The sequence below is a fragment of the Hanstruepera marina genome (genome assembly GCF_019880635.1).
GTDB lineage: Bacteria > Bacteroidota > Bacteroidia > Flavobacteriales > Flavobacteriaceae > Hanstruepera > Hanstruepera marina.
This window is the reverse complement of the sequence record NZ_JAINVX010000002.1, coordinates 173,014-230,684: the sequence shown is the minus strand read 5'-3', so window position 1 is coordinate 230,684 and position 57,671 is coordinate 173,014. Positions and strand designations below refer to the sequence as shown.

59 protein-coding genes (2 of these 59 only partly in view) are annotated in these 57,671 nt (G+C 32.7%); 33 read left to right on the top strand and 26 right to left on the bottom strand.

Annotation, left to right across the window (positions count from 1 at the left end):
* From K7G76_RS08770 to K7G76_RS08755, 4 genes are all read right to left on the bottom strand, one after another.
* Window positions 1-1,547 carry the 5' portion of an alanine/glycine:cation symporter family protein gene (locus K7G76_RS08770; protein WP_223033833.1) on the bottom strand. Its footprint begins 139 nt before the window's first position, so 1,547 of the gene's 1,686 nt are visible here — the first part of the coding sequence; its start codon is at window positions 1,545-1,547; the stop codon falls past the left edge of the window.
* A gap of 84 nt (window positions 1,548-1,631) precedes the next feature.
* Entirely contained in the window at window positions 1,632-2,663 is a 1,032-nt protein-coding gene (locus K7G76_RS08765; RefSeq protein WP_223033832.1) for a potassium channel family protein, read from the bottom strand.
* A gap of 3 nt (window positions 2,664-2,666) precedes the next feature.
* Window positions 2,667-2,894, bottom strand: a complete 228-nt coding sequence (locus K7G76_RS08760; RefSeq protein ID WP_223033831.1) for a PspC domain-containing protein — start codon at window positions 2,892-2,894, stop codon at window positions 2,667-2,669.
* A 16-nt stretch (window positions 2,895-2,910) separates the two neighbouring features.
* Window positions 2,911-4,182, bottom strand: coding sequence for a DUF2851 family protein (locus K7G76_RS08755; RefSeq protein WP_223033830.1), 1,272 nt, complete (start codon window positions 4,180-4,182; stop codon window positions 2,911-2,913).
* A gap of 131 nt (window positions 4,183-4,313) precedes the next feature.
* Between K7G76_RS08755 and K7G76_RS08750 the strand changes: the two genes are divergently transcribed.
* The gene (locus K7G76_RS08750) at window positions 4,314-4,811 is read left to right on the top strand and encodes a CIA30 family protein (protein WP_223033829.1); all 498 of its coding nucleotides are present in this window, start codon (window positions 4,314-4,316) and stop codon (window positions 4,809-4,811) included.
* Window positions 4,811-5,242 (top strand): N-acetyltransferase, encoded by a 432-nt coding sequence (locus K7G76_RS08745; RefSeq protein ID WP_223033828.1) that lies wholly within the window; start codon window positions 4,811-4,813, stop codon window positions 5,240-5,242. The genes K7G76_RS08750 and K7G76_RS08745 overlap by 1 nt, the downstream gene beginning before the upstream one ends.
* 78 nt (window positions 5,243-5,320) lie before the next feature.
* Here K7G76_RS08745 and K7G76_RS08740 read toward each other — a convergent pair whose 3' ends face one another.
* Both K7G76_RS08740 and K7G76_RS08735 read right to left on the bottom strand, forming a co-directional pair.
* Window positions 5,321-6,301 (bottom strand): PLP-dependent cysteine synthase family protein, encoded by a 981-nt coding sequence (locus K7G76_RS08740; RefSeq protein WP_223033827.1) that lies wholly within the window; start codon window positions 6,299-6,301, stop codon window positions 5,321-5,323.
* A gap of 121 nt (window positions 6,302-6,422) precedes the next feature.
* Window positions 6,423-7,658, bottom strand: coding sequence for an ABC transporter permease (locus K7G76_RS08735; RefSeq protein WP_223033826.1), 1,236 nt, complete (start codon window positions 7,656-7,658; stop codon window positions 6,423-6,425).
* Between K7G76_RS08735 and K7G76_RS08730 the strand changes: the two genes are divergently transcribed.
* Window positions 7,659-8,930, top strand: a complete 1,272-nt coding sequence (locus K7G76_RS08730) for an exo-beta-N-acetylmuramidase NamZ family protein (RefSeq protein WP_223033825.1) — start codon at window positions 7,659-7,661, stop codon at window positions 8,928-8,930.
* A 6-nt stretch (window positions 8,931-8,936) separates the two neighbouring features.
* On the opposite strand, the gene K7G76_RS08725 is transcribed toward K7G76_RS08730, so the two are convergent.
* The 4 genes from K7G76_RS08725 to K7G76_RS08710 all read right to left on the bottom strand — a co-directional run bounded on the left by K7G76_RS08725 (window position 8,937) and on the right by K7G76_RS08710 (window position 12,152).
* Window positions 8,937-9,329 carry a hypothetical protein gene (locus tag K7G76_RS08725; protein WP_223033824.1) on the bottom strand — a complete coding sequence of 131 codons (393 nt, stop codon included), beginning with the start codon at window positions 9,327-9,329 and terminating at the stop codon, window positions 8,937-8,939.
* A 189-nt stretch (window positions 9,330-9,518) separates the two neighbouring features.
* Window positions 9,519-10,739 (bottom strand): outer membrane beta-barrel protein, encoded by a 1,221-nt coding sequence (locus K7G76_RS08720; protein WP_223033823.1) that lies wholly within the window; start codon window positions 10,737-10,739, stop codon window positions 9,519-9,521.
* 69 nt (window positions 10,740-10,808) lie between these two features.
* A complete protein-coding gene (locus K7G76_RS08715; protein WP_223033822.1) occupies window positions 10,809-11,648 on the bottom strand; it encodes a sterol desaturase family protein in 840 nt (279 codons plus the stop codon).
* Window positions 11,649-11,657: 9 nt separating this feature from the next.
* Window positions 11,658-12,152 carry a YkgJ family cysteine cluster protein gene (locus K7G76_RS08710; protein WP_223033821.1) on the bottom strand — a complete coding sequence of 165 codons (495 nt, stop codon included), beginning with the start codon at window positions 12,150-12,152 and terminating at the stop codon, window positions 11,658-11,660.
* Between the two features lie 47 nt (window positions 12,153-12,199).
* On the opposite strand from K7G76_RS08710, the gene K7G76_RS08705 reads away from it, so the two are divergent.
* On the top strand, window positions 12,200-12,913 hold the full coding sequence (locus tag K7G76_RS08705) for a class I SAM-dependent methyltransferase (RefSeq protein ID WP_255572969.1): 714 nt from the start codon (window positions 12,200-12,202) through the stop codon (window positions 12,911-12,913).
* Here the strand turns inward: K7G76_RS08705 and K7G76_RS08700 are convergent.
* The 4 genes from K7G76_RS08700 to K7G76_RS08685 all read right to left on the bottom strand — a co-directional run bounded on the left by K7G76_RS08700 (window position 12,889) and on the right by K7G76_RS08685 (window position 20,107).
* Window positions 12,889-13,506, bottom strand: a complete 618-nt coding sequence (locus tag K7G76_RS08700) for a hypothetical protein (protein WP_223033820.1) — start codon at window positions 13,504-13,506, stop codon at window positions 12,889-12,891. The two genes, K7G76_RS08705 and K7G76_RS08700, sit on opposite strands and share 25 nt — an antisense overlap.
* 16 nt (window positions 13,507-13,522) lie before the next feature.
* Complete coding sequence (locus K7G76_RS08695; protein WP_223033819.1) at window positions 13,523-15,151, bottom strand: amidohydrolase; 1,629 nt, start codon at window positions 15,149-15,151, stop codon at window positions 13,523-13,525.
* A gap of 181 nt (window positions 15,152-15,332) precedes the next feature.
* The gene (locus tag K7G76_RS08690) at window positions 15,333-17,060 is read right to left on the bottom strand and encodes a porin family protein (protein WP_223033818.1); all 1,728 of its coding nucleotides are present in this window, start codon (window positions 17,058-17,060) and stop codon (window positions 15,333-15,335) included.
* A 29-nt stretch (window positions 17,061-17,089) separates the two neighbouring features.
* A complete protein-coding gene (locus K7G76_RS08685) occupies window positions 17,090-20,107 on the bottom strand; it encodes a tetratricopeptide repeat protein (RefSeq protein WP_223033817.1) in 3,018 nt (1,005 codons plus the stop codon).
* A gap of 177 nt (window positions 20,108-20,284) precedes the next feature.
* Here K7G76_RS08685 and K7G76_RS08680 point away from each other — a divergent pair, with 177 nt between their 5' ends.
* Genes K7G76_RS08680 through K7G76_RS08670 form a run of 3 tightly spaced genes read left to right on the top strand, consistent with a single transcriptional unit; the run spans window position 20,285 to window position 23,020 of the window.
* Window positions 20,285-21,001, top strand: a complete 717-nt coding sequence (locus tag K7G76_RS08680; RefSeq protein ID WP_223033816.1) for a glycosyltransferase — start codon at window positions 20,285-20,287, stop codon at window positions 20,999-21,001.
* On the top strand, window positions 20,998-22,362 hold the full coding sequence (locus K7G76_RS08675; RefSeq protein ID WP_223033815.1) for a hypothetical protein: 1,365 nt from the start codon (window positions 20,998-21,000) through the stop codon (window positions 22,360-22,362). The genes K7G76_RS08680 and K7G76_RS08675 overlap by 4 nt, the downstream gene beginning before the upstream one ends.
* Complete coding sequence (locus K7G76_RS08670) at window positions 22,340-23,020, top strand: cell division ATP-binding protein FtsE (protein WP_223033814.1); 681 nt, start codon at window positions 22,340-22,342, stop codon at window positions 23,018-23,020. The genes K7G76_RS08675 and K7G76_RS08670 overlap by 23 nt, the downstream gene beginning before the upstream one ends.
* On the opposite strand, the gene K7G76_RS08665 is transcribed toward K7G76_RS08670, so the two are convergent.
* The 3 genes from K7G76_RS08665 to K7G76_RS08655 all read right to left on the bottom strand — a co-directional run bounded on the left by K7G76_RS08665 (window position 23,017) and on the right by K7G76_RS08655 (window position 27,039).
* Window positions 23,017-23,937, bottom strand: coding sequence for a hypothetical protein (locus K7G76_RS08665; RefSeq protein ID WP_223033813.1), 921 nt, complete (start codon window positions 23,935-23,937; stop codon window positions 23,017-23,019). The genes K7G76_RS08670 and K7G76_RS08665 overlap by 4 nt on opposite strands.
* Window positions 23,937-25,367, bottom strand: a complete 1,431-nt coding sequence (locus tag K7G76_RS08660; RefSeq protein ID WP_223033812.1) for an MBOAT family O-acyltransferase — start codon at window positions 25,365-25,367, stop codon at window positions 23,937-23,939. Before K7G76_RS08660 ends, K7G76_RS08665 begins: the two co-directional genes overlap by 1 nt.
* 76 nt (window positions 25,368-25,443) lie before the next feature.
* Window positions 25,444-27,039 (bottom strand): hypothetical protein, encoded by a 1,596-nt coding sequence (locus tag K7G76_RS08655; RefSeq protein ID WP_223033811.1) that lies wholly within the window; start codon window positions 27,037-27,039, stop codon window positions 25,444-25,446.
* 107 nt (window positions 27,040-27,146) lie between these two features.
* Here K7G76_RS08655 and K7G76_RS08650 point away from each other — a divergent pair, with 107 nt between their 5' ends.
* Both K7G76_RS08650 and K7G76_RS08645 read left to right on the top strand, forming a co-directional pair.
* Window positions 27,147-28,040, top strand: coding sequence for a glycosyltransferase family 2 protein (locus tag K7G76_RS08650; protein WP_223033810.1), 894 nt, complete (start codon window positions 27,147-27,149; stop codon window positions 28,038-28,040).
* Window positions 28,037-28,984, top strand: a complete 948-nt coding sequence (locus tag K7G76_RS08645) for a glycosyltransferase family 2 protein (protein ID WP_223033809.1) — start codon at window positions 28,037-28,039, stop codon at window positions 28,982-28,984. Before K7G76_RS08650 ends, K7G76_RS08645 begins: the two co-directional genes overlap by 4 nt.
* Here the strand turns inward: K7G76_RS08645 and K7G76_RS08640 are convergent.
* Together K7G76_RS08640 and K7G76_RS08635 are read right to left on the bottom strand one after the other, a co-directional pair.
* The gene (locus K7G76_RS08640) at window positions 28,961-29,377 is read right to left on the bottom strand and encodes a sugar 3,4-ketoisomerase (protein ID WP_223033808.1); all 417 of its coding nucleotides are present in this window, start codon (window positions 29,375-29,377) and stop codon (window positions 28,961-28,963) included. The genes K7G76_RS08645 and K7G76_RS08640 overlap by 24 nt on opposite strands.
* Entirely contained in the window at window positions 29,374-30,444 is a 1,071-nt protein-coding gene (locus K7G76_RS08635; protein ID WP_223033807.1) for a glycosyltransferase, read from the bottom strand. Before K7G76_RS08635 ends, K7G76_RS08640 begins: the two co-directional genes overlap by 4 nt.
* A gap of 137 nt (window positions 30,445-30,581) precedes the next feature.
* On the opposite strand from K7G76_RS08635, the gene K7G76_RS08630 reads away from it, so the two are divergent.
* A complete protein-coding gene (locus tag K7G76_RS08630; RefSeq protein ID WP_223033806.1) occupies window positions 30,582-31,727 on the top strand; it encodes a glycosyltransferase in 1,146 nt (381 codons plus the stop codon).
* Here K7G76_RS08630 and K7G76_RS08625 read toward each other — a convergent pair.
* From K7G76_RS08625 to K7G76_RS08615, 3 genes are read right to left on the bottom strand one after another with little or no spacing between them, the layout of a single operon-like run.
* The gene (locus K7G76_RS08625) at window positions 31,724-33,049 is read right to left on the bottom strand and encodes an O-antigen translocase (protein ID WP_223033805.1); all 1,326 of its coding nucleotides are present in this window, start codon (window positions 33,047-33,049) and stop codon (window positions 31,724-31,726) included. The genes K7G76_RS08630 and K7G76_RS08625 overlap by 4 nt on opposite strands.
* Window positions 33,050-34,150, bottom strand: coding sequence for a DegT/DnrJ/EryC1/StrS family aminotransferase (locus K7G76_RS08620; RefSeq protein ID WP_223033804.1), 1,101 nt, complete (start codon window positions 34,148-34,150; stop codon window positions 33,050-33,052).
* Window positions 34,147-35,019 (bottom strand): GNAT family N-acetyltransferase, encoded by an 873-nt coding sequence (locus K7G76_RS08615; protein ID WP_223033803.1) that lies wholly within the window; start codon window positions 35,017-35,019, stop codon window positions 34,147-34,149. Before K7G76_RS08615 ends, K7G76_RS08620 begins: the two co-directional genes overlap by 4 nt.
* A 203-nt stretch (window positions 35,020-35,222) precedes the next feature.
* On the opposite strand from K7G76_RS08615, the gene K7G76_RS08610 reads away from it, so the two are divergent.
* Entirely contained in the window at window positions 35,223-36,506 is a 1,284-nt protein-coding gene (locus K7G76_RS08610; protein ID WP_223033802.1) for a hypothetical protein, read from the top strand.
* Window positions 36,490-37,644, top strand: coding sequence for a glycosyltransferase family 2 protein (locus K7G76_RS08605; protein WP_255572967.1), 1,155 nt, complete (start codon window positions 36,490-36,492; stop codon window positions 37,642-37,644). Before K7G76_RS08610 ends, K7G76_RS08605 begins: the two co-directional genes overlap by 17 nt.
* On the opposite strand, the gene K7G76_RS08600 is transcribed toward K7G76_RS08605, so the two are convergent.
* From K7G76_RS08600 to typA, 3 genes are read right to left on the bottom strand one after another with little or no spacing between them, the layout of a single operon-like run.
* Window positions 37,641-37,883, bottom strand: a complete 243-nt coding sequence (locus K7G76_RS08600) for a uroporphyrinogen decarboxylase (protein ID WP_223033801.1) — start codon at window positions 37,881-37,883, stop codon at window positions 37,641-37,643. The genes K7G76_RS08605 and K7G76_RS08600 overlap by 4 nt on opposite strands.
* 14 nt (window positions 37,884-37,897) lie before the next feature.
* Window positions 37,898-38,452, bottom strand: a complete 555-nt coding sequence (locus tag K7G76_RS08595) for a methyltransferase domain-containing protein (RefSeq protein WP_223033800.1) — start codon at window positions 38,450-38,452, stop codon at window positions 37,898-37,900.
* A 35-nt stretch (window positions 38,453-38,487) separates the two neighbouring features.
* Window positions 38,488-40,287 carry a translational GTPase TypA gene (gene typA / locus K7G76_RS08590; RefSeq protein WP_223033799.1) on the bottom strand — a complete coding sequence of 600 codons (1,800 nt, stop codon included), beginning with the start codon at window positions 40,285-40,287 and terminating at the stop codon, window positions 38,488-38,490.
* A gap of 218 nt (window positions 40,288-40,505) precedes the next feature.
* On the opposite strand from typA, the gene K7G76_RS08585 reads away from it, so the two are divergent.
* Genes K7G76_RS08585 through K7G76_RS08575 form a run of 3 tightly spaced genes read left to right on the top strand, consistent with a single transcriptional unit; the run spans window position 40,506 to window position 42,197 of the window.
* Entirely contained in the window at window positions 40,506-40,865 is a 360-nt protein-coding gene (locus tag K7G76_RS08585; RefSeq protein ID WP_223033798.1) for a hypothetical protein, read from the top strand.
* A gap of 33 nt (window positions 40,866-40,898) precedes the next feature.
* The gene (kdsA, locus tag K7G76_RS08580) at window positions 40,899-41,720 is read left to right on the top strand and encodes a 3-deoxy-8-phosphooctulonate synthase (protein ID WP_223033797.1); all 822 of its coding nucleotides are present in this window, start codon (window positions 40,899-40,901) and stop codon (window positions 41,718-41,720) included.
* 9 nt (window positions 41,721-41,729) lie between these two features.
* Complete coding sequence (locus K7G76_RS08575) at window positions 41,730-42,197, top strand: GNAT family N-acetyltransferase (RefSeq protein WP_223033796.1); 468 nt, start codon at window positions 41,730-41,732, stop codon at window positions 42,195-42,197.
* On the opposite strand, the gene K7G76_RS08570 is transcribed toward K7G76_RS08575, so the two are convergent.
* Complete coding sequence (locus K7G76_RS08570) at window positions 42,194-42,571, bottom strand: DUF1801 domain-containing protein (protein ID WP_223033795.1); 378 nt, start codon at window positions 42,569-42,571, stop codon at window positions 42,194-42,196. The genes K7G76_RS08575 and K7G76_RS08570 overlap by 4 nt on opposite strands.
* Before the next feature lie 108 nt (window positions 42,572-42,679).
* Here K7G76_RS08570 and K7G76_RS08565 point away from each other — a divergent pair, with 108 nt between their 5' ends.
* The 18 genes from K7G76_RS08565 to K7G76_RS08480 form a co-directional block, all read left to right on the top strand.
* Window positions 42,680-43,471, top strand: coding sequence for a DUF6090 family protein (locus K7G76_RS08565; RefSeq protein WP_223033794.1), 792 nt, complete (start codon window positions 42,680-42,682; stop codon window positions 43,469-43,471).
* A gap of 28 nt (window positions 43,472-43,499) precedes the next feature.
* Window positions 43,500-44,234 carry a DUF6090 family protein gene (locus tag K7G76_RS08560; RefSeq protein ID WP_223033793.1) on the top strand — a complete coding sequence of 245 codons (735 nt, stop codon included), beginning with the start codon at window positions 43,500-43,502 and terminating at the stop codon, window positions 44,232-44,234.
* Window positions 44,227-45,030 (top strand): DUF6090 family protein, encoded by an 804-nt coding sequence (locus tag K7G76_RS08555; RefSeq protein ID WP_223033792.1) that lies wholly within the window; start codon window positions 44,227-44,229, stop codon window positions 45,028-45,030. The genes K7G76_RS08560 and K7G76_RS08555 overlap by 8 nt, the downstream gene beginning before the upstream one ends.
* Complete coding sequence (locus K7G76_RS08550) at window positions 45,023-45,790, top strand: DUF6090 family protein (RefSeq protein ID WP_255572965.1); 768 nt, start codon at window positions 45,023-45,025, stop codon at window positions 45,788-45,790. The genes K7G76_RS08555 and K7G76_RS08550 overlap by 8 nt, the downstream gene beginning before the upstream one ends.
* On the top strand, window positions 45,783-46,550 hold the full coding sequence (locus K7G76_RS08545) for a DUF6090 family protein (RefSeq protein ID WP_223033791.1): 768 nt from the start codon (window positions 45,783-45,785) through the stop codon (window positions 46,548-46,550). The genes K7G76_RS08550 and K7G76_RS08545 overlap by 8 nt, the downstream gene beginning before the upstream one ends.
* Entirely contained in the window at window positions 46,547-47,608 is a 1,062-nt protein-coding gene (locus tag K7G76_RS08540) for a DUF6090 family protein (RefSeq protein ID WP_223033790.1), read from the top strand. Before K7G76_RS08545 ends, K7G76_RS08540 begins: the two co-directional genes overlap by 4 nt.
* 141 nt (window positions 47,609-47,749) lie before the next feature.
* Window positions 47,750-49,426, top strand: a complete 1,677-nt coding sequence (locus tag K7G76_RS08535) for a DUF885 domain-containing protein (protein ID WP_223033789.1) — start codon at window positions 47,750-47,752, stop codon at window positions 49,424-49,426.
* A gap of 43 nt (window positions 49,427-49,469) precedes the next feature.
* A complete protein-coding gene (locus K7G76_RS08530) occupies window positions 49,470-50,132 on the top strand; it encodes a DUF6090 family protein (protein ID WP_223033788.1) in 663 nt (220 codons plus the stop codon).
* A 58-nt stretch (window positions 50,133-50,190) separates the two neighbouring features.
* A complete protein-coding gene (locus K7G76_RS08525) occupies window positions 50,191-51,435 on the top strand; it encodes a DUF418 domain-containing protein (protein WP_223033787.1) in 1,245 nt (414 codons plus the stop codon).
* Window positions 51,432-52,226, top strand: coding sequence for a DUF6090 family protein (locus tag K7G76_RS08520; RefSeq protein ID WP_223033786.1), 795 nt, complete (start codon window positions 51,432-51,434; stop codon window positions 52,224-52,226). Before K7G76_RS08525 ends, K7G76_RS08520 begins: the two co-directional genes overlap by 4 nt.
* Window positions 52,223-52,957: a DUF6090 family protein gene (locus K7G76_RS08515; RefSeq protein WP_223033785.1), complete on the top strand. Its 735-nt coding sequence runs from the start codon at window positions 52,223-52,225 to the stop codon at window positions 52,955-52,957. Before K7G76_RS08520 ends, K7G76_RS08515 begins: the two co-directional genes overlap by 4 nt.
* Entirely contained in the window at window positions 52,954-53,733 is a 780-nt protein-coding gene (locus K7G76_RS08510; protein ID WP_223033784.1) for a DUF6090 family protein, read from the top strand. Before K7G76_RS08515 ends, K7G76_RS08510 begins: the two co-directional genes overlap by 4 nt.
* Window positions 53,726-54,466 (top strand): DUF6090 family protein, encoded by a 741-nt coding sequence (locus tag K7G76_RS08505; RefSeq protein WP_223033783.1) that lies wholly within the window; start codon window positions 53,726-53,728, stop codon window positions 54,464-54,466. The genes K7G76_RS08510 and K7G76_RS08505 overlap by 8 nt, the downstream gene beginning before the upstream one ends.
* Window positions 54,463-55,197, top strand: coding sequence for a DUF6090 family protein (locus tag K7G76_RS08500; RefSeq protein ID WP_223033782.1), 735 nt, complete (start codon window positions 54,463-54,465; stop codon window positions 55,195-55,197). The genes K7G76_RS08505 and K7G76_RS08500 overlap by 4 nt, the downstream gene beginning before the upstream one ends.
* 79 nt (window positions 55,198-55,276) lie before the next feature.
* A complete protein-coding gene (locus K7G76_RS08495) occupies window positions 55,277-55,885 on the top strand; it encodes a hypothetical protein (RefSeq protein WP_223033781.1) in 609 nt (202 codons plus the stop codon).
* Window positions 55,886-55,909: 24 nt separating this feature from the next.
* A complete protein-coding gene (locus K7G76_RS08490) occupies window positions 55,910-56,200 on the top strand; it encodes a hypothetical protein (protein WP_223033780.1) in 291 nt (96 codons plus the stop codon).
* Window positions 56,201-56,206: 6 nt separating this feature from the next.
* Window positions 56,207-56,500: a winged helix-turn-helix domain-containing protein gene (locus K7G76_RS08485; protein ID WP_223033779.1), complete on the top strand. Its 294-nt coding sequence runs from the start codon at window positions 56,207-56,209 to the stop codon at window positions 56,498-56,500.
* Between the two features lie 76 nt (window positions 56,501-56,576).
* A protein-coding gene (locus tag K7G76_RS08480) for a DUF4153 domain-containing protein (protein WP_223033778.1) crosses the window boundary here: on the top strand, window positions 56,577-57,671 show its 5' portion. It continues 294 nt past the right edge of the window; only the first 1,095 of its 1,389 coding nucleotides appear in the window; its start codon is at window positions 56,577-56,579; its stop codon lies beyond the right edge, outside the window.

The following is a 57,671-nucleotide window of genomic DNA, read 5'->3' as shown; positions in this document are numbered from 1 at the left end:
CAAATTGACCCCATACTTGCAGCAGCGCCAATTACAACAAATACTAAAAATAATAATTTATAAGTTAAGTCTGCTGCTTTACCTCTACCAAATAAATATTTCCAAGATTGTAAACCATAATACGACCATGAAATCATTGTTGATACTGCAAATAATACAACGGCTATTGTTAAAAACACATTAGAATATGGAATGTATTCAGCAAAAGCTTTAGATGTGATTCCAGCACCTTCATAACTCATACCATCAATTATCACTACTCCAGCACCAGTTGCATCTCCATACTCGAAGAAACCACCAAAGTTGAATATAATAATCACTAAAGCTGTCATGGTACAGATAACCACTGTATCAATAAATGGCTCTAGTAAGGCTACTAAACCTTCACTAGCAGAATATTTTGTTCGCACTGCAGAGTGCGCAATAGATGCCGAACCAGCACCTGCTTCGTTAGAAAACGCAGCCCTTTTAAATCCAACCAATAGAACACCGATAAAACCACCTACACCAATAGCGGTAGGGTTAAAGGCTTCTTTTACAATTAAACCTATAGCATCATCTATTAAATCAAAATTACTTAAAATGATATATAAACAACATAATATATAAAGTACAGCCATAAACGGCACAACTTTTTCAGTTACTGATGCAATTCGCTTAATTCCACCAATAATAATAATACCTACTAAAATGGCCAAAACAACTCCAACTATAGCTCCTGCAGCAGTACTTTCCCAATCAAACATTTCCTTAATTACTATTGTCGCTTGATTAGATTGCGCAGCGTTACCACCACCAAATGATCCTCCAATACAAAACACAGCAAACAATGCAGCAGCTATTTTACCTAAAGTTTTAAAGCCTTTTGCTTTAAGCCCTTTACTTATGTAGTACATTGGACCACCATAAACCGTACCATCTTCACCTACATCTCTATACTGAACTCCTAAAGTACATTCCACAAACTTGGTTGACATGCCCAATAAACCACATACAATCATCCAAAACGTTGCTCCTGGCCCACCTAATGCAATAGCTAAAGCAACACCAGCAATATTTCCGTTACCAACAGTTCCAGATACTGCTGTTGCTAATGCTTGGAAATGTGATACCTCTCCATCCGAACTTTCATCTCTAATGGTATCAACAATATCACCATCTATGGCCAACTCATCTTTAACACTTACTAAATGGTCTTCAATGTCAACTTTTGTCAAATCTTGACCTTGGGCAATACCATCTTCGCCATATAACTCGGCCGCTCCATGTTTTTCAATGTCTTCATATTTTCCTCTAACCGTATTAATGGCTTTTCCGAAATAACGGATATTGGGAAACCCAAAATAAATGGTAAAAAACGCAGCACTACCTACAAGTAATAAAAGAACGAAAGGTGTTCCTGCAATTTCAAAGAAAATAACGTTTGAGAAAAAATCTGAAACCGGCTGAAAGGCTTGGTCAATTTTTTGATCCAATCCTACCTCTTCTTGAGCAAATGTTAAAAAAGGTAATACAAGTGTAAATATTGAAAGAAGATACTTCTTCATAGTAAAATGTTAGTTTAGTTAAATAAATAAAGTCAGCAAGATGCTAAAAAAAAATGAGTTTTTAAAACCTGATTTGTTAAAACCCTATAAATGCGCTTTTATATTGTACTCTGTATTAAGCTTGTGAATTTGTTCAGGCCTGCCTAGCACAATAATTTTTGAGCCTGGCATAAGTTTTTGATCGGCTTCTGGGTTAACAATATATTCGCCATCAATGTTTTTATAGCCAATAACGTTGCAACCTGTTTTTCGTCTTAAATCCAAATCGCGAATGGTCTTTACAGTTGACACATCGTATAGTTTACTCACCTCAACTTCTTCTATATTAATATTGGCCTTACCTACGATTGACAAATTATCTATAAACTCTATTAAATCTGGAACCACAACCAAAGACGCCATGTGGTCGCCTCCTATTTTATCGGGAAGGATAACGTTGTTTGCCCCAGCCAATTTTAGCTTTTTATAGGATGTTTCTTGAGATGCACGACTAATAATGGTCATATTACTATTAATTTGCCTAGCCGATAACACCACAAATAAATTATCAGCATCATTGGGCAATGCAGAAATTAAAGTATTTGCCCGTTCTATTCCTGCCTGTAAAAGTATGTCGTCTTCATTAGCATTCCCATGAAGAAAAGGTACCAATTCATTCTGATGTTTTTCAATAGTATCTTTATTTCTCTCAATTACCACAAATGGCTTTTTGTATGCAATTAATTTAGTTGCTGCCTGCTTACCATTTCTTCCATAACCACAAATAATGATGTGGTTAGATAGGCTGTCAATCTTTTTTTGCATCTTCTTCTGTTTTAATTCATCAATATTATTCTGACTCAATATGTATTCTGTAATAACTTTTAAAGCATACCCCACAATAACAACACTGGTGAGGATTAAAAAAATAGTGAATATTTTTGAAGGTTCATCTAACGGCCTTACTTCTCCAAATCCAACAGTGGTAATGGTTATTACCGTCATGTAAAGTGCATTTATCCAAGTATAACCAGATAACATTCTAAAACCCACAACGCCAACCATCAGTAAACCAAGCAGTAATATGATGGCTGTATATATTTTTGATCTAAACAATCGTATTATTTTATTACTCATAAATTATAAATCAAAAACTGATGACCGTTTTGTGTACAATAAATCTTTAATGCGCATCCAAAATGCCAAGAACAAGTATAACGCAAAACCAAAACCTAAAGTTACAAATGTAAGATACACAAACGACGTTCTAACCACTTTAGCCCGAATACCCAAACGGTCTGCAATGCGTTGACACACATAGTATCCATGCCGTTGAAAATATAGCAATGGTCTGTAAATAATGTTCATGCTGCAATGTAATAATTTATTCGCTTAAAAGTGCATTTCCAATAGCACATTGCAAGCATTTATTCTTGTCGCAATACTCTTTTTTAAGCTGAATAAAGGCTTGGGATTGATAAGCTGAGTAGTTACCTTTCTTTAATTTTTTAAATTTAGAAACTATACTATTACTCTCTTCTGGAATGAGTTCCATAAGCTGAAGAATGTCTTCTGTTATTTCCTTACCTAAACTCTTGGCGTAAGCAAACTTTATGGGAACAATGGTATTTATAAGCAATAGATTTACAAATGGTTTGGTAAGGGCTTTTTTAGACCTTTTTGAGACAGTACCAAAGTTATAATGGGTTTGCCAATATGTAGAAACCGTAACTTCAAATGTTTTGTAGAAATCGGTTAAGGTGCTTACATCAAGTATTTGGGAAAACAAATTATGGTACTTAGAATATAACATAGCAAGTTGGGATAACCTGATAGTAGGGAAATTTGGTGGTCGCAACTTAAAAAACTGAGCGGGTAAGACCGCGGAATTTTCCAAGCCAAACTTATGCTTTATATAGTGGTATCTTTCTAAAAGTTGTTTATGATAGGCGTCCTCTAATACCGAATCCAACAAACCAATTTGCCCAAAGAACAATGCCTCTAAATCTATGGAATTGGATTGCAACTTTCGAACGATTGAAAAATCAAACGATTGGCTCATGCTTAAAAAGGCTTCGCCGTTTATATTTAAACCGAAATTCTTGGCAAGCATACTAAACAAAACGGCTTCCCAATTGTTCTTGGATTTTTGCAATAATTCCTGAATAACAACCGACTTACTTTCTAGGCGTTCAAAATACAAACGATCTAACCAGTTTTGCAGGCTAAAATTATTAATATCAGAAAAATCGTTTTCACAATTAATCCATTTGTTGGATTTAGAAAACAATTTTTGATAATTATCTAAAACAGATTGGCTTATGTAGTTTTTGAGTTCCAGGGTAGGAATGACCGAATTATCTTTTCTATATATATCGGCATCATGCTCCCAAACCACATGTAAAATAACATTGTTGTAGTTGGAATCGGTTTCATGGTTGTGTACGTACCAATCACTGGATTTAATATGTATTTCTACATTCCCAGCCCAAAGCTGGTTACCAATTCTAACTTGGGCATTAAAAAAATCTGGACCAGCCAGATGATTATGTGTTCCAGATGATTTTACCAAAACAGCTGTGCCATCAACCGTTTTCAAATTGACCAATTGATATTTTTTTTGCTTCCAGATGTAGTGTAAAAAGTCTTCTTGCATATAAAAAACAAGTTACAAAATAAAGGTATACATGTTTAAGCTTTGTTTAAGAGAATACACTGTAACATTTTGTATGTTTACAAAAAAGCTTTTTTAGGAATATGTACTTACTCTGTTGTTTACTTATAATCATGCAAAACACATCAACTCTATACGACTTTAACACTAATAGTAAAGCTAACGATTGGCTAGTGATTGATGACGTAGTTATGGGTGGACGCTCTGATGGTAATTTTTATATAGACGAAAACGGTCATGGTGTTTTTGAAGGGAATATTTCACTGGATAACAATGGAGGCTTTTCTTCTATAAAATATGAATGCCCAACAATTGATGTTAAAGACTATACTAAAATAAGGCTGTACGTTAAAGGTGACGGCAACAGTTATCAATTGCGATTAAAAAGCAACCGAAACGATTATTATTCCTATACTGCTTATTTTCAATCGGACAATAATTGGGGAGCCATTGATATTCCTTTGAAAGCTTTTTACCCTGTTTTTCGAGGCAGAGATTTGGATATACCTAATTTTAAAGGTGAAACTATTGAAGAAATTGGTATTTTAATCGGCAATAAAAAAGTACAAACCTTTAAATTGGTACTGGATAAAATTGAACTCATTAAATAATGATAAGAAAACACTCTCCCAAAGACCTCGAAGCTATTCTCAATATTTGGTATCAAGCATCTACACTGGCACATCCGTTTTTAGATGATGCTTTTGTTGAACAAGTTAAAACAGCTATGCGTGATATGTATATTCCTGACTCTGAAACTTGGGTTTATGAAGAGCATGGTACTATTCTAGGTTTTATAAGTATGATGGATAATGAAATTGGTGGTTTATTTGTTTTACCAAACCATCATAGCAAAGGTATTGGTTCGCAATTAGTAAACTTCATTAAACCTTCTTATAAGAGTTTAGAGGTAGAGGTCTTTGATAAAAACGCTATTGGTAGAGCTTTTTATAAGAAATACGGTTTTAAATACATGCATTCCTATTTTCATAAAGAAAGCAACCAAGATGTCTTGCGTTTAAAATTTGACAATCTCAATTAAAAAATCGAACTTCGTTAACTCCTGATATAAATCCTTAAAACGATATCATATCAATAAGTTATCGAAACTTCAAAAAACCTACTCGATATACCCCATTTTTCGCATCCAGTCGTTATTAAACATTTTGCCTACATAACGGCTACCATGGTCGTGAAACAACACCACAACAACATCATCTTTTCCAAAATGTTCTTTTAGCTGTAGCACGCCTTTAATAGCTGCTCCTGCAGAGTTACCCAAAAACATACCTTCTTCTTTAGCCAATAACTGGGTGTAAACGGCAGCATCTTTATCGGTTACTTTGGTAAAACCGTCAATAATAGAGAAGTCTACGTTTTCCGGTAAAATATCTTCACCAATACCTTCGGTTACGTAAGGATAAATTTCGTTTTCATCAAAAATACCGGTTTCGTGGTATTTTTTAAACACGCTACCATAGGTGTCCACTCCCCAAACCTTAACATTTGGATTTTGTTCCTTTAAATATTTACCAACACCAGAAATGGTACCTCCTGTTCCCACGCCAACTACAAAGTGCGTGACTCTACCATCGGTCTGTTTCCAGATTTCTGGCCCTGTACTTTCGTAATGTGCTTTTGCATTACTTGGGTTGTCGTATTGGTTAACATACCAAGAGTTTGGTGTTTCATCACCTAGACGTTTTGAAACAGAATAGTAACTTCTAGGGTCGTCTGGCTCAACATCGGTAGGACAAACAATCACCTCGGCTCCTACAGCGCGAAGTATGTCCATTTTCTCTTTAGACTGTTTGTCTGAAATTACGAAAATACATTTGTAGCCTTTTACAATGGCAGCTAAAGCTAAACCCATTCCGGTATTACCCGAAGTACCTTCAATAATGGTACCTCCAGGTTTTAAGCGTCCATCGGCTTCGGCATCTTCAATCATTTTTAAAGCCATACGGTCCTTAACTGAATTCCCGGGATTAAAGGTTTCGTATTTTGACAAAACCATGCATGGTAATTCTTCGGTTAGTTTATTGATTTTAACCAAAGGTGTATTACCTATGGTTTCTAATATATTTTTTGCGTAATCCATACTTATCTATTTGCGGTGCAAATGTACAGTAAAAGTTAGAAAAGTAAAGAAATGAGGTGGTTATTTAAAGTAAGTATTTATTTTGATATTGCTACGTCGCTTGCTCCTCGCAATAACAAGACTACTCAAAACGCATGGCTTTGACTGGCGATATTTTTGTAATGATGTAAGATGGTAAAAGTAACATAAGCATGCACATCACAAAGGTCCCTATATTTAAAGCTATAACATAACCTAAACTTAAAAATACTGGTGCCTCGCTTACATAGTATACATCAGGATTTAAAGGAAATAATTTAAAATATTTTTGTGCCAATAAAATCCCCAATCCAATAACATTCCCCCAAAACAGGCCCAGAACAACTAAATAAGACGCGTTGTAAAGAAATATTTTTCGAATACTTAAATTACTACTACCCAAAGCCTTTAGTATACCTATCATTTGCGTACGCTCCAAAATCAAGACCAACAAAGCTGTTATCATATTGATTCCAGCAACCAAAATCATAATACCGATAATGCCATAGATGTTTTTATCAAAAATATTTATCCATTCAAAAATGGTGTCAAATTTTTGTTCTACAGTAATGGTATTCATTTCAGAAGGTGTGTTTTGATATACCTGTTCCTGGATTTTTTGCAATTGGGAATAATCATCAACAAACAATTCAAAATGTCCCACTTGATCTTCATCCCAGTTATTAAGTCGCTGAATATGTTTTAAGTCGGTAATGATATATGTTTTATCAAAATCTTGAAATCCTGAATTGTAAATCCCAACAATTTTATACGGAATGATGCGTGGTGGTTTATTAATATCTTCACGCATAAAATAGGTTTGAATAGTGTCTCCCAATTTTAAATTTAATCTATTGGCAATATATTTTGAAATTAACACATCCTCATTCCGTGTTTCAGAAAAATCAGGTAAGCGACCTTCAATCAAGTACTCCTGAAAATAATCCCAATTATAATCGCCACCAACTCCTTTAACTATAACAGCTTCAAAGTCGGATTCCGTTCTAATAATACCGAACTTGGTTGCAACCGCTTGAATGTGACTTACGCCTTCTACTACTTTAAATTCGGGATAAAAATCCTGTTGCAACGAAATAGAGTTATCACTTTCATGTGAATTATTACTACCAAACTTTGAAATCATGATGTGGCCATTAAAAGCCACAACCTTGTCACGAATTTTTTGTTGTAAGCCAATTCCGGTAGCAATGGCAATAAGCATGACCACCATACCAATGGCAATTGCAGTAATTCCAATTTTTATTATTGGTGCCGAAACGCTACTTTTATACGCTTTACTATCAATTATACGTTTAGCTGTAAAATATTCGAAATTCAAATGATGCAATTAGGTTTTAATAAGATCAAAAATACCGTTTTTTTATTTGTTTTAGTATTGATTTCCTGTGGAAACTTTTCACAGACTGAACCTGCTATAAATAAAAAATCTAATGAAGACCAGATGCTTCAACAAGCTCAGCATGATAAGTCATTACATGTTGGTGCTAACAGAACAGAACTCTATTTACCAATATTAACCGACAAAAACGTTGGTATTGTTGCCAATCAGACTTCGGTTATATTTTATGACGAAAGTGAGATGACAGAACAAAAGGGCTATACACATCTGGTCGATTCCTTATTAAGTCTAGATATTAACGTAAGGAAAGTGTTTTCTCCAGAACATGGTTTTCGCGGTACTTCAGATGCTGGCGAATTAGTTAATGATGGTGTAGACACTAAAACAGGGTTATCTATTGTTTCATTACATGGAAAAAGCAAAAAGCCTTCCAAAGAACAACTCAATGATATTGATATTATAATTTTTGATATTCAAGATGTTGGCGTACGGTTTTATACCTATATCTCAACATTACACTATATCATGGAATCTTGTGCTGAAGCCAAAATTCCTTTAATTATTTTAGATAGACCAAATCCTAATGGCCATTATATTGACGGTCCAACTTTAGAAATTGAACATAGAAGCTTTTTAGGTATGCATCCTATTCCTTTAGTTCATGGTATGACTATTGGTGAGTACGCTCAAATGATAAATGGCGAAAACTGGTTAAAAAATGGTATTCAATGTGATATTACTGTAATTCCTATAGCAAATTACACACATGAAATATCTTATAGTCTGCCCATTAGACCTTCACCTAATTTACCAAACGATCAAGCTATTAAACTATATCCAAGTCTTGGTTTGTTTGAAGGCACGAACATAAATGCTGGTCGTGGCACTGAATTTCAATTTCAACGTTTTGGAGCGCCCTTTCTCAATCCCGAAACCATGGCGTTTACTTACACACCTGAATCAAATTTTGGAGCCAAGCACCCTAAACACAAAGGCAAGCTGTGTTATGGTGAAGATTTAAGTACTGAAAAAATTAATGGCATGACCTTAAAGTGGATTATTAAGGCCTATGAAAATTCAATGGATAAATCCTTATTTTTCTTAACAGACGGCTTTACAAAACATGCTGGAACCACTAAACTCCAAAAACAAATTGAAGCTGGATTAACTGAAGCTGAAATAAAACAGACTTGGGATGCTGGGCTAAAAATCTACGATGCCATGAGAAGACCTTATTTGTTGTATGATTGATTAAGTCTAGTCGTCCAAAGACGATAATTTTGATTTTTCAAGGGTAATCATTTCTGGTGTTTGCTGTATTCTTAAAACAAATACAATTTTTTTTGGAGATTCGCCAACAACCAACAGATGCTTTCCTAGTGACAGCCCAGATAGTGACAATTGGTATTCATTTGTATCTAAATATATGTCTATCTCTCGTTTATAATCGCTATTTATGGAGTAAATATGTGTGATTTTCCGAGTGCTTTTTAAAAGCAATGTATCTTTAGTTTTGTTAAGATTGTGGGATAGACTACTTGCCCGATTATTATAATTCTTTTCAATTTTAGCATAGGACGCTTGTCCAAATACTGAATAAGAACATAATATTAAGAAACCGATTATAAGTGTAGTACTATATGTTTTCAATTGTTGGTTGTTAGGTTTTTCTTTTCTAATCCAACAACAATTTTTGATTAACTCCTCAATTAAATCTACATAAACAACTGTAAATGAAAGCTATATAATCTTTTAACTACACAAAAACTAGGATGAAATTCATTTAAAGCCATAAAAAAAGCCTTTAAACAAAGGCTTTTTTATACATATTTAATTCAATTAAAACAATTGGTAAGACACAAACATACCAATATTTGTAATAGAACTCGAACCATAAACAGATCCTAATACCTTGTCGGTAATCATTAATCGCCCTTCAAATGAAAATCTTTTATAAATTACACCAGCTCCAACACTAAAGGTAAAATAAGAATCGGCACTACCTATATCAAACATCTGCTCTTCATCTGAAATAGCATTTACTCTCTTGTAGCTTACATAATTTTCATAAGATAACACATAGTTAAATCCAAATCCACCATTAATAAACGGAAATAAGTCTTCATTTTTACTTTTAAACTTATAACGTATTAATACATTTGCACCTAAAGTAGATTGTTCTAAATACATAGTACCATCTGTTATTGTCGTTAATTCATTAGGTTCAAATTCTCCTTTATAAGCAGAGTATAACAATTCGGTACGCAAAGACCATTTATTTCTGTTTTTAGAAATAGGTATATCAGCAGCAGCTCCAAAGCTTGGCGTTGTAAAGCTTCCTCCATCAAAATTTTCTAGTATTGAATTGGGGTGCTCAAAATTAAAATTTGAAAAAGCAAAACCAGCAGTAACATAAAAAACCACTTTTTCTCGCTCAACTTTTTTCGTGTAATTGTCTGAATTATCACCCGAAATACACGTGTTATATTTGTTGAATATTTTAGATAAAGGTAATCGTCTGTATTCTAAACCTTCAGAAATTTTCAAGGAACTACAATCATTAAACAGTACATTTAACTGCCCCAAATATTTCTTAAAAGTCATTAAATCTTGATTGCCTTCCTGTAATTTTTTACGATTTATTAGTTCTATAAACGTGTCTCCCTTTTCAGCATAAAAATGGGTTCTAGAATCATAATATTCATAAAGGCTGGCATTACCTTGAGCTAATACATTTAAAAAAACATGCCTATCTTCAAACATAACCTTTTGATTATCTGTCATTTTACTCAATTGTTGTTCTGTAACATCTACGGTAACAAATCTACTTATAAACTTGTCATTTTCTACTTGAAAGGCAAGTAAATCTTCAGGCTTATAGGTTCTAATATTATCACCTTGTCTAAAATTAATAGTTTCAGGTGTTTTTTTCCAGTCCTGATAGTCTATCTCTCCATTTAAAATTTGATTGTTTTTAGTTGTAACAGAACCTGTTACAAAATTTGATTGTGCAACCATGGATGTAACGCACAACATAAGGGCAATTTTAATAAGTTTCATTGGTTATTAGTTTTGATTTAAAGCCCCCAAAAATAGAAAACTCTACACTCCTAACTAATAAAAAACCGGTTATTTTTCAGAAACTTTTATCGTAGGTTTTTGATACTCCTGAAAAGGCTGTTTAAGCAATTCGCCAATCTTTCCATTAGCTACTTCATCGGGAAAAACATCTACGCCATATATCAACTTATCTCTATCCAACTCCATATAAGTACCAAACAGTCTATCCCATATTGAAAAAATGTTACCATAGTTAGAATCGGTATAGGGTAGTACATAATGATGGTGTACTTTATGCATGTCTGGTGACACAAAAAAATAGCTTATAGCTTTGTCCACTTTTCTGGGTAATTTAATATTAGCATGTGTTAATTGCGTAAATACAACCGATAACGATTGATACAAGAACACCAGAGCAATAGGTGTTCCCACAATAAAAACACCTAACAAAGTAAATGTGAATCGAATCACGCTTTCTATTGGGTGATGCCTATTTCCAGTTGTTGTATCAACATTATGATCAGTATGATGTACCAAATGTACCATCCACAATGGTTTTACTTTATGCTCAACAAAATGCGCCAAATAGGCTCCAAAAAAATCCAAAAGCATAACACCAAGAATTGCATATAACCATAACGGCATTTCTGGCAACCAATTAATAATTCCAAAATTATTGCTTGCAACCCAATCAGCAGACTTCAATAATACGAAAGCCAAACCAAAGTTTATGATAATGGTTGTTAAAGTAAAAAAGAAATTAGGCCAAGCATGCTGCCATTTTTTATAATTGAACCGAAATAATGGAATAGCTCCTTCTAAAAGCCAAAATAAAGTAATCCCTCCTACAAGTAATATACTTCTGTGTAGCGATGGAATAGTTTCGAAATAATTTATAATTTGTTCCAAGTATTTTTTTTACAATTTAATTCTTTTTTTCATTTCCTCAACAATATTAAAAGCCGCAGGACAGATTGCCACATTTTTTAGAGTTAAATTAGATATCTGTTGAAATTTCTTTCTATCGGTATGTGGAAACTCTTTACAGGCTTTGGGTCTTACTTCATAAATACTACAATAATTATCAGCCCCTAAAAATGTACACGGAACAGATTTAAGGACATAATCGTTTTCTTCATCAATTCGTAAATAGGAATCGATAAATTGTTGTGGTTTCATTTTAAAAAACTTGGCAATACGCTCTATGTCTTTATCTGTAAATAAAGGCCCTGTAGTTTTACAACAGTTGGCACACTCTAAACAATCAGTACGTTCAAATTCAGCCTCATGCAACTCTTGCATGATATAATCCAATTGTTTTGGTGGTTTCTTTTTTAGCTTTTTAAAAAACGATTTATTCTCGTTATGTTTATCTTTGGCCAGCTTTGGGAGATTGTTTATAAGATCTTGCATGGTGTAAAAATAACAACTTTTAAAATAGATGCTGAATTTAGTTCAGCATGACAAATTTAATGACACGAGATTTATTTGGGAAAGCCTTGTTAGATTATTACAACGATAATTATACAGAAGACATTATTACTTCTACTAACATTTCTGATGACGACGAGTTACCATTGCCTTATCTCTTTAGAGACTATAAAAACATGACCAAAATAGAGCAAAAAGCACTCCAATTAGCCAAGGGTTCAGTACTAGATGTAGGTTGTGGTACTGGAAGCCACAGTCTTTATCTCCAAAAAAAGGGAATCACCGTAAAGGGAATTGATATCTCTCAAGGTGCTGTTGAAGTTTCACATAAGCGTGGCGTTAAACAGGTAAAACAAATTCACCTATTAGAGGAAACTGAACAGTTTGATACCATTTTACTGTTAATGAATGGCACTGGTATTTTTCAGGAAGTGAACCAGGTTGGCACGTATTTAAAACACTTAAAGTCTTTACTCAAGCCCAATGGTCAAATATTGATAGATTCTTCAGATATAAAATACATGTATGAAGATGATGATGGTGGCCTTTGGATTAACACCAATGCCGAATATTATGGCGAACTGGATTATTATTTGAGTTACAAAGGCGAAGAGGAAGCACCTATGAAATGGTTATATTTAGATTTCAACACGCTACAAATAGCCTGTGGCAGCGTTGGGCTAAAATGCAAAAAAATATTGGATGGCGAGCACTTTGATTACTTGGCGCAATTAGAATTATAATACTTTACTATAGCTTCTAAATCTTTCCTTTTATATACTTTGCTTTCAATTTTTTTCACCAAACTCTGGCAATCCTGGAAATACGCCATGGCTCGGTTTCTAAACGATTGTAATTCTACATAATTAAACTCTACAGGTACATTATCGTATTGTTGAAATAACGTTTCCTCTACTACATTTAATGAGTAACCATTACCGTTGGAGACTTTACGTTTCAACAATTTTAATTCACCATCTACAACTAATTCTGCAAAACCTAATTTAGTTTTTTTGCTATTTTTAGGGATTACCACAAATGTTGCTTTACGCTTTCCATTTACACTATTTTTTTTAACTCTACCACTTAATTCAAAAACAATGCTGTCTACATTTTTAGCTTTAATTTCTTTTATAGGCTTCTTCTTACCCTCGGTAAAACGTAAACGCTCTTTTTGTCCAAATGGTGTGGCCCTATCTAGCATAGTTATTCGAGCTTGGCCTTTTAAAACAGAACCGTCTTTTAAATAAATTTCAGCTGGCTCCCAATCTTCGTTATATTGTGAAAAACCAAATTGAAAACAGCACAATATCAAAAACGTAAGTAATCTATTCATATTTAAAAACATGTCGTTAATAGCTTTGTCTAACACCATTAATAAAGGTATGTAGAACTTTTGTTTCTGGAACCTTGCCAATCTCAACTTCCATAATATCCTGATCCAGGATAATGAAATCAGCAAACTTCCCAACTTCAATACTGCCCTTTTCTTGCTCTTCAAAGTTTGAATATGCAGCCCAAATAGTCATGCCCTTTAAGGTTTCTTCTCTTGTTAAGCCATCTTGCGCATTAAAACCACCTTCAGGAAAACCTTCAACATCCTGCCTAGCAACTGCAGCATAAAAGGTTAAAAACGGACTCACATTCTCAACTGGAAAATCGGTTCCTAATGCTACTTTTCCTCTAGCATTTAACAATGTTTTGTAGGCATAAGCACCTTTAATACGTTCAGCTCCTAATCGGTCTTCAGCCCAATACATATCACTGGTTGCATGTGTTGGCTGAATGGAAGGTATTATATTGTCATCTTCAAATACTTTAAAGTCGTTATCGGTAATTATTTGAGCATGCTCAACACGCCAACGCCTATCAGATTCTCCTTCCAATACCTTTTGATAAGTCTGTAGAACATATCGATTTGCTGAATCACCAATAGCATGTGTATTCATTTGATAACCTGCTTTTTTAATTCTTTTTGCAAATTGCTCATAATCATCCAAACCAATAAGCATCGCACCAAAATGATTTTCTTTATCTGAATAAGGCGCTTTTAATGTAGCACCACGTGACCCCAATGCACCATCGGCATAAACTTTTACAGATTGAACGTTTAATCGGTCTGTTCTTATTTTTCCTTGAGGCAAATAATGGTCTAAATTCTTTTCAGTATTGCTGATCATAGCATACACACGCATCTGCAAATCGCCAGACTGTTGTAAACTATCTATAAGCTCAATAACCTCTTTATCTAATCCAGCATCTGAAACAGTAGTCAACCCTAAATTTGTGCATATTTTTTGAGCATCCAACAACGCGTTTATTTGTAATTCACGATTTGGCTTTGGAAAAATAGCTTCAACCAATAACATAGGATTGTCAATTAACACTCCTGTTAATTCACCATTCTCTTTAATTACCTCTCCTCCTTCAGCTTCAGTTTCAGGGGTAATGTTGGCCAAATCCAATGCCGCTTGATTACATAGCATGGCATGACCATCTATTCTGGTTAAAGCCACTGGTGTTTCTGGGAACAGCGCATCCAACAATTTTTTATTAGGAAAATTTTTATCCTCCCAATCGTTTTGGTCCCAACCACGGCCAATAACAAAACTAGTTTGTCTTTGGTTTTGGTAATCTAAAACCCGCTTCATAACATCATCAAAACTGGTGGTTCCTTTTAAATTAACTTCTTGAGTATTTAATCCTAAATTATAAAAGTGGCAATGTGCATCTATAAACCCAGGAAATATAGCTTTGCCTTTAGCGTCTATAATGGTATCGGCTTGGTATTTATTTTTTAGGTCTTCAGAGTTTCCAACTTCTAGGAACTTACCATCTTTTATGGCAAAAGCTTCTGCTTTATCAAAATTGTCACTAACAGTATAAACTGTTCCATTTATAACAACAGCATCGACTTGTTGTTTTTCTTTTTGACAGGAAAAAATTAGAATTAAAACGATAATGGAAAACAACTTTTTCATAAAGAATAAATTTTGATAATGATATATACTGTTCAAAAAACAGAAGCTAATATCAGTGTAAAAATAAAAAAAGCACTCAAAAATTGAGTGCTTTTTTCTGCATTTAATAAGATTTTGATTTCAGTTCAGTACGACAAGTAAATTAGGATATCCAAAAGATTCCTGCTTTCTCAGGAATTTTTTAAAAATCAAACTTATAGGTTGCACCTGCCAAAACTTGAATGCCTTGTACGGGATAGTTTTGCCAACGTGCATAATCGTTTCCTGCTAAATTATTACCTCTTGCATAAACCGAAAACCTATCGTTAATATGGTAGCCAACATTAACGTTAATATCAAAATAACTATCTAGGGTTACAATTTGTGGTGTTGCTGGAAAAATCATACTATTTAAATAAAACTGGTCTTTGCGCTCTCCGACAAAAAATAAACTTGCGCCTGCAAACCAATGTTTATCAATTTGATAATCCATAAACAATGAGGCTTCAATATCGGGTAAGTTCCAAGCTTCAGCCTGTTGATCAGCATTATAAATAAAATAATCACCTTTAAGCCCTAAAGTAAAATTACGGTTGACATCCACATGTAACTCACCTCCTACTGAAAAGGTTGCGACATCGTCATAAACCACGCCAAAAGAATTACCATAAGTATAGTCTTCTTCAGCTATTGTGATATCATTATTTATAAATAACGCACGATCTCTATCGGCTAAATACGAGCCGTGAACATCATAACTCATGCTATTGGAAATTTTTCCTTTTAATCCAACATAGGCATTGTATTGTTGATCTGTTGGTGCAACAACTAACGTAGGTGACACAAACGGATTATCTTGTGAAAAGTCGTAATAGGAATTTTGATTCAAGCCGCCCTTGATTCCACCATAAGCTATTAAAACCTCATCTACTAAACGATATGACGCAGCAATATTCGGATAGATATAAAACTTGTTGTCACCCAATTCTGTATCGTTTAAATAGAATAAAGAAACCCCTAAATCCAACGTTAAATCATCTTGAGTCAGACGATAAACAGGAGCCAAACCAATATTAAAATTACCGTACTTCAATTCGGTATTTGTAAAATAATTTCTATCGAATGCACCGCCTAGATAATCCAAATACAAAGTCGTAGAAATTTCTTCATCAGCAATTGGAATTGCTGCTTGTGCCTGCATTTTAAATCTATTTTCAGAAGAACCATTATCATCGCCAAAATATCTAAACAATACAGAAACAGACTCTAAATACGACTCTTCAAACTTTACATCGCCTCCAACATGCGCGCCATAAAAGGTATGAGCAACAGCTAAACTATCGGCAGTGGCTTCATTAAACAAAGGCTGTGCCAATCCATACCAATTATATTTTTGGTGCAATCCGCCCAATTCAACATTCCAGGACATATCACGTAAATTACTGGCATAATTGACGTTTAATTTGGTATCCAAAAAATTATCGTCCAACAACACATCATTTATTCCGCCTTGCGAGGAATGATGACTAACATATCCACCAACGCTCTCGGTTCGACTTAAAGCATGATTTAAATAAAGTTCTCCTAAAATTGTTGTATAGCTTCCAAAGCCCAATGAGGCATAATTATCAAATAATTTTGGCGGCTTTTCTTTATCTACAACTGCAGCCTTACCTTTTGCTGGTGTAAAAGTAGATGCTACCGGAAAGGAAAAAATATTATACTGCACCTCTTTTTTTGAGGTATTGACATCGTCGTCCAAATTAGGTTCTTCTTTTACCTTAAAAGCATCAGAAACTGATGGTGTATAGGGTTTTACCACATCAATAACATTAGTATCTATAGTATCTTTATCGCGTTCCTGAGACCACAATGCCGAAACATTAGCTAAAAATAAAATAAGGGTTATGATTGAAATCTGCTTACGCATAAGATATTTTTTTGTTTGATGAATTCTAATTAATTGTCTTCGGTTTGAATTGACGAATTGGTTTTAGCTTGTTCGGTTTTTATTTTGGAAAGCTCGTTTTGAGCTTCAGTAGTTACATCGTCAAAATCGGAGAAATTTTCAATAACACTTTCTAAAATATAGGTAGCTTGAAACGCATCATCCAAATTGTAGAAATTTTTAGCCATGACTATGAGCCCTTTGGCACTATAATATTTATATGATGAATAATCTTTGGCCAATTTTTGCACAACGGTATTGGACTGCTCATAATTTCCTTCCTGGTTTAAAAAGTAAGCCTTATAATACATAGCCTCTGCAGCCGTTTCTCCGGAAGCTGTTCTTTCTACTTCAACATAGGCCTCACGTGCTCGGCTTTCGTTATTGGTTTTAATAGCTGACCTAGCAATTATAACATAGGCGTCACTTGTAATTTTATTATCAATTTTTGATTGTCTCAACACCTTTTCAGCATAAGCAACAGCCTCATCGTAATTATTTAATTGATAATTGGCTTTCATAAGATTAGACTGTGCAAAAACAACATTTTGAGGAAAACTCGCTTCAGCTTCCAAGCGTTTTAAAATTGGTAGTGCACCAACCCAATCCTTTTCATTTAAATTAATTTGGGATAAACGTAATAAAGCTTCTTCAGTAAATTCATTTTGTGGTGCTTCAGTTACGTACTTAAAATGTGGTTTGGCATTCGTTTGCAAATCGTCTTTAAAATACAATTGAGCTAAATAAAAATGGGCCTGTAAAGCGTTTAATCCGTTAGGGAATTCATTTAAGTACCCATTGAACTGCTTAATAGCATCTGATGATTTGTTTTCCAAAAATTTCTTTTCTGCTGACTCATAAGTTGCCTTATCTAAATCGGCATCTGTAACATCAACATAATCTAATGTTTTAACCCAAGAAGCATACTCATTTACTCGACCCAAATCAATATAAATTAAACGTGCAGTTGAAACCGCTTGAGTAGCTTCTGGTGTCCCTGGATAATTGTTAGCTACACTCTTAAATTTACTTAAAGCCTCGTTGTTATCTCCTGCATTATAATACACTAAACCTTGACGTAATTGGGCTTTTGGAACCAACGTGCTCATACGGTATTCTGAAGCTAACTGATTGTATAATCGCATAGCTTTATCAGTATCATTCTGCTTAACATAGGTGTTAGCCAATTCATACATAGCATCGTCGCGTAATGTTGATTTAGGGTATTGCTTTATAAATTGTTCAAGGCCATCAATTTTCTTATTGGTCTTTCCAGCATAACCTTCGCTTAATGACATTTGAAAATACGCATAATCTGAATCGACCTTATTAATTGAAACTGCTTGTTTGTAGGCATTTATAGCTTCATTATAATCACTAGCCACAAAATTAACATCACCCAAACGCAGATATGCATCGTTTAAGCGAATATCGTCGTTGGATTCTGAAATAAAATTCTCAAAATATGCTTCGGCATTCGAATAGTTTTTCTGTTTAAAATAGATGTAAGCTAAATTATAATTGATGTTTTGAGATTCAGGCAAGTCATTGTTTGCTTGCGACTGAAATTGTTTAAAGCCAATTAAAGCTTCATCATAATTGGTTAAGTTATAATTGGTCTCGGCTTTCCAAAATGTGGCTCGTGCAGTAAAAACAGGATCTCTAGGTTCTTTCAAAGACTTCTCAAACAAATCTAAAGCTTCCTGATATTGCGATTCGTTATACAACTCTAAACCTCTGTAAAAAGCGACTTTTTGAAAAGCTACCTTGTACTCAAAACTACGTTTACCCTCTAACAGTTTTAGGGCTTCTTCATAGTTTTTAGACGTGATATACGAATCGATTAACAGGATTTCAATTTCTTCTTTATAAGCGGTGTCTGGATATTTATCAAGATAATCCGTTAGCACCTGTGGAACCGATTGATATGGATTTCCTATGTCGTAACTTATTTTTGCGTAGTTTAACCAAGCATCTTCCTGAATTTTTAAATCGAAGTCCATTTGAGAAGCGTTTCTAAACGCGTTTAAAGCCTCTTGCTTTTTATTCAGTTGAATATAACTTTCGCCTAAATGATAATACGCATTTTGTGCAACTCCGTTATTACCGGCTATTATCTTATTAAATTCAGAAATAGCATCTTCATACTGCTTTTGCTTATAGTAAGCATAACCTAATTGATAATAATCGGTATTATTCCATTTGCCACGCTTTCCTTCATATTCTTTTAGAAAAGGGATGGCTTCTGCATATTGCTCCAGGTTAAAATAACTTTCTCCAATTATTTTATTAAGTTCGGAAACCTCTTCTCTGTCACTATCAGGCAATCGTTCTTTAGCCAACTTAATAGCTTCTTCAAACTTTCCTAATTTAAAATTTAAATCGGCTTGATAATAGGATAGTTTTTCCTTGTATTTCTCTTGGTCGCTAACCTGATCAAAATACGTGTTGGCTTCATCGTAATCATCGCCTTCATAAGCCATATATCCAATATAATATTTAGCCTGCGAGCCATATTTAGATGAGTTTTCAACTTGGCTTAAATAGGTTTTTGCTGATTTGTAATCACCTGTTGAAAAGGACACATATCCATTATTGAAATTAAATTTTTCACGTTCATTTCGGGCTAGAGCATCTTCGTCTACCTTGTCATACCATTTTTTTGCATGGGCATACTTTCCATTGGTAAAATAATAGTCAGCAACGTCAATAAATGCTGTATTCCGTTTTGTGCTTGTAGGATGGTTTTCTACAAAATCTTCAACCAGTTTATCGGCATTCTGCTGGTTTAACCGTACAGCACAATTAGCAATGTAATAATCGCAATCGGAAACAATTTCATCTGTCGAAGCTGTTTTCCTAATACTTTTAAACAAGGATTGAGCGGCTAAATATTGATTGTTATTATAAAGTGACAGTGCTTTTTGATAGTCAACCAAATGACTGGTGTATATTTCAGATTCTTGGGCTTTTATCGTGTAATTAAGCCCTATAATAAGTAAAAAAAATACCGTTATTCGCTTTAACATGTATGCTTATTTTATTTAAAATCAAAGATAATTTAATCTCAATCTTATAACGTTAGAAATATGTTATAATTATAAACAGGTTTATCAAATTTTGAACCAACTTTAAAAAAGACTTTCCAATTACTTATAAATCCACTAGAAAATAATATTTTTACAACTACCTATTTTTTATTGTTTATGACCACAACCTGTATTATTGTTCCTTGCTATAATGAAGAGAATAGGATTGATAGTACAGCTTTCAAAAATTATTCCACCACACTAGACTTTCTATTTATTAACGATGGCAGTAATGACAATACCCAACAAATTTTGGATGAATTAGCCGATTATGCTGATAATTTTAAAGTACTGCACCTAAAAAAAAATGTTGGTAAAGCAGAAGCTATTAGGCAAGGTGTTTTGTCTACTAGTAAAGAATATAATTTTATTGGTTATTTGGATGCCGATTTATCGACACCTTTAAACGAAATTGAGCGTTTAAATAAAATTGCAATTGAAAGCCAGAAATCCATTGTAATGGGTTCTCGCGTAAAACTAATAGGCACCAAAATAGAAAGACGTTTAAAGCGACATCTTTCAGGTAGAATAATAGCAACTTGTATAGATACGTTTCTATTACAGCTTGGCATTTACGATACACAGTGTGGGGCAAAAATTATACAATCAAGTTTAGCCAATGTAATTTTTAAGGATCCCTTTAAAACTAAATGGTTGTTTGATGTTGAATTAATTTTACGTACTAAATTAAATTTTGGAAAAAACTATTGTTTGCAAAATATTATGGAGGTTCCTTTGCTAACATGGACAGATGTAGGTGCTTCAAAAATCACCCTTATTGATATTCTGAACCTGCCTTTCAACTTTTTAAAAATTTACGGGCACTATAAGTGATTTTTCTTCAAAACATAAAGGCTGCAATTAATCGATATCCATTAGTCTTTCTATTAGGATATGCATTTCTGATTCGTTTATTTGTGTTTTGTTTTTATAACCATGTAAGTCTTTTTCCGGATACCGAAGACTATACAAATCTGGCTCAATATATTGGGAATCTAAATTTAGTACATTATACTGGTCAACGCACACCTGGCTTTCCAGCCCTCATAGCTTTAAGTGGTCAAAACCTAAACATTACCGTTTTTATACAAACTATTTTAGGGTTATTAAATTGCTATTTGCTTTTTGATTTTTCGCACAGAAATTCTAAAAATACTAATTTGGCATTTTGGATTGCTATTATTGTTACATCTTTTCTTCATGTTGTTTTTTATGAATTTGCCATTCTTACCGAAACACTATCGTTCACTTTAGTTCTTTTAAGTTTTTGGTATGTTGAAAAATATGGCTTACTAGGTAATGAGGGAAAACTCAAACACCTTTTCATTTTATCACTTATATATGGTTTACTGTATTTAACAAGACCCATGTTTATTTATTTCCCTGTTGGCTTTATGCTGTTTTATATTGTAAAAAACTTCAATGTTGATTTAAAAAATACAGCCTTTAAAAGTCTGACCGTTGTTATTGTACCATTTTTATGTTTTTACGGTTGGAATAAACTTAATGAAAATAACATAGGGCACTTTACAAGTTCCTACTATCTAGGTATAAATTTGGCGCAAACAGCTACTTCTTTTTTTGAAAAAGCCCCTAAAGAAGACCGATTAATACGCGATATTTTTGTTAAGCATAGAACTTATGTTGAAAACAATTTGCCTCAATCAATGTATCCCATGACTGTATGGTATGCTTACGACGAACTTTTGGAAGAAACTCAATTAAGTCCACACGAATTATCTGCTGAACTCGGTAGAATATCCAAAAATCTATTTGTTGTACATCCCGATTTATATGCCAAGCAAGTATTTATTTCATGGCGAGACTTTTGGGGAGGGGCTTCAAGTTTACTATGGAATGCTGACAAATTTAAAAACAAAACCGTTAAACACATGCTTGTTGGCCTGTGGTTATATATTCAAAAACCCGTTCTTCTTTTATTCAATTTTTTATTTCTTTTGTTTAGCTTAATTAAAATAATACGGTTTATAAAAAGCAAATGCAAAATTTGGGATTATGATCTATTTCTAGTTCTAATTATACTATCAGGTTCTTTGGCTCAAGCTTTAGTTGCTTATGGAACAAATTCGCGATTCTGCTTTCCCTATTTCGCATTAATTGTTTACTTTGTCCTATCGAATCTTTTCAATTTAAAATTCTTAAAAACGAACTATGCAAACAGTCCTTCATCTTAAAGACGCATCCATATATCAAGGAGACAGCCTCGTATTATCTGATGTAAATGTAGAAGTTAATAAAGGGGATTTTGTTTACCTCATTGGTAAAACAGGAACTGGAAAAAGTAGTTTCATGAAGACTCTATATGGCGATTTGCCTCTAACTAAAGGCGAAGGCAGTATAGTTAATTTCGATTTAAGAACACTTAAAGAAAAAGATATTCCCTTTTTACGAAGAAAATTAGGAGTTGTTTTTCAAGATTTTAAACTACTGACAGATAGAACGGTAAACGAAAACTTAATATTTGTGTTAAAAGCCACTGGATGGAAAGACAAAACAGAAATGACAACTCGAATCGAAGAGGTTTTGGACAAAGTAGGCATGAAAACCAAGGGCTTTAAATTTCCACATGAATTATCTGGTGGAGAGCAACAGCGTGTTGCCATTGCTCGAGCTTTATTAAATAATCCTGAACTTATTTTAGCTGATGAGCCTACAGGTAATTTAGATCCACAAACTAGTGTTGAAGTCATGGAAGTGCTTCAAGACATCAACAAAAATGGCAATACCATTTTAATGGCCACACATGATTATGCCTTACTATTAAAGTATCCAAGTAAAACCCTTAAATGTGATGACAATCAAGTTTACGAGGTTGTTCAGCGAAAAGCTTAAAGGTTTTCAATTACCGAATTGATTATTGTGCTACATTTTTTTGCACCATTGACATTTAAATGGTCTGCATCATGAAAATCATTGCGCGAAAAGCTATTATCGTAAAGTAAATTCACATGGGTTACATGTTCATTATCAAAGTCAAATGCTTTAGATATTCTTGATATGGCTGCTACTTCTTCTTGATCTAAAAGCGATAAATATGGTTGACTTACAGGCATGTTAACCAACAAGACCTTAACATTGTATGTCTTACACGTCTGAATCATAGTATTTATTCGCTCTATATTTTTTGAAAAATCCATAGAACCGTCATCATGCTTTCTTGAAATTAGCTTTGAAAGCCTTTCCAATTCAAGTGAGTCTACAGTAGAAATATAAGTATTCCCCCAACCTTTCTTATCACAACCAACTAATGTTTTGGTTTTCAAATACATTTTAACGTAAGTAGCTGTTTTTCCTAATTTCTGAGTAAGTGCCAAACTATATTGTTTAGGGTCGTACCATTTTATGTAAGGCACAGTCAAGTCCATTTGCGAGGCATAAAAGTACTTTCTCCAATAATCTTCTTGTGTGTTATCTGCTTGACTGAAAGTCGTGTACTCAATAGGAATAACTATACATTTCAAATTTGTTAATTTAGAAATATGCGCTTCAAACAATAGTTTATCAAAATAAATTGTCTGACTTACATTTGCCATATTTACTGTTGAACTTGAAAAATATTCTGGATTTAAACCATAAAAGGTATGAGAATCACCAAAAATCAAAACCTCAACAGCTTTAGATTCGTTTTTAATAAGCTGATTTTTGAACGTATAATTATTAGAGACATTTCTGTAGAACAATTCAACGGTAAACCAAACCAAAAAAATAGGAATTATCAATAAACCAATATGTTTTAGAAATCTGCTCATTAAAATTGAAAATATATAAAGGCCTGTGTTTCTCCAGCGAAATAAAACACCACAAATACTACCATATAATAGACCAATAAACGCACAGGTTTTGATTTTATAAAGCTGATTTCTAAAACATGATCTTTATCTCGCTGCAACCATTCTATAACCAAATACACCAACAAAAACAAAATTAAGGCTCTAGACACTTGTGGTATACTAAATAAACTTTTACTAAATATTCCACCTAAATAATGTATGGCATCATATAACGTTTCAGCTCTAAAAAACACCCACGCCAAAACAACTATTAAAAATGTTATTCCCATTTGCAGCATAGTTTTTAAGCTAGGAAGCAATTTTCCTGTATCTGCCACGTCTTTAAATTTTGAGTTTTGACCAGTAAGTATGAGTGGCAAAAAACACAAGGCATGAATTAACCCCCAAACAACAAATGTCCAATTAGCTCCATGCCATAAGCCACTTACCAAAAAAACAATACATATGTTACGCACGACTTTTAATTTAGATCCTTTATTTCCACCTAACGGTATGTAAACGTAATCGCGAAACCAAGTAGATAATGAAATATGCCAACGTCTCCAAAATTCACCTAAATTTCGGGACAAATACGGCATGTTAAAGTTTTTCATTAAATCGAACCCAAATAATTTGGCCGACCCTATGGCAATATCAGAATAGCCAGAAAAATCGCCATAAATTTGAAAAGTAAAGAAAAATGCTCCAAAAAACAATGTACTACCACTTTGCTCTGGGTAATACTTGAATATTTCATCTACAACACGCGCACAGTTATCGGCAATAACCATTTTTTTGAATAGTCCTATTACAATAAGTTTTAAGCCCAAAATACCCTTATCGTAATTAAATATTCTTGCCTTTAGGAATTGTGGCAATAAATTTGAGGCGCGCTCAATTGGTCCAGCTACAAGCTGTGGAAAAAAGCTAACAAAAGCAAAAAACGCAAATATATTGTTGGTGGGTTTTATCTTTTGCCTATAAACATCAATTGTATAACTTAAGGTTTGGAATGTATAAAAACTAATTCCTACAGGAAGTAGGATTTGCAAGGTTGATGATTCAAGTGATTTACCAAACAAGGTAAACACTTGGCTAAAACTTTCAATAAAAAAATTGAAATATTTAAAAAAGCCCAATATTCCTAAATTGGTTAATAAACTCAAGCCCAATAACAACTTACGCTGTTTTGCTAAACTTGTTTTTGCGAGTTTCTTACCAACTAAAAAATCGACTAAAGAACTCATGACAATAAGACCTAAAAATCGCCAATCCCAACACGCATAAAAAAAATAGCTTACAACAATTAAATAAGCGTTTTGAATTTTGATATTTGCTTTAAAAACAAACCAATACAGCAAAAATACTACTGGAAGAAAGATGGCAAAATCTACTGTATTAAAAAGCATAATTCAAATTAAGAGCATTTAAAATATCCTCTCTTAATTTGGTAAATATACCTTTTTTAGATTAACAAGTATTCAACTAAAGGCCTAACCAGCCCATAATTCGTTTAAAAAAATTGTTGTGCTTTCCCTCAACCTTCTCTTCTATTTCAAAATTCACAACAAAAACCCCAAAATTGCTTAGTGTTTTACTAGGGTAGCGCTCAACTTGCATAGGGATTTTAATTTTTAACGACTGATCCAGAATTCCTTGAGACATTATCGTATTATAATCTTCAACATCACGAATGGTATACTTTACATTTTTAGGCAAATTATAAGTGCTAAAATCTACTTCCATGTCAGTTTCATTAACGTTGAATAATGCAACGTGAAACGTATTATTTAAATCTCCATTCTTATTAATATTAACAAATTTGTTAGGCTCAAAATCTTTAAAGTGTTGCCATTTTGAGTTTTCATCCAGACCATAAGCATCATACCATTGCTTTAAGTTATAATCCTGATAACTTTGAATTCGCATAGGTTGTGGTCTACGGGTGTAATATATATTGTTGGCAAATGTCCAAGTCTTATTTTTAAGATGTTCCAAGTTTTGTTTGTAAAACCGTATATAACCACTATAAACCCTGTTGTTATTGAATATAATGGATTCGACACTTAAAAAACGAACGGCATCTTTTCTACCAATAATGACATTATTTTCCACTACAATATCTTTAACTGGTGCCTTTGGATTAAATCCTATAGATAATGATGGTGCTTCTGTACCTTCTATGGCTTTTGTAAGTGATACATTGTGATAGAATATGTTATTCTTTATAACAATATTTTTGGCAATATTAACTTTGGTAACATCATCGGTCGCTACTATTAAATTATCTCTAAATTTCCCAGAAATCAGTCCGTTATTAAAAAGAATATTTTCCTCAAAACTCACATTTTTGACATACTCGTTTTTAGCCTTTCGTGAAGCTGACCAAATCTCAACACCCTTATAATAGTTATTAAAAATGATATTACCCTTAACAATGCGCATATCGTTTGAAGCATTTTGAATATATATTCCTACACCTCTTCCGCGTCTATCGGTCATAAATCCATTTTTATATATGATGCAATTTTCAATTATGGCATTACTCGTTTGTTTCCAAGAACCAAATCCTGATCCAGGGTTATTATATATTCTTATACCTATGAATTTACAATTTCTGCCTGAATAATGATTTATCCCATCAGAACGTTGAAATGCTTCATCTTTTTCAACCCTTGAAAAATTACCCAACCAAGTAACTTCAAAATTCTGAAATGTAACGCCTTGAGAATATACAGCCAAAACTTCCTTTTGGTCAGAATTCACATTCCCGTTTAAAACGACCTGTTCATTTTTATATGACGATACCATAATTTGTTTTCCGTCTATAGTACTTTTAAGCCTACTAATAAAACGCCCATTATAAACACCTTCATGCAACCAAATGGTATCACCTCCATTTACCCGTTCTGGTTTTTGGTTTAAAGCCGTTTGTAAATCCCATGGGTTATGTAATGAACCATTTCCCATAGATGAACCAGGATTTGATTTAACATCTTTAGGAAACACATGATATGATTTTTGGGCAAACCCAAAAACACTTGCAAAGCTTAATATAAAAAGAAGAAAAATCTGTTTCATAAATCCCTAAATTACAATTACTATACCAATACCGATTTAAACTTGATTAAGAATTCTCAAAACTGCTAATTATTGATTAGCTTTGAATGCTTGGCGCGAATTACTTTATGCTTTCAATTTTAATACCTACATACAATTACAACGTTTATCCTTTGGTAGAGAACCTCGTGAGACGGGCTGTTAAATCTGATATTATTTTTGAAATTATTTGTATTGATGATGGCTCTAAATCCAAACTAAACCCCGATAACAAAAACATAAATTCATTAGCTCAATGCAAGTTTATTGAACGCCAAACCAATAAAGGTAGAACAGAAACTAGACAAGAACTCGCCGAAAGGGCACAGTATAATTGGTTATTGTTTTTAGATGCTGATGTTATGCCCAAAAATGATGCTTTTTTAACCCAATATATAAGCTTAATCAACGAACCTTACAAAGCCGTTTTTGGAGGTATTGCTTATAGCAAAAGTAGCTATAGTAAAAATAATGCTTTACGGTATACTTTTGGTAGTAAACGCGAAGTTGTTGATGCCAAGAAGAGAAACGCACATCCTTACAGAGTAATATGTTCTGCAAATTTTATGATGCAAAAATCGCTTTTTTTAAAGACAAATGCTTCTATCTTGGAAAATACCTACGGTTTAGATTATGTATTTGGAGTAAAGCTTAAGTCTCAACACATCCACATTTTACATGTTGATAATGAAGTTTATCATTTAGGCATTGATGATAATGCAGACTACTTGAATAAAACCAAAAAAGCCCTACAAACACTTCTACAATTGTATACTACCAATCAAATTAACAATTCTGAAATCCGTTTGATTAAAGCGTACAACAAACTTCAATTTTTTGGCCTCTCCAGCCTGTATGGAAAACTAATTGGATTTTTAAATAAAGCCATTGAAAGTCATTTGTTAAATAGCAAAAGCCCTAACTTATTCGTATTCGATTTGTACCGTTTAGGTTATTTTTGCAGAATTAAATCTAATACATGACACCAAGAATATCCATAATTATCCCACTTTATAATAAGGCCAATGTAATTAAGCAAACATTGGTTTCTGCTTTAAATCAATCCTTTAACGATTTTGAAATCATAATTATAAATGATGGCTCAACAGATAATAGCCTTCATGTTGTGAACTCAATTAACGACAATAGAATACATGTTTACACCACAAAAAACCAAGGTGTTTCAGCAGCTCGTAATTATGGCATTTCTAAAGCAGTTGCAGAGTATGTTGCCTTTTTAGATGCTGATGATATATGGAAACCCAACCATCTTGAAAACCTCAATTTACTTCAAAACCAATTTCCAAATTGTGGATTATACTGTGCGGCTTATGAAAAACAATATAAATCGTTTTCTTCTCCAGCGGTTTTCAACAATATTCCAAATGATGAAAACTGGATGGGAATTGTTACAGACTATTTTGAATCCAGCTTTAAAAATTCTATTGCTTGGACCTCTGCGGTAATGGTGCCAAAAGAAGTTTTAAAAACCTTAAACGGATTTGACGAAGCTATAACTTTAGGTGCAGGTGAAGATACAGATTTGTGGATTCGCATCGCCTTACAATATCCTGTAGCACTATACAATTCAGTTTCTTCCATTCATAATCTGAAAGCTGAAAATAGGATATCCAATTCAAAAACTCACTTGAGAAATTTTATAAACTTGGATGCTTACGAAGTATTTACAAAAAACAACCCTTCACTCAAAAGGTATTTAGATATCAATCGCTTTGCTATTGGCATGCAATATAAGTTGACTGGAAATGATGTTCAGGCCGAAAATTATTTTAACAAAATAAATCCTGACTCACTGAACAGAAAGCAACGCTTTTTAATGTCTAGAAATACAAATACCTTAAAACTAATAAAACAATTACAGTACTTATTAAGGAAAAACAAATTAGATTTCACCCCTTTTCATTGAAATAAAAGTGTCGTAATCTCTTATATAGTCATCTTCATCAAACTCATCTGAAGCTAACGACAAGCAGACCGAACCAGATGAAAAATTTTCTAACTCCCGCCAAATCCCTGTAGGAATAACCAATGCTTTATCAGGTTTATTAAGTGTAATTACTTTACGATTATTGCCATCATCCAAAATAACATCAAAACTACCACTCAAGGCAATTAGCACTTGTTTTAAGTTTTTATGAGCGTGGCCACCTCTATAGGCATTACTGGGGACATCAAACAAATAATACACACGCTTAATTTTAAACGGAATGACATCTTTTTCTATTACCGCTAAATTACCTCTAGGGTCTTGAATTTTGGGAATCTCAATAAATTTTATGTCGTTCAAATTTCCAGTCATTTAATTGAATTTAACAAAGTTTGCCATTTTCTAGCAGTTTCATTTTCTGAATATTTTTGAACACTTTTTTTGGTGTTCCCTTTACACAATACATATAATTCGTTATCAAATATAAAACTATTCATAGCATCAGCTAGAGCTTTAGTATTAAAATTTTCAACTAACAAACCATTGTATTCGTGTTTAATAATTTCTTTGGGTCCAGATTCACAGTCAACTGAAATAACCGGTGTGCCTAAAGATAATGACTCTAATAAAACAAGAGGAAAACCTTCAAAAGCACTTGTTAAAACCGTAAAAACAGCTCCTTTAACAAACGGAAAAGGATTTTTTAATTGGGGTATAAATTTAACCGATTTCTCTATCTCTAAACTAATGGCGCGTTGCCTTAATTGCTCTTTGTCCGGGCCATTACCAATTAAAAATAAGTCAATATTTTCATTAATAACTTCAGATTGTTTAAATGCTTCCAATAACAGGTTTAAATTTTTGGAATGATTGTCTAATCTGCCATAGTATAAAATATATGGCCTATTCGAAATAGTTTCATCTTCTTTTTCATCAGCAAGCTTTTTTATTTTCTCAAAATTAACAGCATTCGTTATAGTATAAATATGATTTAATTGAAAATAGTTCCTATAATAGTTTGCAATCATTTCAGAAACCCCAACCATAATTTCATTCTTGTATAAATACCTATTAAGCCAATCGTACTTTGTAAACATTATAGACTTTTCAAAAGAATGAATTACGTATATAGTAGGCTTTATGTAAATAGCCTTGGTAATCAATAATTCTCTATACCATTGAACTCGAGATCTATGGTCTATAATAAAGTCAAAATCCTCATGTTTAAGATAGCGTTTAAACTTCATCAATCGCTTCAACCTATTAAGCACACTATTTTTATCAGACTTATATAATCCTAAATTAAATAATGTTCCTTGGTAATCGTAAAAAATATCAGAAAAGACAGTAACTATATGAACATCATATCCCAAATTTGAAAGCATTACCGACTGCATCGCAGCAGCTCGCTGGGCGCCTCCTTTTCCTAATGAAGACACTACAAGACAAACTTTTTTAGGGTTACCAGTCAAATTAAAAATTTAATAGTCAAATATAGTAAATGCAGACAATGCTATTAAATTAAGATGAATTAAGTTACTTTTAACCACAAAAGTTTTCATCCAAACATTAATTAATGAGAATATTATTGATAGGCGAATATAGCCGTTTACATAATTCACTAAAGGAAGGTTTACAAAAACTTGGACATGAAGTTGTAATTGTTGGTTCGGGAGATGACTTTAAAGATTATCCTGTAGATATTAATATTCGCCAACCGTTTACAACCGGTTTTGGTCTTTTTATAAAAAAGGCTGTTTATAAAATTTCCAGAATAGACCTAACTTCCAAAGCCATTAAACGTCAAGTATTACATTTAAAATCACAAATATCCAACTACGATTATGTTCAATTAATTAATGAAAATGCATTTAATACGATGCCCAAAGTTGAAAAAGAATTATTAGATCATATTTTTAATAATAATAAAAATGTTTTTCTAATGTCCTGTGGTGCTGATTATTTAAGTGTTCAATTTGCTTTGGACAAAAAGTTCAAATATTCCATTTTGAGTCCCTATTTTGAAAATAAAATTTTAAGAAGAGATTTTTGGTATGTACTAAAATATTCAACTCAAATTTATAAGGGGCTTCATGACTTTATTTTCAAAAACATAAAAGGTATCATCGCTTCTGATTTAGATTACCACATCCCATTAAAAAACCACAAGAAATATTTAGGCTTAATACCAAACCCTATAAACATTGAAAAATTAGAGTTCACGCCATTAGAAATTAAAGGTAAAATAATTGTTTTTCATGGTGTAAATTCTAAAAATTATATAAAAAAAGGGAATGTTTTTTTTGATGAAGCTTTACAGCAAATACAACATAAATACCCTGACCAAGTTATCATATTACGCACTGAAGATTTACCATACGCACAATACATTGAAGCCTTTAATAAAGCTCACATAGTTCTCGATCAAGTGTATGCGTATGACCAAGGCTATAATGCATTAGAAGCCATGGCTAAAGGCAAAGTGGTTTTTACTGGCGCAGAACAAGAATGGTTAGATTATTATAATTTAGAAGAAAATACAGTGGCAATAAATGCACTTCCAGAAACTGAAGCCCTAGTAAAGAAACTGTCGTGGCTGATTGAAAACCCTAATAAAATTTTAGAAATCTCTAAAAATGCTCGTGCATTTATTGAACGAGAACACCATTATATAACAATTGCTAAACAGTATTTAAAAACCTGGGAAGCTAATTCTATTTAATCTTCAACATCATGTTCTTCAGGTATCACACCAAACAGCGATGTACTAAATATTAACAGTATTAATCCATAATAGAGAACATAAGTTACAAAGTGTGCAATATTTGCTCCTTTTACACCATAAATATCTATAAAATATATACTCATAAAGTATAGTATTATTACTGAAAAAGCTTCGGTTATAATATAATGCCAAAACATTTTTTTAGCTAAAAATTGATACGCAATGACTATGGAAAGCACTTTTACAAAATCGCCCAACAACTGCCATAAGAACAACTCTTGAACAGGTTCAAACTCTTCTGAAAACACCAAGGCAACAATAAAACGCCTTAATAAATATATTACCAATAAGCCAGCACCGAAAATTGGAATTATGGTTTTATAGAAATTAAAAACTTCACTTCTAAATTCCTTAACATTATCTATTTCAGAGAATCGAGGCAAAATATATAGCGTTAATAAAGACGAGACAAACATTAAATAGTATTTAGAAATTCTGTTCATGGCTTCCCAATAACCAGCTTCTTGCATCCCTATAACTTCATTATCATTACTTTCAATAATATAGCTTCTAATAGCTAAAGCAACAATTGGCAATAAAATAGCCGAAAAAATAGCCATAACAGAAAAGGAGCTTAATTTTTTAAGATAATTAAAGCTTATATGTTTTACCTGTAATAAAGGTATTAAACTGCGTTGGTTGGCTACACCAACAAGTGTGATTAAAAATATTAGTGATTCAGAAATGGCAACCGAAATTAAGGCTCCATCAATACGTTCTTTATAGATTAATAATATAGTAACAGACAAACCTAAAATTTGACCAATAATATTAATTATTATGAGAATCTTATATTTAGAAAAACCATTTAAAATACCAAACGTAAACATGTTCAATGCGTAAAATGGCAAGGCTATAGCTACTATTTTTATCACATAGGCATAATCATTATAATAAGAAAATATCAAGTCATTTATGTACTCTGCATTAAAATAGCAAAGGAACGACACTAAAACAGTTGAGATAAAACCTATGTAAAAAACTGTTGAAATAGTTCTACTCAATTCAAGAGTATTGTTCTTAAATTCAGCTATATATTTTACCAATCCGTTATAAAAACCAAGAGTAGCGACAGACTGTGCAGATCTTAAAAAATCTCTTAAATTTCCAATTAATGCCAACCCTGCCGGACCAACAAACAATGCAATGGCCTTTGAAGTTAAAAATCCTGCTATAATTTTTGTAGCTACAGAGGCTGAATTTAAAGAGGCTACTTTTATTAAAACATTATTATTTATGTACTTTAGAAACTTTTTCAATTAGTAGGCATTTATTGTATTTATAATTTGAACTACTTCAGCATCAGTCATAACAGGACTTATAGGTACACTCACAACTTGGTCATGTATTTTTTCAGTTATAGGCAAGCTTAAATGGCCATAGGCTGCCAAAGCTTTTTGTTTATGTGGAGCAATTGGGTAATGAATCAAGGTTTCTATACCATTTTTCTTTAAATAGTCCATAAACCTATCACGATGGTCCACCATCACTACAAAAACATGAAAGACATGGTTGTCTGAATTATCATAATATGGCAATTGCACCTTTAAATTAGTAATACCACTAATAAATTTTCGGGCGATTTCTCGTCTTCTGAAATTATCGGCATCCAACTCTGATAGTTTTACATTTAAAAAAGCAGCTTGAATTTCGTCCATGCGATTATTAAAACCTAGACTTAAATTTACATACTTTTCTTTTGAGCCATAATTACGCAATTCGGTAATCTTTTCAGCTAAAACTTCATCATCAGTTGTAACGGCTCCCGCATCGCCTAATGCTCCTAAATTTTTGCTTGGGTAAAAACTAAAGGCTGCTGCATGTCCTAAATTACCCGCTTTTTTTCCATTTACGTCAATTGCACCATGAGCTTGGGCAGCATCTTCTACAACCAATAAGTTATGTTTTTTAGCTATGACGTTTATAGCTTTCATATTTGCCAACTGTCCATAAAGATGTACCGCTAAAATAGCTTGGGTTTTGCTTGAAATATGTTTTTCAATTATTTCGTCAGAAATATTAAAGGTTTTTGGATTAGGTTCCACAAAAACAGGTTTTAAACCCGAATGAATAACTGATAAAATGCTTGCAATATATGTATTGGCTGGCACTATAACCTCATCTCCTTTTTTAAGCTTCCCTAAATTTATGTATGCCTTAAAAATTAATAGTAAAGCATCTAACCCTGAACTTGTAGCAACGCCATGTGGCACTCCACAATATTCAGCAAAACGTTGCTCAAAGAGCTTCACCTCGTTACCCAATATATAATGTCCCGATTTTAAAACCTCATTAAATTTTAAATTAAACTGGTCTTCAAATCTTGCATTTATGGCTTGAACATCTAAAAACTTTATCATGACAATACGTTATCTAACATTTTAAAATTAGCAATTGGTATTGTATAAAAATCTTGAACAACTGTTCTTGCCCCAAATCCTTCTTTCCAATATTGTAGTCCCAAATTAATTTTCCTTCCCTGATCTTCATTGGAAATACCAAAATCAAAATAACGTTTGTCCTTAAAAACACCATTTAACAAATGATTGTGCAAAAAATCTAAACTTCCCAAACTGTTTTTATCTGTGTTAGCTGAAATATATTGCGAATGTGCCACATGTTTTGTAATAAAAATAGTTGTTCCAGCTACAACTTTATTGCCGTGATACACATTATACTGTTTGATATTGTTAGGAAAATGCTGTTTCAATAATTTAATCTCTTCAAGTGAATGAACCGGACTCACGTTATGCTTGTCTAGTAAATTAGGAATTAAAATATCGTTCCAAAATACGTCAAACACATCATCTTCCTTTATTGTTAAATTATGTTTTTCAGCACGTTTAACGCCATCATTTCTATCTTTATTATATTTTAATCTGTTATCCAACTTAATTACAGATAACGTATCTCGTTTAATTAATTTGGCGTCTAACAAAAACGTTAAGTATAACAATTCATCACTCGGCAAATCACTATAAATATTCGGCATGATTTTTATCTCCAAATCAATAAATCCTTGGCTTTGATAGTATTCCAAAACCAATTTAAAAATTTCTATAACTGCTTGAAGCTTTAGTTTAGAATTCAGAATAAGTCCACCATATGTTAACCCTTGATGTGAATAAATGGTTTGGTCAACTTGGTTAGCGGGAAATAAAGCTACTACCCTATCATTTTTAAAAACCATAACAGAAGCATCTTGAAAACGATCTTTATGATAATCCATAAAATGGCGATTAAACAAAAATGTTGCGTTTTTGGAAGTTGCAACATAATTGTTCCATAGACTTTTATAATTAATGTGGTAAGGTTTTACTGTAAATAAGCTCAAAAAAATGTGTTTTTAGTACCTGTTTTTACAAGTCTCCAAAATACAATAATTTTTATTGTTGGTTCTTTTTTCAATTCAATATTTTATATTTACAGCTTATGAAAATAAAAGGATTAAGTATTGAAAACTATTTATTAGTTATAAGTTATCTACTTATTTTTTTCTTTTTTATTTTTCAAGGTGCAATCTATTCTCCTGACACATACAGTTACATTAATGCCAATATATATCGATCGCCCGGCTACCCAATATTTACAAAGTTCTTACAATTTGTTTCTGGAGTTTATTTTGATTTTGTAATTGTTGCTATTCAATTACTAATAAGCTTAATAGGCATTCATGTTTTCTTTAAAATTGCTTCTAAAATTTTTCAGCTTAAATGGATAGAAAAATTGTTTTTGTTTGTCATTTTAATTTTCCCCTTTTTTAAACCACTTTTAATTGCAAACAATATTAGTTCAGAAGGGTTAAGCTATCCGTTATATCTCTTGTTTTTAAGTTCTGTCCTATATTTTTTTAGTCAAAATACTTCAAGAGCATTTTATTTCATATTAACTAATCTAACAATACTTATTTTAACGCGTGGTCAATTTATAATACTACCATTACTAATTTTAACCTCTTATATTTTAATTTTTAAAAAACAAATAATATGTAAACTGCATGTAAAAAGAATAATATTGCTCTGTTTATTACCCTTGGCAGTTTTAATAATGGACAAAACATATCATTTACTAAAAGATGGTGTTTTTGTTTCTACTCCTTTCACTTACCTTTGTGTTTCAGGCTCTGCTTTTTATGTAAGCAAGTCGGAAGACATTAATTTCATCAACAGTAAAGATGATAAACAAATTTTTGAAGATTGTTATACATTTATCAATGATAACAATTGGTTGCTTTCAAGCAAAAAAAGAAATTCATATAAGGATTATTACCAACACTTTCACAATAACCTAGGGAATATCTGTAATTATACTTTACACGACAGAGGCACAAAATTTTATGTAGACAAAGGTTATAGCATTGTTGAGGCTAGAATTGCTATTGAAAACACATGCAAGGATATTGCTCCAATACTTATAAAAAATAATTTCAAAGAATGGATAAGACTTTATTACAGTAATTTAATACACAGCTTTAAATCCCCTTTTATTTTATTCTTTATAATGATAACGCTAATATTTAGTGGCTTTAAAATAATTACCACTTCTGACTTTCGATATTCTTACCTATTTTTGTTCTCTTCGTTGATTTTGTCTAATGCTGTAATTGTTGTATTTGCCAGTCATTCCATAATGCGGTACTTATTCTATAATTTTGCTTTGTTTTATTTAATATTTTTAATTTTAATTCGATTGACTAAACATGAGAAACAAACTTGAATTATCTATTGTAATGCCTTGTTTAGATGAAGCTGAAACCTTACAAACATGTATTAGAAAATCGTTCAGTTTTTTAAACAAACATAACGTTGTTGGAGAAGTTATTGTCGCAGACAATGGAAGTGTTGATGGTTCTCAAAAAATCGCTGAAAAATTACAAGCCAAAGTTATTAATGTAAAAAACAAAGGTTACGGAAATGCTTTACGAGGTGGTATTGAAGTGGCTTCGGGCACCTATATCATTATGGCTGATGCTGATGACAGCTATGACTTTGAAAAATTACAACCGTTTTTAGAACAGCTCCGAAATGGTTTTGATTTAGTAATGGGAAATCGGTTTAAAGGAGGCATAGAAAAAGGAGCTATGCCATTCCTTCATAAATATTTAGGAAATCCAGTATTATCCTTTTTAGGACGCCTTTTTTACAAGACAAATATCGGAGATTTTCATTGTGGGCTCCGTGGTTTTTCTAAAGAAGCCTATGCTAAAATGGATTTAAAAACAACAGGAATGGAATTTGCTTCTGAAATGATTGTGAAGGCCAAACTTAATAATCTTTCAATAACAGAAGTCCCTACAACACTAAAGCCTGATGGAAGAACTCGTAAGCCACACTTAAATACTTGGAGTGATGGTTGGAGGCATTTGCGTTTTTTAATGCTCTATGCTCCAAATTGGTTGTTTCTATACCCAGGTATTATACTTGTAATAATTGGCTTCATCTTATCTACAATATTAATTTTCAACCCTTTAGAGTTTAAAAAATTCACTCTTGACATCCACACCTTACTTTATACTTCTACTTTTTTACTAATTGGGCTACAATTTGTTATTTTTTTCGGGCTAACAAAAATTTTTGCCGTTGAAAACGGACTCCTCCCTAAATCAAAAAGATATTCTAAAATTTTCAAATATATAAATCTTGAAAAAGGTTTAATAGTTGGTTTTTCATTGCTTGTTTGCGGCATTCTCTTAAGTATTAAAGGAGTTCTAATATGGGAGGGTAAAGACTTCGGTGCACTGAATACAAATACAACTTTAAAAATTGTTATACCAGCAGTAATAGCATTACAACTTGGAATCCAGGCAATATTATTTAGTTTGTTTTTTAGTATTCTTGGGTTAAAGAATAATTAGACCCTTTTTACCTTCAAAAGATAATAGCAATTCACCATACATATGGCAAAGTTGGCAATAATTATAGGCAGTCCAACACGCAATGTTGGCATCAAAAAACCATAAATAATAAACAACAAACAACCTATTATATTTACCAAACGAAGCTTTTTTACATCTTTCATTGTAAAAGACAGTAATACCATAAGCGAAGCCGAATATCCAACTAACTCTACTCCTGTAATTTCAAATATTTCCATTTTTATGAATAGATTTAATTTTTTCTCTCGAAAACAAATAGATTATTTAATCCCAATTGAAATTTTTTATGCTTTAAAAGCTTATATCTTGTAGAATCAAAAATTTCAGGCACCTGTTTTACTTCAAAACCATAATGTTCTTCTAAAGACATACCATCAATCAATCTCAATTTAGATAGTACCCAAAGAATTTTATCTACAAAAGGAGAAGGCACTGTAATTATTATCCGTCCTTTTGAATTTAGATAATTATAGAAGTCACCACTAATTTTATTTTGAACAGCTTGAGGCAAATGCTCCAATACTGCAAGCATTGTAATGCAATCAAACCGCTCATTTTTTGGTAAATCGGAGGGAAATTTACCTTTAATTAAAATATAATTACCTTCCTGAATAGTTTTCTCTATCAATGGATCAATCCCAATACTGTTCTTAATAGGCTTTCCAACCAGTTCTTTAAACAAATAACCATCAAAACAGCCTATATCTAAAACTTTATCGTTTGAATTAATATAAGGCAAGCATTTTCGAACACGCCAATTTCTTAAAACTCGATCTAAAAACTTCACTTTACGAATATATGACGTTTTCGAAACTTAAGTATTTAGATATTTTTATTACGCTTTCGCTCAACTTCGGTCAATAAAATTTTACGCAATCGTAAATGTTTTGGTGTCACTTCTACATATTCATCCTTTTGTATATATTCCAATGCTTCCTCCAACGAAAACTTAATTGCAGGTACAATTTTAGCTTTATCATCAGCACCTGCAGAACGCACGTTACTTAATTTTTTTGTTTTGGTAACATTGACAACCATATCATCACCTCGTGAGTTTTCACCAATTACTTGGCCTTCATAAATGTCTTCACCTGGATCAACAAAAAACTTACCACGTTCCTGCAATTTATCAATAGAATACGGAATAGCCTGACCTTTTTCCATAGATACCAACGATCCGTTTTGACGTTCAGGAATACCACCTTTTAAGGGTTGATATTCTTTAAAACGATGCGCCATAATAGCCTCACCTGCAGTAGCTGTTAATAGTTGGTTACGCAAACCAATGATACCCCTTGAAGGCACAATAAATTCACAAACCATTCGATCTCCTTTGGCTTCCATACTCAACATTTCTCCTTTACGCATGGTTACCATTTCTATAGCTTTACCTGAAACTTCCTCTGGCAAATCAATAGTCATCTCTTCAACAGGTTCGCATTTTACACCATCAATTTCTTTAATAATTACTTGTGGCTGACCAATTTGTAATTCATAACCTTCACGACGCATAGTTTCAATCAACACCGATAAATGAAGAACACCACGACCAAAGACCATAAATTTATCAGCACTATCCGTTTCTTCAACACGAAGCGCTAAATTCTTTTCCAACTCCTTGGTTAAACGTTCTTTAATGTGTCTTGACGTTACATATTTCCCATCTTTTCCAAAGAAAGGCGAATCGTTAATGGTAAACAACATACTCATGGTTGGTTCATCAATGGCAATGGTTTTTAATCCTTCTGGGTTTTCCCAATCGGCAACCGTATCACCAATTTCAAAACCTTCTAAACCAACAATTGCACAGATATCTCCTGCTTTAACTTCTTCAACCTTTTTGCGACCTAATCCTTCAAAGGTGTGTAGCTCCTTAATTTTCGACTTTACAACGCTTCCATCACGCTTTACCAAAGAAATATTTTGGTTTACTTTCAATTCACCACGTGTCAAACGTCCAATAGCAATACGACCTGTAAATGATGAGAAATCTAACGATGTGATTAGCATCTGTGTAGTCCCTTCTTCAATTTTTGGTTCTGGAATATGGTTGATGACCATATCTAACAACGGTTCGATATTCTCGGTTGGCTTTTGCCAATCTTCACTCATCCAATTGTTTTTAGCTGAACCATAGACCGTAGGAAAATCTAATTGCCACTCCTCTGCTCCTAGCTCAAACATTAAATCAAACACCTTTTCATGTACTTCATCTGGCGTACAATTTTCTTTATCAACTTTATTGACAACTACGCAAGGTTTTAAGCCTAAATCAATAGCTTTTTGCAACACAAAACGGGTTTGAGGCATAGGACCTTCAAAAGCATCAACCAATAGCAATACGCCATCTGCCATATTCAACACACGCTCAACCTCACCACCAAAATCGGCGTGACCAGGTGTATCAATGATATTAATTTTAGTGTCTTTATAAATTACTGAAACGTTTTTTGAGGTAATTGTTATTCCTCTCTCACGTTCTAAATCGTTATTATCAAGAATTAAGTCACCAGTATTTTCGTTCTCGCGGAACAACTGACAATGGTACATAATTTTATCAACCAAAGTGGTTTTACCATGGTCAACGTGTGCAATAATTGCAATGTTTTTAATTTTAGCCATAATGATGCCGTATTTTAAGCGCGCAAAGGTACGTTATATTTTAACAATTACACTAAATTATAGTTAATTATATGTTATAAGATATTCCTTTTATACGATTTATAAGTATATTTCGTTAAGTAATTGATTAATAGTAAATAGCCATTACTAACCAGCTCATAACCACCAAAGGCCTTTTACTCATGTTTAATACATGTTTAACCTTTAAATTGAGCACAATGAAACTGATTAGTAAATACTCTAAATTTATCCCTTATCTATATTATATTGCTGTAATAGCCTATTGGTTTACCAATGTAAATAGAAGCGAAGGCTTAACAGCTTACCCCATTTTATTATTTGGCATCCCATTTCTTTGGCAATTGATAAAACCCAATAAACAGCTTAACTTTTCGTTGGGAATCGTCTTTGTTTGTTTGTCATCTTATCTTATTCTAGCTTATTTATCAGACTTATTCAATATTGTTGATATTTCAGCTTCAACCAAAACCTTTATTATTTATGGTGGCATTTTTGTATTCACCAATTTTTTAATGGCGTTATGGATGATTAGAAACAGTCTAAAAAAAGCATTTTAATTTAACTATCTTTGTGGCTTAAATTTTTAGGCTATGAATCTTAATGATGTTCCAAAATTAATGCATACCAATAGTGATAATTTTTTCTTGTTGGCTGGACCTTGTGCCATAGAAGGTGAAGACATGGCACTGCGTATTGCTGAAAAGATTATTTCAATAACCAACAATTTACATATCCCTTACGTATTTAAAGGTAGTTTTAAAAAAGCCAACCGTAGTCGTATTGATAGTTTCACGGGTATTGGTGATGAAAAAGCTTTAAAAATTCTACGCAAGGTGTCTGAAACTTTTGAAACCCCAACGGTAACCGATATTCATGAAGTATCTGATGCAAAAATGGCTGCTGAATATGTTGATATACTCCAAATTCCTGCTTTCCTGGTTCGTCAAACTGATTTGGTAGTAGCTGCTGCAGAAACCGGAAAGGTTGTCAACTTAAAAAAAGGACAATTTATGAGTCCAGAAGCCATGAAACACGCCGTTCAGAAAGTTAAGGATTCTGGTAGCGATAAAGCTTGGATAACTGATAGAGGCACCATGTTTGGCTATCAAGATATGATTGTAGATTTCCGTGGGATACCTACAATGCGTCAATATGCACCAACTATTTTAGATGTTACTCATTCATTGCAACAACCTAATCAATCGGTTGGCGTTACTGGTGGTAGGCCAGATATGATTGAAACCATTGCTCGTGCTGGTGTGGTTAATAATGTAGATGGTTTATTTATTGAAACGCATTTTGACCCAGCCAATGCCAAAAGTGATGGTGCCAATATGCTACATTTGGATAATTTGGAAAGCTTACTTTCAAACCTTGTGGCCATTAGAAAAACCATTAACAGCTTAAAATAAGCTATCGATATGGATATTGAAATCCGTCAAGCCACTGTTGCCGATGTTCCAGAGATAACTATGCTTTTTCGGGACACCGTTCGTGAGGTGAATTCAAAACATTACTCAGAGAAGCAGGTACAAACTTGGTCTACTGGTGCCAATGACACCCAAAAATGGGAAGAACGCATTAACAAATTATACTTTTTAGTTGCTGTAAACCAAGACACTATTGTAGGATTTGCCTATTTAAAAAATGGCAATTATTTTGATGGTTTGTTTGTTCATAAAGACTTTCAGCGACAAGGGATTGCTTCGAAATTACTGCGTATAATTGAATCCAAAGTCATTATGGATGGTTTTGATGAAATCAAATCTGATGTTAGCATTACGGCGTTACCATTTTTTGAAGACCACTACTACGATGTCGTTAAAAAACAGAAAAAAGTTCTCAAGGGTGTGATTTTTGAAAATTACATAGTTTCCAAAGCTCTCTAAAGAAACCAAGCCTTTTTACTTTGCTCCAATTGTTTGGCTGCTGCATGCAACAAAGTAACAAATCGTTGTTCATCCAAATCTTCAATATGCTTTATTTGAATAGAGCGTACCTGTTTTCTATTGTTATAGTTTTGCAATTCAGGGAAATCTTTTTCCAACAAAATGCCTTGTACAAAAGCCACATCCACAAAATCGGTTCCTTTTAAAACATTCAAATAAATCATAGGTTTTTTCCCCATGTTATAAAATGGAATTTTATAGCTATACCGCTCTTGAACATTGGGCAACGTTTTCAATATTAACTGCCTAACATATAACATAATGGACTGATACGGTTCTTTCTGTTCTAAAAAATAGGCATCAACAGGTTTCATTTAGTTGCATGTAATTGGTAATAATTTGTAAGAATTTACTAAATTACTAATCGAAAATGACCAACCAAAACTACTACGCTATTTAATTTACTTGGAACCGACCAGTAAATGCTAAAATTCTTTCGGCGCATAAGGCAAAACCTTCTTGCAGAAAACAAAACAGGCAAATACCTAAAATACGCCATTGGTGAAATAATACTTGTGGTTATTGGGATTTTGATTGCGCTACAGATCAATAACTGGAATGAAACTAGAAAAACTGAAGTTGAGGAGCAAAAAATTCTGAAACAATTAAAAAATGAATACCAAAAAAACTTGGTTCAATTAGACGAAAAAATCTATATGCGCGATAAAATGACATTGGCTTGCGCTGGAATACTAAACTATATTGACCATCCCGAAAAATATATTAAAGACAGTTTGTTGTACTATGCGTTTAGGCTTACCCAAGAACCAACTTTCAATCCAATAGAAAACGACCTTATTGTTTCTGGAAAATTAAGAACCCTACAAAACGACAGTTTAACCATTTTACTATCCAATTGGACATCAGATGTGTATCAAGTTCAAGAATTAGAGGCCAGTTGGCAGCAGTTGCGCAGCCAATTTGTAATGCCTGTTTTTATGTCGAAAGACTTTGCAAGAAATACGGCATCCTATCTACTAAAAAATGGCTATACACCAGACCATGCTTTTGACCAAAATACGTCACTGGTTTACGATATTGAAATGACTGATACAGATTTGTTAAAAACATTACAAGAAAACAGGATAGCATTTCAAAGTGCTGCTAGCGCATGTATTCTCTATAACAAAATTATAAACAGTCAATCCAATGTGCTCCGAAAACGGATTCAAAAAATATTAAGCCATATCGATTCAGAAATACATTATGATTAAATTCTTCCGTAAAATACGATACAACCTTATGAGTGAAAACAAAACAACCAAATACTTTAAATACGCCATTGGAGAAATAATTCTCGTAGTTATTGGGATATTATTAGCCTTACAGATTAATAATTGGAATGAAGCTCAAAAAGAAAAAGCTCGAGAACAACAAATCCTAAAAAGTTTAAGGGAAGAGTTCATGCAAAATATTAATGAGCTAGAATTTGACCATCAAATAAATATTGGTTGCATTAACGCATTAAAAGTACTGTTGAATTTTGATACCTCTTCCGATTTCGACACAAGAACATTGGATAGCTTATTTGGACAAGCTTATAATTTCGCAACATTTGATGCACGATTAGGTGTAATTAATGATCTAAACTCTTCAGGGAATCTAGAATTAATTCGAGATTCCAAATTACGATATGCCTTAAACCAATGGACAGGGGAACTAAATGACTACAAAGAAGATATTATTATTAGAAGAGAGTATTGGATTAACAATTATTCGCCATTGGTTAATAAATACATTCCTTTAAGAAATACAGACACATTTATTGATCGTAGCGATTATACTAGAAATTTTAAAGTTAACACAAGACAAGTGCCCAAATCAAATTATATTGAATTCCTAACAAACATAGAATCTGATGGTGCTCTTTTTGATTATTACTTAAACCAATCGTTTGTTACAATTAACGAAGAAAATATATTAGAATTTTTAGAGAAAACCATTGCATTAATAGAAGCTAACATACAAGATGATTAAATTTTTCCGTAATATCCGTAAAAAGCTAGCTTCAGAAAACAAAGCTATGGCTTATTCGCGCTATGCCATTGGTGAAATAATCCTTGTAGTCATAGGAATATTAATTGCGCTTCAAATTAATAATTGGAATGAAAATAGAAAAAACAAAATCCAAGAAGATATTCTTTTAGAACAACTACTAGCAGATTTCAACAGCAATCTAAAGCAATTGGATCAAAAAATCTCCATGCGAAATATTTTTATGGAAGCCTCTAAACAATTATTGAATTTTATTGATAATCCTAGTCAGCGTGAAAAGGATAGTATTAACTACAATATAGCTAGAACAATGCCATATGCTTCTTTTGATCCAATTATAATAGATCTAGCAAGTTCTGGCGATTTAAACCTTATTAAAAATGAAACATTAAAGCACGCACTTACACGATGGACTTCGGAAATTAATGATGTTATTGAAGACGAAGTAATTTGGAAAGACTACAGAAACAACCTATATATTCCTTTTTTAATAGAAAACTATCAATTAAGAACTATTCGAAATTTAGCATACAAAACCGATCTTTTAGGCAGTTATTCCCTTGAAGTTGGTGAAAAAATCACTGATTATTCAAAGGATGCCATTGGTGAATCTGCATACAATGTAGATTATAACATGCTATTAAATCACCCTAATTTCGAAGACCACCTAACTAGATGTTATGCTATTAATAGCTGGGCAAACGTACAATCACAAATCTTAAGAAAACGCATTGTTGAAATCATTGATTTAATTAAACAGGAATTAGAACATGATTAAATTCTTCCGTCACATACGCCAGTCACTTATTATGAAAAATCAAACCAGTAAATACTTTAAATACGCCATTGGCGAAATAATCCTTGTGGTAATTGGAATTCTAATCGCACTTCAGATTAATAATTGGAATGAATCGCGAAAATCTGACTTACAAGAATTAAGCGCTTTAAATAATATTCATCGTGATTTTTTAAAAAATAAAGACATTTTAGAAGAGGTACAGACCAGTACGTTGTTAATATTGGAGTCAGGCGTTCAAATCCTAAACCATACCGGAAAAAAAGTTAAACCAGATTCCGAGGATGTTTTTAACGATTGGCTAAACCAATTGTTCAATAGCACACCTTATTATCCTCAAAATGGATTTTTAGATGATTTATTAAGTTCTGGAAAACTTGGCATTTTTAAAAATGTAGAGTTACGAAACCTGCTGTCCTCATGGAAACCAGACGTCGAAATTTTAGAAGAAAAGTTTAACACAGTCGATAAAAATGAAGGTATACTGAATACTTACATTATCGAAAGAGCTAGTTGGCTAAAAGCCGATCAAGTAGACGATAAAGTTAGAAACATAACTTTTCCAAAATCTGGTTTTACTGTTGATAACAGATACCTATTAGAAGAACTTCAATTTGAAAATTTAGTCGAAAATGTAGTTATTCATGCAGACAGTTATTATTCAAAACAAAAAAAAACAAGAGCCCTTCTTGATGAAATAATTGCATTGTTGGAAACTGAAATTAATAAAGCAAATGATTAAATTCTTCCGAAATATCCGCAAAAACCTTCTCAACAAAGGCAAAACCAGCAAGTACCTTAAATATGCTATTGGTGAAATTGTTCTGGTCGTAATTGGGATTTTGATTGCATTGGCCATAAATAAATGGAACCAGAAAATTCAAGAATCAAAACAAGGAAAAGTACTACTAGAGAGAATACATCATGATTTAGTACAAGACACTTTATTGTTTAGAAAAACAGTAGAAAAAAATGTAGTCATCAGAGAGGATATCAAACACTTTTTGAATACCATGTATTCCGGTGTTGAAAATAAAAAACAAGTTGAAAAAATGAGCGCTACTTTTGATAAAGCTCTAGATCAAATATTTTCATATAATAAAACAACCTACAATAGTATTATGAGCACTGGCTCTATCAACCTTATAAACAACCCTAAACTAAAAGATGATATTCTAGAGCTTTATAACTCTTATGAAGAAATTGAAGAATTGCTCAACTCCATAAATGAATGGATGTTAAATGTTACGTCAACTTTAGATACCAAAACCAATTTTATAAAATTCAATACTCAAGTTTCAGATATTTATACTTATAAAGAAATGATTACAGAGAAAGATTTCGAATTTTTAAACAACCAAAGCAGCGAAGAATTCCAGATACTTGTCAGGGCCATCTCTGCTACAGCCTTCAACCAAAAGGTCAGAAATATGTACTACCAAGATTTAATTAAAAAATGCCACACAACCCTTCAACATATTAATATCGAGCTAGAAAAATGATTAAATTCTTCCGTAACATACGAAAATCACTTCTCAAAGAAGATAAAACAAGTAAGTACCTTAAATATGCTATTGGTGAAATTGTTTTGGTAGTAATTGGGATTTTGATCGCACTTCAAGTGAACAATTGGAATAATGAGCGACAACTCAATAAAGAAGGTCAGAACCTTCTAACGAATATTCAAAAAGACTTATTAACGGATATTAATCGTGCCAGTGAGATCTTAGACTTTTATCTCGTAAAGGATTCTCTAAGCAAGATGGTACTGACAGACCAGTTCATTCATCAGAATTATAGAAAATTTATAAGCGGGGAGCAAGGGACTTATTTTGCGTATTGGTACGATGACTTTATTTTAAATGAACAGAGTTACCAAAAGTTTAAAGATGCACTAAAAGATTTAGACCACCAATTTGATGTACTGCAAGAACCTTTGGACGAATTGCATATTACTTTAGGTAACAATATAAAAGTGTACAATCAACGCATAAGAACTACGGTTTATCAAAATATAGATTATTTAGCTACTAATAAATCGTGGTATTACCAATGGAGTAGCAATTATGATGAAGCTGTGGAGGTTAACGACATGTATGCGTTTTTTCTTAACGACCCCATTTATAAAAACCAAGTTGCTCGCTATACTAACGATTATCTAAATTTATATAGAGATGCACAGACATATAGGATTAAAGCCATTGAACTCTATATAACGATTGCAGAATTCCTAAATAAGCCAGTGCCCGATAATGAGCTACTAAAGTTAAAGGTATCTAACAAGGGCGGGCTAGCACATTATTTAGGAGAGTATCAATCTTCACATGAGTCTAATAATAGTAAACTACATAATGTGACGATAAAAAGTGAAGACGGCTACCTTGTAATGAAAGACATTAATAATAAATCTAAAATACTCTACAGGCATTCAGACAGTTTATTCTTTATGTTCAAAGCTAATGAGATTGTAAAGTTTCATTTAAATAATGACACTAAAAAAACGACGTTTACCATAATTACCAAAGAAAAAAGAATACCATTTAATAAAGTAAAACCTTGAAAAAAAGCAATATAATAAAATTTTTACATCAAATAAGAAATACATGCAATAGTGCAGAACTCGTCCTCATTTTAGACTTTTCAAAGTTCAAATAGGATATTTAATTCTGAACTTACAAACTAAATAACATATTAACTATTAATGACAACTAAATCATCCATCTTATTTTTTATTAGCTTATGGCTTTTGCTTAATTGCAATAGCAATAAAAATGAAGTATCATCTAATACTGAAGTGCAAAACTTCAAAACAAAGAATTATGAAGATCTTGTGTCACTTTTTCACAATTGGCGTTCATTTGAAAGTCCACCTTTACTTGATGGTGCACCAGATTACACAAAAGAAACCTTCGAACAACGTTGGTCTGAATTTGAAGAACTTCGGAAACAGCTCATGGCTATTGACACTACCAATTGGTCTATTCCAAATCAAGTAGATTGGATGCTTGTATGGGCAGAGATGAATGGTTATGATTTTAACTATAAAATTTTAAAGCCTTGGGTACGTGACCCTGCATTTTATAAAGTTGTATGGACCTACAAGAGCGATGTACCTGCACACGAAGGGCCAACCAATCATGGTACCCTTGAGTTATGGACTTATGAACAGCCATTTTCCGTCGAAGAGCGAATACAATTAATTAAAGAGCTCAATGTTATTCAGCCTTTATACCAACAGGCAAAACAAAATTTAACTGGCAATGCTAAAGATCTTTGGATAGCTGGTATTCGCGATATCCAAGATCAAAGAGATGTGTTACTCAACATGAAAGAATACGATGGAGTTGAAAATGATGAGGAACTACTTGCTGCCATTGATCGAGCAATAGATGCCACTAACAATTTGGTAGAGTGGCTCCAGAGTGAAGCTAAGTCTAAAACAGGGCCATCGGGAATTGGTAAAGAAAATTACAACTGGTATTTACAGAATGTTCATTTAGTTCCTTTAACCTGGGATGATGAAGTTATGTTATTGAAACGCGAATTAGCACGGGCTTGGGCATCGCTAAAGCTTGAAGAGCATCGTAACCGCGACATAGATCAATTGATAGCGGCTGACTCGCCCGAAGCTTACGATAAAATGGCTGATGAAGCTGCTAAGAGCTTGATCAATTTTTTAGATCAACAGGGGATAGTTAGCGTAAAACCATATTTTGAAGTAGCCTTACGAGAACATTTGGGTCAATACGTGCCTGAAGAAAAACGCAACTTTTTTGTAATCGGTGAGCATTACGATCCGCGACCACTCTACTCACACTTTTACCATTGGTTTGAGCTGGCTAGAATGGACCATGAACCACATGCTAGTGAGATTAGGCGTGGCCCTCTGCTATACAATATATTTGACTCTCGCAGTGAAGGTACTGCAACTGCTGTAGAAGAAATGTTTTTACAAGCCGGACTCTACGATGACAGTCCAAGATCAAAGGAAATTGTTTACATCATGATAGCGCAGCGTGCTGCAAGAGGCTTGGGCTCATTGTATGCTCATGCCAATAAAATGACCATGGAAGAAGCTGGTGGTATACATAGTGAATACACGCCACGTGGCTGGATGAAAACCGAGAAGGACTTACTCATTTTTGAACAACATCTGTACTTACGCCAACCAGGTTATGGCACGAGTTATATAACCGGTAAATTTTTATTAGAAAATGCCATGGCAGACTATGCCAAATTACAGGAAGATAATGACAAAGCTTTTAAGACTAAAGCATTTTTTGACACACTCAATAGTATTGGCAACATTCCCATCTCACTTGGACATTGGCAAATGACAAATAAGAAAAAGCATTTAGATATTATCATCAATGATTAAATTTTTCAGACACATACGTAAATCACTCCTCAACGAAGGCAAAATGAGTAAATATGTAAAATATGCCATTGGTGAAATAGTACTTGTTGTTATTGGAATTTTGGTTGCTTTACAAATTAATAATTGGAATGAAGCCAATAAAACTAAACAGTTAGAAACAAAAATCTTGAAAGAATTCCACAATAATTTAACACTAGACTTAAAAGAAATCCAGCATGATATTGCTACTATGGACTCCATAGTAAAAGCTTGTAAGGACCTAAAAGACTATATAAAAACACATGAGACACCTAGTTCCAAATTCAATTATTTGACAACATTATTACGCGTCATACCACATTTTGATCCCAATAAAAGCGGCTATGGGCTTCTACAATCTAAAGGCGTTGAAGTTATTTCCAACGATAGTTTGCGAAACAATATCTCGCTGCTTTACGAAAGGGCATACCCCTATTACAGACGCTATGAAGACGAGCGATTGGATTTTTTTAATCTGAATACGCAACCCAAGTTATTGGAATATTTTTATAAAAACTTTGACAGCACGGCTACTTGGTATGCCAATTATAAAATAACACAAGCAGATTATGAAAGACTCAAGGTAGACGAATCATTCTCCAGATTAATATCAACCATCGCATTTGAAAATGCTGGAGTGCAAAACAGAGCCAAACGCACAGAAGGACAAATTAAAAACCTACTGTAATTCATTAAACAGGAATTAAATTCTATTGATAAATAGTCATTACAAAAAAAATCAAACAATGGAAAACGAAACCGTAAAACCAATCTCCAAAAGTGAACGTATTGCCTACCTCGATATCTTAAGAGGTATTTCTATACTGTTTATCTATACTGCAAATATCCTCATGTTCTCGGGAATATTCTTTTTCCCAGAAGATTCACCGCAAAGGTTATATACCTTGCCTACAGATGAATGGGTTGATTTTATAAACTATGTACTGGTAGATGGTAAATTTTATTCCATTTTTTCGCTACTTTTTGGAATTGGCTGTGTTATTCAATTTAACAACTTAACCGCACATGGTAAGGCATTTGCTCCTTTTTTTAGAAGGCGCATGTTTTGGTTATTAATTATTGGTTTAATTCATTTAGTGCTCTTTTGGCCTGGAGATATTCTAACACTTTATGCGTTTCTAGGTTTTTTCTTGATTTGGTTTGTGAAAAAATCTAATAAAACCCTTTTAATCACTGCGGGTATATTCATTTTATTCCCTTTGGTCAATTGGGCTTTTATGCACTTTTCAGGCATCTATTATCCTGGATTGGCTTTTCAAAAAAGCACCGAAATCTATCAATATTTTGGTATGCCAATTATGGAATTTCAGGGTGGCTTGAGTCCCAATTTTATAGCCTACCAACTCAATGAAAATATAGCTGATTTTTTTAAAATGAATCTGGGGAATACATTTATTAGAATAGGTAGGATTTTGGATGAAGGTCGATTGTTTAAAGTTTTTGGAATCTTTTTAATTGGTATTTGGGCTGGCAGGAAAATACTCAATGAAAATATTTTGGATAATACCGCATTTTTGAAGAAAGTGTTTGTAATTGGTTTATTGGTAGGTCTTCCCGTTAATATTGTTAGAGGTTACATTGAATTCTTTGTGGATAGTACAGATACTACAAAACTGTTTCATATTCTTGCTTATGCCTTGGGAACCGTACCATTGGCATTAAGCTATGCTGCTGGGATTGCCTTGTTAGTTAAGAAGAAAGTAGGATTTCTCGATTGGTTTAAACCCGTTGGTAAAACGGCATTATCCAACTACTTGTTTCAAACAGCTATTTCAACCATTATTTTTTACGGATTTGGGTTTAACCTCGTCGGAAAATTCGGCTTTACTTATGTTATGATGATTGGCTTGGGCGTATTTATCATACAAATTATATGTAGTAAAATATGGTTACGTTATTTCAAGTTTGGTCCCATGGAATGGCTCTGGCGTAAACTAACTTATGGCATACAACTAAAAATCAAGAAATGATAAAATTTTTCAGAAATATTCGTAAAAAACTGGCATCCGAAAATAAAGCTGCGGCCTATTCCAGATATGCTATAGGCGAAATTGTACTCGTAGTTATTGGGATTTTGATTGCCTTACAGATTAACAATTGGAATGAAACACGCAAAGAACGCGAAGAGGAAAAAGCTCTGTTACAACAATTACAATCTGAATTTGAAAGTAATCGAAAGCAACTGAACGAAAAAATAATTATTCGCAATAATATGATTGCTGCATCTTTTAAACTTTTGGATTATATAGACTACCCTGAAAAACGTCATTCAGATAGTATAAACAGCTACCTAGTTCAAACCATTTTGGTTCCTACCTTCGATCCGATAATCAATGACATTATGAGTTCGGGAAGAATTCAGTTACTAAAAAACAATAAATTGAAAGAACTATTGACCCTATGGACAAGTGAAATTATTCAGGTAACTGAAGAAGAGGTAGCTTGGAGAGAGTATAAATACAATCAATACCAACCTTTCTTACTCAAAGAAGCTTCAATAAGGTCCATAACCAATCAATACTGGCAAGACAATGCTATGGAAACCTTTTATTTGGACAAAGGAACAACCGTGAAGTTCGATCTAAAGAACTCACGGACTCATACCGATTTTTCAAATATTTTTGAAAATCCAGATTTTGAAGATCATCTTGCGGCTTGCGCAACCGATGCCAAAATTGCTAACATTCAATCCTTAAGTCTACAAAATAGGATTAAAGAAATATTACAGATTATTAAGCAAGAACTCGAAGAAAATCCATGATAAAGTTATTCAGAAATATCCGCAAAAATTTACTCAACGAAGGTAAAACCAGTAAGTATTTTAAATACGCTATAGGTGAAATCGTGTTGGTGGTTATAGGAATTCTTATCGCGCTTCAGATAAACAATTGGAATAGTGAAAGAATCCTTAAAAAAGAAGAGTTAAACATCTTAAAAGATTTAAAAGTAGAAATCACTGATAACATTTCATCGCTTGATTCAGTAATTACTCAACATGAAAAATCGTATAACGCCGCACTAAAAATAGATTCGCTTTTTGATAACAGACAAGCTTTTGAGAAAGTACAGGATTCTGTATTTAGCAACTTAGGCTCAACCATGAATATGAACCATACGTTTGATCCTAAAAATGGCATTTTAAAATCCATTATCTCTTCAGGTCAAATTAGTTATTTAAGTAATAAAGAACTTAAGTACAAACTAGCCTCTTTTGAAGACGAAATTATTGATGCTTTCGAAGACACTTATAGAATTGAAGAATGGCGAAACAATTTAACAACTACTTTATATACCAAAGGCTACATAATTAAAAACAGTAAGATTGATGGATTTGATATAAAAAAGTACTATGATGACCCTCAATTTAGAATGTATACAAAAGTATTGTTCATTAACATCAGAAGTCAAGGCTTAAAAGAAGAGCGGCAATTAAAAAAGAACATGATCTCCATTTTAGACTTAATTAATGAAGAAATTTTAAAGGCACAATGATAAAATTCTTTAGAAATATCCGTAAAAACTTACTCAACGAAGGCAAAACCAGCAAGTACTTCAAGTATGCCATTGGTGAAATCGTATTAGTTGTGATTGGTATACTCATTGCACTTCAGATTAATAACTGGAATGAGAATAGAAAACTAGAAAACAGTAAGCATAAACTCCTGTTGGCGTTAAAAAATGAATTGGTTAACAATAAAAATGAATTGGAGATTTATTTTCATAATCTCAACATAAGTAATTCTAAATTTAACAAAGTACTGCGTTATTCAGTTGGAGATTATACTATTCCAACAGATAGTCTAAAATATTATCTCTCTGAAATGCTTTACTACAGAACACTGTCAATTTTCAGTTCAGTTCAGGATGAAGCCATTAGCTCTGGTAAATTTGAGTTATTAAGCGATAGCCTAAAACAAAATCTGTCTTTACTAAAAGATTATACCCACTCAAGAAATTCTATAAGAGACCAAGGTTTTAATATATTTTTTGAAAGGGATAATCAAACAACGAAAGTAACCACTAGCTTGTATATGTCTCCTGAAGTACCTGATGAATTGGCGAGCCATTCTAAAATTCCTACCCATCCTGAATTTTTATTGACCGATATGGAGCTTTCAACTTTAGTCAAAAATCCTGAAACTTATTTAACCTTAAATAAAATATACCTAACCTATGCAAGTGATGAAGTTTGGGTTAAACATGGTCTTATAAGTGTCACCAACAAAACCATTGCATTAATTGATAAAGAATTGAATACACATGATTAAATTCTTTCGTAAAATCCGCCAAAACTTACTTATGGAAAACAAAACCAGTAAATACTTTAAATATGCTTTGGGTGAAATATTTCTTGTAGTTATAGGAATTTTAATCGCACTTCAAATTAATAATTGGAACGAGAATAGGAAAAAGCATCAGTTAAAAGTCTTTTACATGAATTCCATTAAAAACGACTTAACAAAAGACACTCTAGATATAAATCATATAATAAAATTGCAGCGTGCAGACAATAAGGCTTCAGATGAATACTTAAACCGCATGCTAGATACGTTAAGTACAATTGACACGATTATCAATATAGCTAAAAATGAATATGATTTTAAGTTTACAGTTAAAAGAGAGTATGCAAACAATACATTCAATACGTTAATTTCAACCGGTAATATCGAACTTTTGGATAAAGAACTTACCCAAAAATTAATGGACTTAAACAGTATACAACAAGACCAGCTAGAAAGATTCTATAGCCATATGGGCTATTTCGAAAGAATAATGTCTGACTATCTTCAAAACTACCCTATTTATGATAGCATTCCCGAAAACACAGTTGTTGGGAAAATTTTATGGGATGATATAGATGAAAAACAACTTGTAGGAAGTTTTACTTCAATTCTTGGTTTACGGAAATTTATGTTCAAAAACTCCATTAGCGGGCATTTAAGAGTTAAAGACCAGTCTATTGAAGTACTGAATTTAATAGACAAACTATTGGAAGAATGATACAATTTTTCAGAAAAATACGATATAACCTTATGAATGATAATAAAACACGTAAATACCTTAAGTATGCTACAGGCGAAATCACCTTGGTAGTCATTGGGATTTTAATTGCGCTTCAGATAAATAATTGGAACGAAAAACGTAAGGATTCCAACAAGGAAAAAGCCATTTTAGTCAATGTACATAACGAGTTTAAACAAAACCAAAAACAGTTGGACTCGGTAGTAAAGCATCATCAACATGTATATAATAATTGTACTAAAATAATCAGCCTGTTTCCAATAACAACTAAACCCGAACCAGAAATTTTAGATTCGCTTGCCTATCAGTTATTTTGGTCTTATGGTGGCAACACATTTAATCCGTCTCAAACAAGCATTAATGCTCTAGCAAGTACTTCCTCCTTTGATATTATTAAAAACGATACCTTGCGCGACCATTTGATTTCTTGGAATGATTTGATTACTGATTACCAAGAAGAAGAATTACGGGTTTTAGAACATATGGTTCAACAATATGATCCCTACATGTCAAAACATTTTGATTGGAATTTTAATTTTAATGATCCTCGAAATGACTTTGACGCGCTCCAAACTTTAGAATTTGAATATTTAGTAAGAAACCAACACTTTTTAGTTGATCAGATATTAACAAATGCGGGCGAGCTTCAAAAAGTGCAAAAAACCTTAAGTGAAATTATTGAGCTTTCAAAGCCCTACTCTGGTAATTAAATTTCAATGCTAATTATTTATTCTTTTTACTTGCTTGAAAACATATTTTTATTTTACTTTGTATTTCAAAGTACTTTATATGGAATCTAAAGATTATCTAAAAGACATAAGTGAAATTAAAAATTTGATGAACAAATCGTCTCGGTTTATTTCACTTTCTGGCCTATCGGGAATATTGGCAGGAATTTATGCACTAATAGGTGCTGCCACAGCATATTGGTTGGTAACTAATTACAGTTACGGTACATTAACATTAGATGGTTGGGTATTTAGAACCTGTGTATTGATTTTAGGCTTGGTGGCATTCTTTAGTATTGTTACGGGAATATTACTTACTACGCGTAAAGCCAAAAAACAAGGTGAGAAAATATGGGATGCCACATCAAGACGATTGGTTTTTAACTTTTTAATTCCATTGGTGGTTGGTGGTATTTATATTCTAATAATTTTGAATCAGCAAAAGTATGGTCAAACTGGTGCGTTAATGTTATTGTTCTACGGATTGGCTTTAATAAATGCTTCAAAGTATAGTATTGGTGATATTCGTTATTTAGGCTTTATTCAAATAATTTTAGGACTCATATGTGCCTGCTATCCAGGATATGGATTTTGGCTTTGGGTATTAGGATTTGGTATTATGCATATTGTTTATGGTATCTGGATGCATTTTAAGTACGATAAACAATAAATTATTAATTAAAAAACAAAAGTTATGTTAGCACAAAACAAAAGACTTCTCACAATAATCTTGGGATTGGAAGCACTTTTACTGATTCCCTTGATTGCCATGCAATTTACCTCTGAAGTCAATTGGAGGTATACCGATTTTATTGTCATGGGTGTATTACTTTTAACAGTTGGTGTTTTAGCCGAATATACATTACGAATTGTTAAAAATCAGGAAAGACGCATTATTTTAATCGCTTTTTTAATATTGCTATTCTTATTAATTTGGGCCGAATTGGCAGTAGGAATTTTTGGAACACCATTCGCTGGAAGTTAATCTTTAATGAGCATTATAACCAACATAAATAAAGTATTTGATCACCGCATTCGTTTGGGTATCATGTCTGTTTTAATGGTCAATGAATATGCTGATTTCAATACTCTAAAAGAATTGTTGGATGTAACCGATGGTAATTTGGCCAGTCATGCCAAAGCCTTGGAAAAAGCCGAATATATATCGGTTGAAAAACAATTTATAGGCAGAAAACCAAATACACGTTATGCAACTACCAAATTGGGCAGGTCAGAATTTAAAAAACACATTGAAGCATTAGAGAAATTAATTAATAAACAATAACATATCAACAAGCTCAACATGGGCTATTTTTTTTATCATTTAACTTTGAATTTCAAAGTACTTTAAAATCACACATATGAAAAATATCATTTTATTATTTGGCGCTATCTTATTCAGCACACTTTTTTACAAACAAGATATTGGTTTAAACATGTCTCTATTCAGTATAGTAACCATTATAATACTATCCATTTTTAATACAAAAACTTTTAAAAGCAAATCGACAATTGCATTAACCACAACGTATCTTATTACTGCAATCGCAATTTTCTTTTATAATTCCAGTCTTTCCATTATAGCAAACTGTTTTGCCTTTTTTACATTGGTAGGCCATGTATCTCAACGTAATTCATCAATATATATCAACTGGCTAAATGGTTTATTCACATTTGTAGCCGGATTTTTTCTCCGTGCATTGCTAAAGTCAGAATCTAACAAAGAATCCAAAAACAAAACACAAATTGATTACATTCATTTAATAAAAATTATAGGAATACCATTAGCTGTAATAATTGTATTTATACTACTATATAAAAATGGAAACCCTGTATTTAATGACATGATTTCTAAAATAGACTTTAGTTTCATCAATTTACAATGGTTACTCCTTACCGTTCTTGGCTACTTTTTATTTTATAATATTTCAAAGCCTATACAAGTTAATCCAGCTACCGAATTAGATTTAAACACAAGCAATACATTAGAAAAAAACAATAAATTTTCAATCAACACTTTAAAAAAGGAAAATCAATTAGGATTAATATTAATAACTCTGCTCAACATCCTGATTATTGTCTTTTTGATAACAGATATAACATACCTAACCACCTCTAATGATATTATAGCCGCAAATCTATCCAATCAAGTACACAATGGTATAAATGCTTTAATAGTTTCAATTGTTATAGCTATAATTATTATTCTTTACTTTTTTAGGGGAAACTTAAATTTTTATAAGCAAAATAATAAACTAAAAATCGCTACATATTGTTGGATAATACTCAACACCATTTTAGTTGTTAATATCGTTATTAAAGACAGTCAGTATATTTATTACTATGGCTTTACATATAAAAGAATTGGCGTATTAGTTTATCTATTGCTCGCGCTGATAGGGTTATTTACAACGGCACTTAAAGTTTTTAAAATAAAAAACTTGTGGTTTTTATTC

Excerpts from the sequence above, each read along its gene's own strand:
- K7G76_RS08765 (WP_223033832.1), bottom strand. The coding sequence starts at position 2,663 with ATGAGTAATAAAATAATACGATTGTTTAGATCAAAAATATATACAGCC.
- K7G76_RS08760 (WP_223033831.1), bottom strand. The coding sequence starts at position 2,894 with ATGAACATTATTTACAGACCATTGCTATATTTTCAACGGCATGGATAC.
- K7G76_RS08755 (WP_223033830.1), bottom strand. The coding sequence starts at position 4,182 with ATGCAAGAAGACTTTTTACACTACATCTGGAAGCAAAAAAAATATCAA.
- K7G76_RS08750 (WP_223033829.1), top strand. The coding sequence starts at position 4,314 with ATGCAAAACACATCAACTCTATACGACTTTAACACTAATAGTAAAGCT.
- K7G76_RS08745 (WP_223033828.1), top strand. The coding sequence starts at position 4,811 with ATGATAAGAAAACACTCTCCCAAAGACCTCGAAGCTATTCTCAATATT.
- K7G76_RS08740 (WP_223033827.1), bottom strand. The coding sequence starts at position 6,301 with ATGGATTACGCAAAAAATATATTAGAAACCATAGGTAATACACCTTTG.
- K7G76_RS08730 (WP_223033825.1), top strand. The coding sequence starts at position 7,659 with ATGATGCAATTAGGTTTTAATAAGATCAAAAATACCGTTTTTTTATTT.
- K7G76_RS08720 (WP_223033823.1), bottom strand. The coding sequence starts at position 10,739 with ATGAAACTTATTAAAATTGCCCTTATGTTGTGCGTTACATCCATGGTT.
- K7G76_RS08710 (WP_223033821.1), bottom strand. The coding sequence starts at position 12,152 with ATGCAAGATCTTATAAACAATCTCCCAAAGCTGGCCAAAGATAAACAT.
- K7G76_RS08705 (WP_255572969.1), top strand. The coding sequence starts at position 12,200 with ATGACAAATTTAATGACACGAGATTTATTTGGGAAAGCCTTGTTAGAT.
- K7G76_RS08700 (WP_223033820.1), bottom strand. The coding sequence starts at position 13,506 with ATGAATAGATTACTTACGTTTTTGATATTGTGCTGTTTTCAATTTGGT.
- K7G76_RS08695 (WP_223033819.1), bottom strand. The coding sequence starts at position 15,151 with ATGAAAAAGTTGTTTTCCATTATCGTTTTAATTCTAATTTTTTCCTGT.
- K7G76_RS08690 (WP_223033818.1), bottom strand. The coding sequence starts at position 17,060 with ATGCGTAAGCAGATTTCAATCATAACCCTTATTTTATTTTTAGCTAAT.
- K7G76_RS08685 (WP_223033817.1), bottom strand. The coding sequence starts at position 20,107 with ATGTTAAAGCGAATAACGGTATTTTTTTTACTTATTATAGGGCTTAAT.
- K7G76_RS08680 (WP_223033816.1), top strand. The coding sequence starts at position 20,285 with ATGACCACAACCTGTATTATTGTTCCTTGCTATAATGAAGAGAATAGG.
- K7G76_RS08670 (WP_223033814.1), top strand. The coding sequence starts at position 22,340 with ATGCAAACAGTCCTTCATCTTAAAGACGCATCCATATATCAAGGAGAC.
- K7G76_RS08665 (WP_223033813.1), bottom strand. The coding sequence starts at position 23,937 with ATGAGCAGATTTCTAAAACATATTGGTTTATTGATAATTCCTATTTTT.
- K7G76_RS08660 (WP_223033812.1), bottom strand. The coding sequence starts at position 25,367 with ATGCTTTTTAATACAGTAGATTTTGCCATCTTTCTTCCAGTAGTATTT.
- K7G76_RS08655 (WP_223033811.1), bottom strand. The coding sequence starts at position 27,039 with ATGAAACAGATTTTTCTTCTTTTTATATTAAGCTTTGCAAGTGTTTTT.
- K7G76_RS08650 (WP_223033810.1), top strand. The coding sequence starts at position 27,147 with ATGCTTTCAATTTTAATACCTACATACAATTACAACGTTTATCCTTTG.
- K7G76_RS08645 (WP_223033809.1), top strand. The coding sequence starts at position 28,037 with ATGACACCAAGAATATCCATAATTATCCCACTTTATAATAAGGCCAAT.
- K7G76_RS08640 (WP_223033808.1), bottom strand. The coding sequence starts at position 29,377 with ATGACTGGAAATTTGAACGACATAAAATTTATTGAGATTCCCAAAATT.
- K7G76_RS08630 (WP_223033806.1), top strand. The coding sequence starts at position 30,582 with ATGAGAATATTATTGATAGGCGAATATAGCCGTTTACATAATTCACTA.
- K7G76_RS08620 (WP_223033804.1), bottom strand. The coding sequence starts at position 34,150 with ATGATAAAGTTTTTAGATGTTCAAGCCATAAATGCAAGATTTGAAGAC.
- K7G76_RS08615 (WP_223033803.1), bottom strand. The coding sequence starts at position 35,019 with ATGGATTATCATAAAGATCGTTTTCAAGATGCTTCTGTTATGGTTTTT.
- K7G76_RS08610 (WP_223033802.1), top strand. The coding sequence starts at position 35,223 with ATGAAAATAAAAGGATTAAGTATTGAAAACTATTTATTAGTTATAAGT.
- K7G76_RS08605 (WP_255572967.1), top strand. The coding sequence starts at position 36,490 with ATGAGAAACAAACTTGAATTATCTATTGTAATGCCTTGTTTAGATGAA.
- K7G76_RS08600 (WP_223033801.1), bottom strand. The coding sequence starts at position 37,883 with ATGGAAATATTTGAAATTACAGGAGTAGAGTTAGTTGGATATTCGGCT.
- typA (WP_223033799.1), bottom strand. The coding sequence starts at position 40,287 with ATGGCTAAAATTAAAAACATTGCAATTATTGCACACGTTGACCATGGT.
- K7G76_RS08585 (WP_223033798.1), top strand. The coding sequence starts at position 40,506 with ATGAAACTGATTAGTAAATACTCTAAATTTATCCCTTATCTATATTAT.
- kdsA (WP_223033797.1), top strand. The coding sequence starts at position 40,899 with ATGAATCTTAATGATGTTCCAAAATTAATGCATACCAATAGTGATAAT.
- K7G76_RS08575 (WP_223033796.1), top strand. The coding sequence starts at position 41,730 with ATGGATATTGAAATCCGTCAAGCCACTGTTGCCGATGTTCCAGAGATA.
- K7G76_RS08570 (WP_223033795.1), bottom strand. The coding sequence starts at position 42,571 with ATGAAACCTGTTGATGCCTATTTTTTAGAACAGAAAGAACCGTATCAG.
- K7G76_RS08565 (WP_223033794.1), top strand. The coding sequence starts at position 42,680 with ATGCTAAAATTCTTTCGGCGCATAAGGCAAAACCTTCTTGCAGAAAAC.
- K7G76_RS08560 (WP_223033793.1), top strand. The coding sequence starts at position 43,500 with ATGAGTGAAAACAAAACAACCAAATACTTTAAATACGCCATTGGAGAA.
- K7G76_RS08555 (WP_223033792.1), top strand. The coding sequence starts at position 44,227 with ATGATTAAATTTTTCCGTAATATCCGTAAAAAGCTAGCTTCAGAAAAC.
- K7G76_RS08550 (WP_255572965.1), top strand. The coding sequence starts at position 45,023 with ATGATTAAATTCTTCCGTCACATACGCCAGTCACTTATTATGAAAAAT.
- K7G76_RS08545 (WP_223033791.1), top strand. The coding sequence starts at position 45,783 with ATGATTAAATTCTTCCGAAATATCCGCAAAAACCTTCTCAACAAAGGC.
- K7G76_RS08540 (WP_223033790.1), top strand. The coding sequence starts at position 46,547 with ATGATTAAATTCTTCCGTAACATACGAAAATCACTTCTCAAAGAAGAT.
- K7G76_RS08535 (WP_223033789.1), top strand. The coding sequence starts at position 47,750 with ATGACAACTAAATCATCCATCTTATTTTTTATTAGCTTATGGCTTTTG.
- K7G76_RS08530 (WP_223033788.1), top strand. The coding sequence starts at position 49,470 with ATGAGTAAATATGTAAAATATGCCATTGGTGAAATAGTACTTGTTGTT.
- K7G76_RS08525 (WP_223033787.1), top strand. The coding sequence starts at position 50,191 with ATGGAAAACGAAACCGTAAAACCAATCTCCAAAAGTGAACGTATTGCC.
- K7G76_RS08520 (WP_223033786.1), top strand. The coding sequence starts at position 51,432 with ATGATAAAATTTTTCAGAAATATTCGTAAAAAACTGGCATCCGAAAAT.
- K7G76_RS08515 (WP_223033785.1), top strand. The coding sequence starts at position 52,223 with ATGATAAAGTTATTCAGAAATATCCGCAAAAATTTACTCAACGAAGGT.
- K7G76_RS08510 (WP_223033784.1), top strand. The coding sequence starts at position 52,954 with ATGATAAAATTCTTTAGAAATATCCGTAAAAACTTACTCAACGAAGGC.
- K7G76_RS08505 (WP_223033783.1), top strand. The coding sequence starts at position 53,726 with ATGATTAAATTCTTTCGTAAAATCCGCCAAAACTTACTTATGGAAAAC.
- K7G76_RS08500 (WP_223033782.1), top strand. The coding sequence starts at position 54,463 with ATGATACAATTTTTCAGAAAAATACGATATAACCTTATGAATGATAAT.
- K7G76_RS08495 (WP_223033781.1), top strand. The coding sequence starts at position 55,277 with ATGGAATCTAAAGATTATCTAAAAGACATAAGTGAAATTAAAAATTTG.
- K7G76_RS08490 (WP_223033780.1), top strand. The coding sequence starts at position 55,910 with ATGTTAGCACAAAACAAAAGACTTCTCACAATAATCTTGGGATTGGAA.
- K7G76_RS08485 (WP_223033779.1), top strand. The coding sequence starts at position 56,207 with ATGAGCATTATAACCAACATAAATAAAGTATTTGATCACCGCATTCGT.